This is a genomic window from Geosporobacter subterraneus DSM 17957, assembly GCF_900142145.1.
Classification (GTDB): Bacteria; Bacillota; Clostridia; order Peptostreptococcales; family Thermotaleaceae; genus Geosporobacter; species Geosporobacter subterraneus.
In genome coordinates, this window is the sequence record NZ_FQZV01000018.1 from 1 (window position 1) to 57,671 (window position 57,671).

The following is a 57,671-nucleotide window of genomic DNA, read 5'->3' on the forward strand; positions in this document are numbered from 1 at the left end:
GTCACTGATTCATCTGAACAATAGATTTAAAGTTGTCAAAGAACATTCGGGTGGGTTTTTGAGCCCTAACCCTATATTTATCTTACAAGGAGGGTAAATATGGATTGCTGTCAAAACAAAACACCTTGGTACAAAAGACTTACTTCCACCCTGTTAGGAACAGGAAACTGCCATGGAGAAGTCAATCAGAATACGAAAGGGCTTGAAAAAATTGCACTAATCGGAAGTCCAAATGTCGGGAAAAGCGTACTATTCAACTCTTTGACAGGTGCTTACGTTACTGTATCAAACTATCCAGGTACAACAGTTGAAGTATCCCGTGGAAAAGGCAAAATTGGTAACAAAGAATATGAGATAATTGATACCCCAGGTATGTATTCCTTAATGTGTATCACTGACGAGGAAAAGGTCACAAAAGACTTGCTTTTAAAGGAGCGACCAAAGGTTGTGCTTCATGTTATAGATGCTAAAAATATTCAAAGAATGCTCCCCTTGACCTTCCAGCTTATAGAAGGAGGAATACCTGTGATACTGGTACTGAATATCATGGATGAAGCCGAAAGAATGGGGCTTAAAATTGATGTCAAAGGCTTGGAAAAGGAACTTGGAATACCTGTTGTTTCGACTATAGCAGCACTAAACAAGGGTATAGATACATTGAGAGAGAGGGTTGAAAAATATGCTAAAGTCGCTTAATCTTACATACGATGAAATTATAGAAAACTCTATAAATGAAATAGTTAAATATTTGAAAGCCGAATATGTACTTTCCAAAAGATCTATTGCCCTTCTATTGCTGCAAGGTGATACTGATATGATGGAAAGTGTCAAGAAAAATGAGGGGAGTAGTTTCGTAAAAATTTCAGGTATAGTAAATGAAGTTAAAAAGCACTACGACAAACCTTTAAACTATATTGTTTCATTAAATAGACAAAAGAAAGTTGAGGAAATAACGGACAAATACGTTAAAAAAACAGATAAGAGTGAGAATAATATCACCGACCTTTTAAGTAGAATTACAATGAACCCGATCACTGGCATACCGATACTATTATTAGTCTTATACTTTGGGCTTTATAAATTTGTTGGCGAGTTTGGAGCAGGAACCATTGTTGATTTTCTGGAAGCAGACATTTTTGAAGCATATATAAATCCCTGGGTAAATAGTCTTGTAACGGCCTATATTCCATGGCATTGGCTACAGGAATTAATCGCCAGGGAGTACGGAATCGTTACGTTAGGTATCAGATATGCTGTTGCAATTATCCTTCCTATCGTTGGTACTTTCTTTATTGCGTTCTCCATCATCGAGGATACGGGATATCTGCCAAGACTTGCCCTGTTGGTTGATAGGATATTTAAAAAGATAGGCTTAAACGGTCGTGCGGTAATCCCCATGACTTTAGGCTTTGGCTGCGATACAATGGCTACAATGGTTAGTAGAACTCTTGAAACTAAAAGAGAAAGAGTTATTGCTACACTTTTATTGGCTCTGGCGATCCCCTGCTCTGCTCAGTTAGGCGTTATTCTCGCTTTACTATCAGGTCAGTCTGTTGCTTTAGTAGTATGGGTAGTGTTTGTTGCTTTAGTTTTCCTGTTCATTGGTTTCTTAACCTCAAAACTTATGCCGGGCAGTAAACCAAGCTTCTATATGGAAGTACCACCCCTACGCTTGCCAAAATTATCTAATGTATTAGTTAAGACATATACAAGAATCCAATGGTACTTTGTTGAAATCCTTCCGTTGTTTATAGTCGCCAGTGTGTTAATCTGGTTTGGTAATTTGACTGGACTATTCGACTATGTTATAAGCCTCATGGAGCCCCTTGTAAACTTTGTCGGTCTGCCGGACGAAGCAGCAGAAGCGTTCCTGTTCGGATTTTTCAGACGTGACTATGGAGCAGCAGGACTATATGATCTTCAAAAAGCAGGAGCGTTATCTCCAAGACAATTGGCTGTCGCAGCTTCGACACTTACATTATTTGTCCCTTGTATTGCACAGTTCTCTATGACGATAAAAGAACGTGGTACAAAAGCTGCAATCGCAATGGCAGCATTTATATTCCCCTTCGCATTCGTTGCAGGATTTGTTCTAAACTGGGTATTAGTTACATTTAAGGTGTTGCCATGATTAAATGTAGTTTCTGCGGACATGAATTTAACGATCATGACAGTAAATCGGGTTGCAACGGGTGCCCTATGAGCAAAACATGCAACAAGTCGAAATGCCCAAATTGTGGTTTTGAAATGCCGAAGGAACCAGGACTTATAAAGTTTATTAAAAGGAAGTGGGGTAAAAAAGGATGATAAATTTAACCGAACTAAAACAGGGGCAAAAGGGTTTTGTTGCCGAATTAAATACTAATGATGAAAATATATTGAGAAAGTTAATGTCTATGGGCATACTTCCGGGTATGCCCCTTAAAGTAATACAGACGTTCCCCTCCTACGTTTTTCAAGTAGGTTATACTCAGGTTGCCGTAGACAAGACCATAGCATCAGCAATTTTAGTAAACATGTAATCTAAATTTAGGGTGTTTTTCATGCAAAATACAAAAGTTGATTTAAAACAACAATTAAATGACAGAGGATATAGAATTACTCCTCAAAGGAAAGCAATTCTTGATATATTCTCAATGCAAGAAGGTAAACATTTAAGCTGCGAGGAATTATTCAAGCTTGTTCGTGAGAATTATCCAGGTATCGGACTGTCTACTATTTACAGGACGTTGCCACTTTTGGAAAAAATGGGGCTATTAAATAAAATCATCCTGGAAGATGGATTTGTCAGGTATGAATTGAATAACCCACAAGAACAACACTTCCACCACCATTTAATTTGTATTGCTTGTGGTGATATTTCAGAAGTTCAGGAGGATATGCTAGAAGGGCTGGAGAGACAAATTCACAGCAATAATAGATTTATCATTAAAAATCACAGTGTAAAGTTTTATGGATATTGTGAAAAATGTTCTCGAGAAAGTTCTTCCGCTTAATACCCAAACGAGGATTGAATCTTTATAAAAAAGGCCTGATAGAAAACGTGAGGTTATCAGGTCTTTAAATTTGCCTTTTTTCATTGTTTGAAGGTAATTTTCCCGATAGCATTTCCCCAGCATGTGGATGCAAATAGTAAAATTTTTTTGTACTTTATTTATCTATTTATCATTTTCCTTAAGCATAATTAGGATAATACAAAAGGAAAGACTCACTTAAATTTTATCCTTTCTTCATTATATTTAGTGATGTAATTATAAATATAAAATACTCTTCTTTTTTTATATCTTAGGTTGACTATATAAAAATACAATAATATAATAACACGTGAATACATGCTCATGTGATAAATTAAGATACTTACTATTAAAATCATATTACCGGGGAGGATTGCTTTTATGATGCTACAGGATAAATTAAATACATTACAATCTAATATCAAGGATATGGGTAGCCTCGCAGTTGCATTTTCAGGCGGCGTTGACAGTACATTCCTTTTAAAGGTGGCACGTGATGTACTTGGCGATAACGTTATTGCAGTAACTGCATGCTCATCCACATATCCAGAGAGGGAGTTTAAAGAAGCCTCTGATTTTGCTAAAAAGCTTGGAGTTAAGCATATTGTAATCATATCAGAAGAACTGGATATAGAAGGTTTTGCAGAAAACCCTGTAAACCGCTGCTATTTTTGCAAGCATGAATTATTCTCTAAAATTAAAAATGTTGCAAAAGAGCATGGTATAGAATACATAGCCGACGGATCTAATGTGGACGACCTTGGCGATTATAGACCGGGACTTAAGGCTGTTAATGAGCTTGGAGTTGTAAGTCCTTTAAAAGATGCTAAACTCACAAAGGATGACATAAGGCATTTTTCAAAAGAAATGGGTCTTCCCACATGGGATAAGCCTGCCTTTGCCTGCCTATCTTCAAGATTTCCATACGGACATAAAATCACAAAAGAGAAACTTAATATGATAGATAAGGCAGAACAATACCTACTCGACCTTGGCTTTAAGCAAGTTAGGGTAAGATATCATGAAGATATTGCAAGAATTGAGGTCTCTCCAAACGAGCGCAACAAGTTTTTTAATGAACAGTTATTAGATAAAGTTTATGAAATGTTTAAGCAAATAGGGTTTAAATACACCACTCTTGACCTAAAGGGCTACAGAACCGGCAGTATGAACGAGACTATATCCCTTTAGGACTATCCTGACTTTCCTTTTTTAAGGAGTATATTAGAATCTAATTGAATCTAATATACTCCTTCTCTATTGTCCTCCATAATTAATGCCATTGACTGTATAATGCCGTAAGAATATAATAATATATGAAGAAGTATTCATGTGATTAACTAATTAATTATTTATTTAATTATTTAATACATATGTCTTTAAAGATCTTATAATTCGGAACTACATATAAGGTAATTTAATTTTTAATTTGTTAAAAAAAATAATACTGGAGGTTAAACCTTTGTATAATGATGTAGTTTTAGACCACTTTTCCGACCCCAGAAACGTTGGCGAAATACCGAATGCAGATGGAATAGGCCATGTTGGGAATCCTATAGATGGGGACAAAATAACAATTTATATTAAAGTCGACAATGACGTCTTGACTGATATAAAGTTTAAAACCTTTGGCTGTGGTGCTGCAATTGCTGCAAGCAGTATGGTTACTGTAATGGCTAAAGAAAAAACCTTAACCGATGCGCTCCAGATAACAAATGAAGCTGTTGCAGAAGCATTAGGAGGACTACCATCACAAAAAATAAAATGTTCGAACATAGCAGCTGATGCCCTGCACGATGCCATAGCTGATTATAGAAGTAAAAAGAGGTGATTCTATGATATTGACAAAAGAACAGATAAATAGATATATGCGGCATATTATAATGCCTGAGATAAGTGGTCCAGGTCAAAAGAAATTGCTTGAATCTACCGCTTTTATATATGGTGAAACTGTTAAAGATATATCTCCATTAATCTATTATCTTGCAGCATCAGGAATAGGCGGGATTTTTTGCTATTTTGAGGATGATAATGACTATGAGACATTATTTTATAATATCCAGGACTTAAATAATGACATTTCAATTAAACTTATTAATGAGCCATCATTGGTTGAAATAAAAGATTTAGTATACACTGGTAATCCTGGAGCTATTTTTAGGGTTTTCCTTGGCAGTTTTGGTTTTATTAATAGAAGTGCTAATACTTTTATTAATACCATAAATGAGAATATGTTTATTCCAACAATAATAGCTTTAAAAAATCAATGGAAAGGTATACTACAGACATTTGACAATTTGGACGCATTAAGTTTATTTATAGGTAAGCTATCAGATAAAACTCTTCCTGAGAATTTTAATGATAGTACATTTTCAACATCCCTTTTAGGTACACTCTGCTCTATTGAGGCTATTAAACTTTGTTTAAATGTTGGAGAAATACATAAGGATTTACTGTATATTGATATTTTATCCTTGGAGTTTAGTAAAGCAAAACACAATAAAACAGATTCCTATATAGAAAAACTATTGAACTATGAATATGGTAATCCTATAACCAATACCGGCATTGGGAAAAAATTTTCTGAATGTAAGGTGCTTATTGTCGGTGCTGGAGGGCTTGGGGCTCCTGTGGCATTTGCCCTATCAATGGCTGGAGTTAATACTATTGGCTTAGTTGACTACGACACAGTTGAAATCAGCAATCTTAATCGTCAGATACTCCATTCAACTTCTCGTATAGGAATACCTAAGGTTAAATCCGCTGAGATTTTCTTAAGAAAAATTAATCCAAATATAAAGGTTATCATACATAATACAAGATTTAATAAGGACAATGCCATGGAAATCATAAGAGGTTATGATATCATAGTAGACGGAGTTGATAACTTCCCAGCCCGCTACCTTTTAAACGATGCTTGCTTTTTTATGAAAAAACCTATGATAGAGGCTGGCGTGTTAAGGTTTAGTGGATTAAGCACCACAATTGTTCCAGAAGAAGGTCATTGCTACCGCTGCATATTCCCCAATGTCCCTGCGGCAGGCAGTATCCCATCTTGTGCAGAATCCGGCGTTTTAGGCTCAGTGCCTGGAGTGATGGGCTTTATACAAGCCGCTGAGGTTATAAAATTAGCGACAGGTAAAGGAAATATATTAAAAGATAAGTTACTTTTATTTGAGGCCATGGATTTAAACTTTACGATAGTCAATTTAAATAAAAGTCTTTCCTGCCCTTTGTGCGGAGAACATGCGAGCATTAATACACTGCAGGAATATGAATTTACCTGTGAGAGTAAGACCTTATAATAAAATTGAAGAGGTTAAGTACACTAATCTAAGAAAGCACACGTTAAAATGGACGTGCTTTCTCCTCCTTTAAGTTTATACCTGCCATGGTGTTATTTGTCCTGAACGGTACTTGAGTTGACACTCCCCTGGGAAATATTAAGTTCTGTTTAGTCAGCACCTTCTAAAACGAGGGTGCTTTTCTATATGAATCAAGCTGGCGCCTAGCTTGAGACTTTCTTAAAACCACCCCCACCGCCCTGAGGGCTCGTCCTCATTGCCGGACGGGCTAGACCTCACAAAATCAACTTGCAGGGCTACTTAATATCTTCTCATGGGCCAAGTGTAGGCTGTCAAGGAATGTTTGCATCGGGGTTCTGCCTTTACACCTTTTACCCTGGTGAGTGCGTTCCTCATTGTACTGGAGCATGTAGAAGTCTAAATCTTCCTGCAATTGCTCTACCGATTTATACATCGTCTTCCTGAAAGCAATCTTGTAAAACTCGTTTAGTAGTGTCTGATTGAAGCGCTCACAGATACCATTTGTTTGAGGGCTTTTAGCCTTAGTCATTGTGTGCTCAATGTCGTTCATCTGTAAAAACAGCTCATACAAATGTTTTTCAGGAGCTCCACAGTATTCTGTCCCTCTGTCCGTTAATACCCTCATTACCGGTATCATATGGCTTTCAAAGAATGGCAAAACCCTGCCATTTAGTATATCCGCTGCAGTTACAGGAACTTTCGCTGTGTACAGTTTGGCAAATCCTACTGCAGAGTATGTGTCGATAGCTGTTTGCTGGTATATCCGTCCTACTCCTTTGATATATCCTACGTAGAATGTGTCCTGAGCAAGCAGATATCCAGGATGCTGAGTATCAATTTCATCTATTGAGATATTCTTTTCCTGCTTTGCCTTTTCGAGCGCTGCTAATTGTTCTTCAGTATAAAGGATGCCTTCCTTTGCAGCTTTTTCTTCAAGCTTCTTCAGCCTTTATAAATGCTAAAATAGAAATGTAAGAAAGTGATCACATAAGAATGTAGGGTTTATCAAAATAAGGTATAATTATCTCTTGAAATATGGAGGTAATTATGATTATAAAAAATAACATTCAAACAAACATAATAATAAATACATTAGAGGATCTTACAAAACTAAAACCTCTTATGGAGGCAGGTAACTTGAAAGTTAATAAAAGTCAAATAGCTAGAGAATTAGGAGTTGACGCTAGAACTGTTGGAAAATATATTAATGGCTATCAAAAGCCTACAACACGAGATAGAATGTCTAAGATCGATGAGTTTTATACAATTATTGAAGAATTATTAAGTGATGAGTCTAAACAAATCTTTTACTATAAGCGTGTTTTATGGCAATACTTAGTGGACAATTATCAGTTAGATTGTGCACAATCTTCTTTTCGCAGATACATTTCTCAACATGAGGAATTCGATTGTTATTTTAGAAAAAGAAGAAAAAAATATGCTAAAAATCATGCACCAATGCGATATGAAACTGCTATTGGTCAACAAGCTCAAATAGATTGGAAAGAAAGTATAGATTTTATATTAAAGGATGGTGAAATCATAACAATCAATGTTTTTGTTGCACTACTATCTTATTCAAGATTTAGAGTCTATCGATTATCCCTTAACAAATCACAGGACGTTTTGTTTTCATTTCTAAATGATGCATTTGAGACATTTGGTGGTGTACCCAGAGAATTATTAACAGATAACATGAAAACAGTGATGGACGAAGCAAGAACAGATTATTATAAAGGAAAGGTCAATAATAAATTTCAGCAGTTTGCGAATGACTATGGGTTTCAAGTAAAACCTTGTATTGCTGGTAGACCTAATACAAAGGCTAAAGTAGAAGCCCCTATGAAACTACTAGACGAAATACGTGCTTATAATGGTACTTTAGATTATGAGGGATTACATCAATTAGTAGCACGCCTCAATAATCGAATTAATTCCACTTGTCATACGACAACAGGTAAAATACCCATATTACATCTTGAGAAAGAAAAAGATTTCTTATCCGAACTTCCGACGGAACAAATAAGAAATCATTATTCTATCAAAACCATAGATGTAACGGTTAATCCTCAAAGTATGATTTACCACAAATCTAATCAATACTCTGTACCACCAGAGTATATCGGTAAGAAATTAAAGTTACAAGTCTATGATCAAAAAATACATTTGTATTATAACACAGATTTGGTGACAATACACCCAATAAAAAACCAAAAGCTTAATTATCATTTTGATCATTATGTAGCCATTAGTTCTCTTACCCTCAAACATTCAGCTACAGAAATAGAAGACATTGCAAAAAACAACTTAGAGATGATAGGAGCAATATATCAAAATGACTAGTACATATACCGGGTTAATAAAAAATCTAGAATATTTAAAATTGAAACAGATGATTACACATTTGGATGATGTCATTGATTTTATTAATACGAATAATCTTTCATTTGTTGATGGATTGACTAAACTTACAGCTCATGAAATTGATTTTAAAGAAGCTAACATGATTCGTTCAATGGTTAAAGTTGGGGCATTCCCGCATACTAAAGAAATTAAGGATTTTGACTTTGACTTTCAGCCAAGTATTAATCAACAACAAATTTTAGATTTTACAACACTACGATTTATAGAAGCACAAGAAAATCTTGTATTTCTAGGACCAAGTGGCGTTGGAAAAACACATCTGGCCACGTCTATTGGGATTGCTGCAGCTAAAAAACGATACAGTACCTATTTTATAAAGTGTCACGATTTATTACAGCAATTAAAAAAAGCTAGATTGGAAAACCGTTTAGATGCGAGGCTTAAACATTTTACAAAATATAAATTACTAATTATTGATGAATTAGGTTATCTACCAATAAATAAAGATGATTCCAAACTATTTTTTCAATTAATTGATATGCGATATGAAAAGAAAAGTACTATATTAACAACAAATATTAATTTTAATAATTGGGATGAGGTATTTTATGATGCCGTTATCGCGAATGCTATTTTAGATCGCATTTTGCATCATGCACACATTATTTCAATTAGCGGGAAATCATATCGACTAAAAGATCATTTTAAGAAAGAAGGTGAGTAAAAAACTACATTCTTATATGATCAAAAATATACATTTTTAACTTGACATTTATAGCCTTTTTTCAAAGGTTTCAATTTCATGCCTCTGCCATATGGATCTTACCCCTCCGGCAGAAACGAGCACACCTTGCTTCCTAAGTTCATTGCTCGCCCTCAGCTGGCCATAGGCAGGCTTCTCATAAGCGATTCTCATAACTGCTTCTTCAATTTCAGGAACTACTCTGTTCTTTAAGCAAGGCTTCCTGCGGGTCTTATCCTTTAGCCCTTCAAGTCCTTCTTCCTCGTAGGCTTTCTTGATGTCGTAAAAGTGTTGTCTGCTTACTCCATGTATTTTACATGCTTCACTTACATTTTGCAGATATTCTGCCAATTCAATCAGACTCATTTTGTTCTTGGCAATACGTTCTTGCATAGTCATGGTTACCATCTCCTTCTTACAATTTTGATTGTTGCCAGGGGAGATATTACCCATAACTATTCATACACTGTCAAGTCAAGTTAATTCCCTAACATGTTATTTTCCCTATTTCTTGTTGTAATTGTGTTATTTGTCGCATCTTAATATCCCTTAACTGCGCAAGCATTTGTCTTATTTCAGGATTTTGAATATATACCATATACCTGTTATATTGCTCCTGATTTTTTATTTCTGTTTGGAGTAAGTCATTAAGTCTGTTTATGTCGTTCATAGTAACACTTCCTTATCTTTAGGTAATATTCATTTGAGACATTTTCTCGTTTAAGTTCTTGTAATTGTTCCTGGCTGCCATCTCCATGCCCTTTAGTATTTCTCTAAGATTAGGCTGCATAGTCTGCTCTGCTGCTGCCATATATTTTTCGGCCGTAAGTTCTTCTAAAAATAGCATTTCCTTTAATGCATTGTTGATAATCTCCTGTTCTGTAAGCATATTCATCTTTCCCTTTCTATTTAACTAATGAATAATATATTGTGCCTGTACCATCTATTGTCGCCAGGTACACATTTTCCATGTCTATAACACCATACTTTTTAAGCTCGCATGCTAACCACCCTCGGTCATGTCCTATTTTTTCAAGGTTTTTATCAATAACCTTCCCATCGTTTATTAGTATGGAAGGAAGTCCACCTTCCACCGTAGGGATATTTAGGTCTGCAGGAGTCACAGGCATATAGTCGGCTTTTTTAAGCACACTAATACGTCCGTTTGTCTCGAATATTGCAGTCTCTACCTCGTTAATGTTTGGGGCATCAATCTCTCTAAGCTGCGAAAGCAGGATTTCTATAGGTATTAATGATTTAAACATATTTTTCTTCTGAATTATTCCTTGAGATATTAACACCTCTGCTTTTCCGTATACTATCTTTGCAAAAGTCCTTGATTTTATGGCAATAAACGAGATTAAATAGTGCATGGCAATAATGGTTACAGCTGCTGTTACAGTATCTAAAAAGTTTATTTTAGAATCGTAAAGTGGAGAGACTATAAGCCCTCCCATCATCCAGAAAAAAGTAAAATCATAACCGGTATACTGACCACCTGCTCTGTTGGGACTAAACCTGCTCGTAATATATAGGATTAACCCTACAACAAGCGTCCTTCCTACAAATCCTATCGTACCCAGCTTTTCAACAGAAAATATAATACTCTCCAACCTATCACCTCCTGCTATACACTGATATACACTATTCCGTCAGCCTCAAGCTGAGCTAGAAAAATGTCTTCTACATTTGCTATACCCTTTTCTTTTATTCTTGCATCAAGCCATTTTATATCATATCCGAGCATTTTCAGGTTGTCGTTCTGGACTTTTCCATCATATATAAGTATTGTAGGCACACTTACATTTTTTAAGGGAAGGCCCATTTGTTTTCTGGTTAAAGATAAACTTTGGGAACTTTTTACAACATTTATTTTACCTGTTGGCTCAACTACTGCGTACAAAACTTCTGAAAGGCTGAATACGTTTTTAAGGCGTAGCTGGCTTAAAAGATTATCTATAGTTATCCTGACATCTTTTAAGTTTTTTCTAATAATCTTTCCATTTTCAATCACAACGGTTGCATGCCTATCGACTTTTCTCGGAAATTTTACATCGAGGTAGGATAATAAAATATTTATAGCAGCATATACAAAAACGATGGCTACACCAGCCACAAGGGACGACTCAGAATTCACCATTCTCACGGCTGCAAGGCTTACAATTCCAGCAGCGACAAGATGGTTATGGCCTGATAATATTGATATTTGCCTTTGACGCATAAACCTCGTTGCAATTATAAGCGAAGAATAAAGTATTATTGCCCTTATTGAAAAAGCCCAAAATGGTAGTTCTTTAGCTCCAAACCAAAAATCATTCCATGTCATAGCCTCACCACACTCTATACAAAATTAATATTTGCATATTTTTGATATATTTATTATTTTTCCATTAACACCTCTGTTTATTCCTCTATTAACCTAACTCACAAAATCCGGTATATGAAAAAAGACCTGATAGAAAACTATCGGTCTTTTGGGTTTTATTCCTTGTATACTTAAACGTATTGTTTTGAAAGTTTCAAATTTACTCTGGCATTTAAATATTCACCAATGTAGGATAAAATACCCTTTCTTTTTATAAAGATCCAAGGACTACAAATAGCCACTTGGATCTTTTTTCTTACAGTTAAAATTACAGTTTAATATCTGTTTCTAGTATTCCAATTACCATTGGTACAGTCATTAAAATTATTATAGTTCATATTTGGACCTTGCATTCTCTGGTTAAATGCTCTGTTATTTACCACATTGTTTGTTTTTGGAGTGCCAGTTTTTTGTGTATTGTTTGTTGTTACTGTCCTATATGTTGACTGTCCAGGAGCATTTAAATTTGTCCTGCTTGATGTCGGCTGATTACTCTTGTTACTATTATAATTTTCATTCCACATCATTCCATTATCATAAAAAGACAGGCATATATCATTCATGCTAAAGTTATTATTCTTATAATTTTTTTCCATGATATCTATTTGATTTCTCCAGAAATCTTCCTGAGTTTTATTTAACATCCCTCTGTCTATAGCTTGTTGAAGCCTATTTCTCTCCATTTCAATCATCTGTTTGAATCTTTCGGATGATATTCCCTGGTTATATCCTGGAATTGATGTCGTTCCATTTTTATTGTAATTGTCCTCCATCTGTTGTATCTGACTTTTCCAGTAATTAGCCTGCTCCTGAGTAATGACTCCATTATCTATTGCTTGCTGTAATCTAAGCTTCTCTAGCTCTATCATTTGAGTATAATTATTAGTATCTACTTTATTACTGGATACATTCGAATTATCACTTTGTTTAACTACGTTATCTTCTACTGCCACTGTTTGACCTGATACTATCACAGACTGTTTTACATTGCTTTTGGAATTCACTGTACTATCTGCATTTGCAGCTAAAGCTACCGCTCCCACTGATAATGTTAATACTACTGCTGTTGATAATGCCACTAATTTTTTCATATTGCATTTCTCCTTATTTTTTATAATATTAATACTGTTATTACCTACCTCCCCCATCCCCAAAAATTATCATCTATGCAATAGTTAAATCCCCAATTTCTATTTGGATTCCTATTATAGAAATATCCATTATATCTATCCCCCATAGGTCCACCCCCTTTATATTGTTGAATTCGGCTTAAGTTGTTCCCATAGTGTTTTATTTAAACCCTGGTTTATCTTCTAAAAATCAATTCTTATTTTTTTGTTCCTTTCGTAATTCTTCAATTTCCTGCCTTAGACTTCTTACCTCATTCGATAAAGTTTCATTGTTAGTTATATTAAACCTTTGAAAAGAGTTATTACCGATACGACTGAAAATAAAGAAGATCAAGCCAATAAATACTATTAATAATAAGGGGAACACAAACATACCAAAAGGCCATCCCCCGCCAGTGCCCCAATAAGAACCCCAACACATATATATCCACTCCTTTACTTAATATTAAATTTTATTAAATTATTCGAAAGTTGAACTAAGTATGATTTACTGTTATGGTTTACATTAAATATTTTTGGTAGTAATCCATGTAAATAAAACGGTATGCCTCAAGGGCGAGGCATACCTTATAAGCTTTAAGTATTAGACTACCAGCAATATCCTCCCCAACCATAACCTCTCATCATGCTCCGGCCTCCACCGTAATATCCAGAACCCCAGTTATTATTGAACTGACTCCTGTACTGTCTTCTTAATTCCATATCTTGGAGCATTAAATCAGCCTGATCTTGCGTAATCATTCCTGCTTCAACGTATTTCTGCACCATTTGTTTTTCCAAGTCGATCATCTGCTGCTGAATCTTGTTTAATTCTTTTTGCTGGTCATCAGTCGGTGCTGCAAAGGCACTGGGTACGGCAAAGGCCATTAATACCCCCACTAATACAAGTAAAACTACAACTTTTTTCATGCTTTCGCCTCCTAAATTTGTTTGTTTGAATTTCTTCGGTTTATATTCGTATTATTATCTATTTTTTAAGGGGGTTACAGATAATTTTTTTAAATTTTTTTTAATTGTAATTGGCTTTACCACTCTCCAGGACACATGTCATCCCAATGTTGTCTTGACCGAAAATCGTCACGGTACATAGATGGATCTCCCTGCTTCGGATAATTTTCCTGCTTATCAGAAGAAGGAGGAACTACTTTATCTCTCATCATATCCATATGACCGTTCATACCCCAACTCGGGTCAGATACTTCACACCAATCACCAGGAAATGCTTTTGGTAGTGTCATTTGATTCGACCGCATTACTTGTGAAGGAGAAGAATCTTTAAACGTTTCTGGAGGTATCTCGATCCCTTGTTCCCTGTATTTCTTCATTAACATATATCTATTTAATGGAAGCCCAGACTCTTCAGCCTGCTGAATAATTTCTTTACCAGCTTGATTAACAACTACATACCCGTCATATTTTCGTTCATACATTTCATCATGGATAACCTGCATAATCTTGTTCTTATCAATACCCGTTTCATTTGGTGCTTCCCGCAGGGGTATGACGGTAGCCAAAGCCAAATTTTTACTTTCAGAGTCAAAAAAGTTCATTTCAGCAGTTTTGGAAGTTATCAAATTTACTGCTTGGTATACATCTAAGCCTTCGATATCCAACTCTTTTAGTAGCTTTTCTCCTTCAGGATTCTGGGCCTGCGACTGAATAACTAAATTATCTTTACCGATGGTTAACTGAACACTAGGTGTCATGTCCAAGGCAACAGATGCATATACAGGAGGAATTAAAAAGGGTTTTAAAACATTAAAAGCCATAAAGATAATAAGAATAGCCGCTGCCACGTAATGGGGTCGGAAGCTAATAGGTTTTTTTACTGGTATTTCTATCGTTTCTCCGGGAGAAGGCCGCCGAACGGGCATCTTTACTTTTAGATAATCTCCTTCTTCGGTAATTACCACTACTTGTCGTTCTTCTACTCGTAGAACCATCCCTCGTATTTTACTCATTCCCCTCACCACCTCCCTGCTGGGGCAAACGGAGCAATTGTCTTATAGGTAAGAATTCATCAATACTCAATACCAAGACTACAGCTATGATATACTTTCTTCCCCTCTCTATCACCTTTCGCCCAACACCTGTCAGCACCATTAATTCTTTTACAGGTAATTGTTTGTTCTTCTCAAACTGTTTCATTAAAACCGGCTGCTCCACTAAAGCCTGTGCTACTCTGATTAAGGTTTGTTTCGTATCACGGTGTTTAGGAGAGCAAGATACCAAATCATCTAAAGATATGCCATAGTCCAGGAGCATAAAATTGTAGCGAGCCACCATATCTCTTTGTTCCAAAGCTGTTTGCTCATCTTGGTATTTGGTCCAGGCTTCCGCTATTTCGTACTTGCTCACCTCCTTTTCTTGGTCAAGGGTATCTAAAGGAGCGTATTGAAAGCGGGATTCATGTCGAAAGTAATCTACTAACCGATGATGAATAAGCATTTGGGCATAATTTAAAAATCTCATTCCTTTATCTTTATCATATGTGTCAATAGCCTCATTAAAAGCAATGAGACTGATACTTAATTCATCGTCATTGTTCCAGTCTAAAGACCGACCGCAGATGCCCATGGCAATAGTGCCGATTTGAGATCGATACTTTTTAATAAGCTTCTCGCGGACTAAATCATCCTGCCTAGCCTTAACAACCTGATTATTAATTAATATTTCAAGCACATTCAACCTCTCCGTATTTTTATATTCGTAAAGCAACAAAAATTTGAGGTGGTAGACCTCTATTATTTTTATCTTGGTAATGTTTACATAGAAAATATTCAGTTCCTAAATATAACAGTCAAATTTTCCTCGACTCAGGAGTCATTGGTTTCTTCTATATCGTCAAAAAAATCCAAGCTACTCTGGAAACTATGACTGTATCATCCAGACTTAATATCTGAAACAGAGCTGATAGTGAGTTAATTTACGTTAAAATCGATAACATTGTATCAAAGTAATTGTTTAATCTGGTTTCTAGTAGTACATCAAAGTAGAATCTCAGAGTGAACCATTAGTATAGCTGCAGTCGTTTTACAATAACTTTTATATAGCCACCAATAGGGTAACTAACATATCAGTTCTCCTTATGTCGCTTAACAAAAAAGTAAAGGACATAAGCCGTCCCATCTTTATTAAAACAACTTTAGTTCAATCAATGAAAGAATATAATTATCAATCCTGCCTTGATCACGAACTGCTTCGAAGGTTTCTAAATCTCCTACTCCCTCTACTATCAACTTCCCTGTCCTTATATTCAACGTAGCCTTAGTTACACCAGGGATTGCACGTAGATTTCTTTCAAATTTAGCAGCACAGTTCGTACAAGTGATGCCTTCAACTTGAAATACCATAACTTGGCTACCTTTTACTGGTTCTTTTTTTCTATAACTCTCTGGTATAATTTCATAGTTTTCTTTTCTAGCTTCCATACCTACAGTCCTTTCTACACTCAGCCTTTCGGTTTGTGTTCTTATTTTTTCTATAACTTTAGACACAGAAAGCACCTCCAAATAAAAACTAGCGACGAGATCTTTCCCGTGCATATTCAAATACTTCCCTCACCAAATTGGCAATATGTTCATCAGCTAGCGAGTAGTATACCATCTTCCCATCTTTTCTATAGCGTGCTAAACCCAAATGATTAAGCGTTCGTAGATGATAGGAAGCTACATTACTACTAGCACCTATAAGCTTTGCTACATCGCACACACACATCTCTGTTTTAGAAAGCGCATAAGCGATCTTAACTCTTGTATCATCGGCTAGAGCCTTTAGTATTAAAGACATACCGTCCACACCCTCAAGTTCAGCCTGGATTTGTTGAACCTTTTCCTCATCACAGAACCAAACTTGACAAGTAATATCTTCTGAAGATTGGTTTAAATTAGCCATTTTATTTCCCCCTAGATTACTTATAAAAACATTACAACATTACAATAATCGTTGTAATGTTGTATTATTATGTTATCAATAAAATATTTATATGTCAACGTCTACAAAACACTTGGAAGCAGCTACCAACCTCTTACTATCCTCCGGGGAAAACTTATGGAACCTCCGGTATGGAAACGTGACAGTTAGTTTAGGCTATACTTAAATTTTTATTTGAACTTACATCTTAACCGAATAAAATTAAAAAGCTCTCCACAAAACATTGTTTGCATAAAGCACCAAATTTAATTCAGAAGGAAAAGTTTGATGTGTTGTACTCCATATGCAATTAATATCAGTTAAGTAGTTTATAGAACATAGAACAATTGTCCCTCTCGTCCTCAGTACATCTATTTCTAAGGTGAGAATCTCACATTATAAATTTAATTTTAACGCGAGTGTGTATTTTGAAACCTATTCCGCTTTTCCTCAACAGGTATTGGACCTAATGCAATCTCTTCATAATTTGCCGTACCTTTGCTCTGGTAGGGAACAATCCCTTGTTCTGCCATGGAAGAATATCCTGTGCCACCTACAATAATGTGGTCTAAAATTTTGATCTGCAAGGGATGAAAAATATCAACCATTCTCTGTGTCATTGCTCTATCCTCCTGAGAAAAATTTTTCGATCCACCGGGATGGTTATGAGCTAAAATCATTGCATTGCAATCACAGGCAAGGGCATATTTTAATATTTCTCTTGGATAAACCGCTGTCTGGCCAATACTTCCTTCGGACATGATTTTTGTTTCAATTATGTTATTGCCACTATCTAAAAAAGCAACCATAAATCTTTCTTTATCCTTCATGCCACCTAAAAGAGCTAAAAAATATTGGCCTGATATAGTTGATGAATTGAGTGTAATCTTCTCGTTACTTTCATAGATTTTCAAAATGTTATATGAGGCGATAAACTCATTAAGCCGCCCTATCTTTTCAAGCTGCTTCTCATTTGGCTCCATAATGTGGGGATGCTCTAAGATGTTGAAGGGGTTGTTTCCCTTTACATACTGCTGAACCTTTTTATAGGGAAGCCCTGTTAAAGTTGTCAGTCCTTTTAAAAACTTCTCGGTATGCAGGATATCTTGTTTCATTTTAGGCTCGCCCCCCTTTACCGTCAAATATCTCAATAATGGATTTAATACTTTTCAACTTCTCACAAGTCTCCAGGGGGAGGTCTACTGATTCAAGGTGAAGAAAAAAGTTTTTAATTCCCATGCTTTGAAAGCATTTATGAATTGTTTCTTTTGTATCCGAATCCAAGTCAATCAATTGAGCTAATAAATTTACACATTTTACGTACTCCATATCCTTTAACTTTTCTAAATCCATCTGTTTTTCCACCTTTCATAAAATTTAGGCCTTTAAAATATTTTCACGGTAGCAAAGTTATCAATTTTACAGTGATATGTTTCCGGAGATGGCTACCGCTTTTAATAACCTCAAATTAGAAATTAGATTTCGTCCCTACCCAGCAGGGTATACATCATCGGGCGAAATTCCCCGGACAACATTTCTTCCATAACGCTAATTTGATCATCGGTAAAGCTGTATTCACCGGCCTGTTGCCCGGCAGTTTTACTGGTAATGGTAATATGAAGAATATACTCATAGGTAGTTGTAGTTTCATGGCTGGTCGTACAATCCCCGTTATCTACGGTTTCCGTTTCTGTATGCTCGATGGTTTCTACATAATAATCAATCAAGTTCATATCCCAAAATACAGACTTAATCATATCTATTCGCGTGACATCAATGGTGGCAACATCCATGCCGTTTTCTTTATCCATTGCAGTTCTAACAGCAAACACGGCTATAACGTCCATCCAGTTATCTACCCGGATATTATCTGCACTACCAGAGTAGTGAATCTCTACACTGTCTACGTAGTCATGGGACTCCTTAATGTCCTCAATTTTGATGTCAAACTCAGCATTTACCTCCTGTACCACACTGGATATGGGCGATACACCTGTGTCTTTATTCTCATTAGAAAAGAAGATGCCAAAAGGAGATTCTACCAAGGCGGCTACAGCAATGATAATTAAGAAAAGGGAAAGGACAGCACCACCTGTACCCACAAGGGCAATAAGCCCTTTAACCAGTGTAGCAGTAGCTTTTACTGCCAGCTTAATCATACGGGTTGTAAATATGGCGGCGGCTCTTGCCGCCTGTGCTGAACGATGTGCCGCTTTTATGGTTTGTGCAGTTTTGGCAGCAGCTTTAGCAGCCGCCTGAGATGTTTTTATACCTGCTTTTACTGTCTGCTTAGCGGTCTTGACTGATTTCTGTGCAGTTTTAATCGTGTCTTTAGAAACTTTTTTCAAGGTTTTCCCGCTTGTCTTAACAGAATGTTTTATAGTGCGGTGACTCGAACCGCCAATATTAGGTGAAATGTTGCGCCCTGCTACTTTCTCTGTTGGTGATTTGAAAATGGAATTCTGAATAGCCTGTATAGGTTTAATTTCTGGTGTCTGAATATTTTTTGATTCTACCGCCTGCATTTCTTTGTTTCGGATAAAACGTAGCCTCCTCCGACCCTTAATAAATCGCTGCTTAGCCAATTCGTTTGGCTTAGATAGAGTATATTTTTGCTTTACGGTTCCTTCTGCTTTTGATTGGACAACTTTATATTGCACTGATTGCTTTGCTTGTATAGGAATATCATTCTGTTTAGACACTTTCGTAGCTTTGGTTGAGACTGCTTCCTTTCCTTTCGGGGAAACATTACTCTGATGTGTTTTAGGATTAGGGGTTTCAGAGTGCAAAGGTTGTTTTGGTGTGTATTCGCCAGAAGTATCGGTGCTATGAACGCCTGTATCTACACTACGCCGCTCCTTTATTTTCTGTACAATCTTTTTTCCCTGATAGTCTATAACATAACCAGCTTCGTTGACCAAGGTTTCCGCACCTTTTTTTATCTTATCTTCTGCATACCCCACAGAACTGTCATAATCCTGTCGCTGTGTCTGTTCAGCCTGTTTCTTAGTACGGATAAAGGCGTTTTTTGCTCTGTAGGAAACATCCGCAGCTTTATCCAGCATCTTAATATCTTTAATAGTAGATTTAGTTTTTATTTCTTTCAATGAGCGCACCTCCTTTCAGGGTATCCCTAACTGCTACCGCACTTTTTGAAAACCAGGTGTAATACGCTTTATGTTCCTGCAATATTCAGGATAGCGCAGTCGGATAGCTTCAAAAAAGTATGGTGCAAAACTACAGTCAAATAATTCATGAGGGGAGGAGCGATTTTCTTTTCCATCCTCTGTAAAACCATTCCAGAGATTAAAAGCAAGGCGGCACAATCGAAGCGTACTGCCCGTTTGCCATGCAGATGAAAGCCCCTCCAGGTTAATCCCATCGTTTTTGAAGTCAAAAAGGTTTTGGATATGGCTTCTTGTTTCTGAGCTGATTCCCATAGTATAAAAAAACGCCCGATGATAGGCGTCGTCATTGTAGGTTTTGGCCAGCATTTCATAATAGAAAGCCTTATGCTCTTTGTCTTTAAACCTGATATTTTCCATTTTGAGTGCCTCCTTTATATGATGAATGAACGGCTGACTAAGGTACAGTCAGCCGTTGTTTAGTTAAACATGGTGTATTACCCTTGTTCCCCGGGTTTGGTAGTCATCAAACGATAAAGCTTGGTATTTCGCGGGAATTGGTCGATGAAGGGTACAAGGGAACTTCCTACCTTAATTAGACCATTACCCGCATCCACATTTGTAATGTAAGAAAGCTGAAGGTCGGAAATGTTCAAAAGCTTTGCAAGTTCCATGCGGTCAGTACTGGCTTGATTAAGCATAACAATGAATTCGGAATTGGCCAGCATAGTACGGGCTGTATGGCTCTGCAAGAGGTCATCTACGTTTTGCGTGATACCTGTACAAAAAGCACCGTACTTTCTGACACGTTTCCAAAGTGTAAACAAGAAGTTGGCACTGTATTCATGCTGAAACAACAGGTATATTTCATCAATGATAATAAAGGTATTTTTACCCTTTGCCCGGTTTTGTGTGATGCGGTTTAGGATACTGTCTAATACAACTAACATTCCAATAGGCAGTAATTGCTTGCCTAAATCCAGGATATCGTAGCAGATAAGACGGTTATTTACATCCACATTGGTCGGCTTGGCAAAAGTATTTAGACTGCCGCTTGTGAATAGCTCAATAGCAAGGGCAATTTCCTGCGCCTCCGGTTCATCCTGTTTTAAAAGTTCTGCATGAAAGTCCTGCAAGGTAGGTGGATTATCTTTAAAATTGCTTTGCAGATACTTTCTATAAACACTTGCAGTACATCGGTCAATCAGGGATTTCTGCTTTGCTCCAAGGTTCTGCCCTCCAATAAGCTGCTCACACAAGGATAGTACAAATTCAGATTTTAAAATAACGGGGTTTGCACCGTCTCCATAATCCTTACTCATGTCCATTGCATTGATATGATTTTGAGAGGTCGCGGAAATATGGATAATCTCGCCACCCATCGCTTTTACAAGAGAGGAATATTCTCTTTCTGGATCAATAAGGATAATATCGTCATTACTTGAAAGCATCTGATTTACGATTTCCCTCTTGGCTGTAAAGCTCTTGCCAGAACCGGAAACACCGAGGATAAAGGAGTTACCATTTAACAGGTGCTTGCGATTGGCGATAATCATGTTTTTACTTATAACGTTCTGCCCATAGTAAATGCCGCCGCTGTGGGAGATCTCCTGAGCGCGGAACGGAATAAAAACCGCCGTGCTTTCTGTGGTCAGCGTACGGATAGCATTGATTTTTCGCAGTCCATATGGAAGTACCGTATTCAGGCCATCCATCTGCTGATAGGTCAGGGTGGAGAATTGACAAAGGTGCTTTCGTGCCGTGGTAAGCAGGGTTTCGGTATCGCTGTCGAGCTGTTCCTTGCTATCTGCTATATGCACCATCGTCAAGACAGCAAACATCATGCGCTGGTCACGGGTAGTTAGGTCATCTAAGAATTCCTTGCTCTCCTTGCGCTGCTGCTCCATATCGTAGGGCACAACAGCAGAGAAGTTATTGCTTTGATTTTGTCGTCTCTGCCAGTTGGTAATGTTGGTTTCTACACCTAACAGTCGATTTTCAACCTCCCGGACGGCTTCATCAGTGGGGATAGGGATAATGTCAAGGGATAACATCATATTACGGTTTAGGTCGCACAGTTCGGATACCATACTATCCTTAATGTAGCTTGCAAACTCCCTAAGAAAGATAACACGCCCATATTTACTACCCATGCGAAAGTGATCCTTTTCAAATTCAAAGGTATCAGGGCAAATATAATCCTTGAAATCGTGTCCTTTCTTCATGGTATTGGACAGGTCAAAATGAAAATCCGTTTCCTCACCGGCACGAAAAAAGTCATAAAAGATTCTAAGACGGTCGAGGGCATCCAGCTCCACACATTTTGAACCTAAGTGGGAAAAGTGAGTAATCAGGTCAGTGCCGATTCTGGAAAAGTAGTTTCGTGCTTCCTCAATATTTTTCTTCATCACCGACACAGTAACATATTTGTCCTGCAGGATGCTATTGGCACCTATAGCCTTATCTAAAAGCATCTGATTGTATTCCCTGCGATACTCATCCAGTCCGTCATCTTTTAATGGAATTAAAATGGAGCTTTCAAAATCCGCTTTGTTTAATCGGCGGTTATTTATTGTGATTTTCGTAGTGGCTCCACTGTCAAAGGAATTAAGAAGTTCCGAGTATGTCAAGAACATCGCTTCTTTATCTTCCTTAGAGGCTACCGCATAATTGATATCTTCAAAGCGATAGGACTTGGAAAATTTGTTCCCAACACAAAAAATCCCATCCGGCCAGATGGTTCGGATAGGGATTACCTGCTGTACACCTTTAGGAACTACGAACTTTTCCTTGTCCTGCTTCATGATTTTTTGAAGAGTCTTAATCATGGCGTTTCAATTCCTCCTTTTCATGATTAGCAATAGTATTTTTAAGTGCTTCATAGTAGACGTTAGTTGGATAAAAGGTCAGCTTTTTAGGAATAAGAAACTCTGATTTTATATACGCCCATAAAAACTGCTCCGCAGTCATGCCGTGGTATTTAATAAAGCCCAAGGCCGCAAAGGGAGCTGCCCCTAAAACGCACATCCAGCTTACGGTTTCCGTGCCGAAGAAATCCCGAAGGCCAAAGTAGATACCCACGGCAATAACAACAGCCAAGACAGAAAAAATGAACTGCCGCATAGACAGTCCAAAAAACAAACTTTCTGTATAATCACGGATTTCTCTGTTTATTTTAACTTCCAAATTCAATCACCTCCAAATAAAAATAACGCCCCACAAAGAAGCGCTATTAGGTTACTTAACCTATCGTACCTGTTGATTTTTTCTGTTCTTTAATTTATCCCTTTGTATCCTGACTACCAATTCATCAACTTTATGGTTTTGTGCAATAAATGCTTCATCCTGATTGAGGGGAATGCCCTTTTTTAGGGCTTCAACTGCAAGTTTATCGAGTTTTTCCCTCTCTATCTCCAACTTTTTATTAAAGCTTAAATTTTTCATACTGAACCTCCTTAGCTTTATTCAGTGTCGGTATGCTTAAATTTCTCATTTCCATGGGCTATATTGATTCAACTTCCGGATTAAAATGACACTTCACTTTTTATACATTTGCGCCGAATGATATAATAGGAATAAATAGGAATAAAACGTCGTGTAGAAAGGAGTGTTCATTATGGCAATCGGAGCAATTGTTTCTCTCTGTCTTACTGTGGGGTTGTTTATTCTCTCTTTTGTATTCAAAGTAGCCGGAAAGCTTAGGCTGACGATTCCCGTCATTTGCTTCCTGCTGTTCAGTACCGTGCTGAACGAGTGGACAGAACAACATGAGACTTTAGCTTCCATCATTCTTATATCGCTGTTTGGTTTGACCGTGTTAAGCTGGGTTATATCGCTTATAAAAGTGATACGACGCAAACGTGATGAGAAATACCTTGAAGATGATGTCGCATGGCAAATCCGACGGGCAAGAGAGATAGGCATACCCCTTAATAGTATTCGATTTAATGAGCATGGGGATTTGCTTGATCCAAGAACAGGGAAACCTGTTGTTTACGGGGAGGGTGCTCCGTTCAAGGATATATGAGGATACCGGATTTTCGTGTCCGGTATCCTTTTATAATCCCATCATCTCCCGCACTACACGGTCTGACATTTTAACTGCCCCCACAAGTACGAGCATGTTGAATATCAGCTCCCCTATATAGGCCCATACCATTGTAACGACGCTGGCATTCGTGTCCACTACAGGCGGTGAAGATGCAAAAACTGAAAAAATCACGCAGGCCAGGATGATAATGGCACCTTCCAGACATACAGCAGCATAGCCTTTTAAAAAAGCTTTACCAATGCTTTGGCTTGGCTCTCCGGCAAAGGAGGCCAACGGAACGGGAGCGATGGCAGTGTACAGGTAGAGTTTAAAAAACCTTCCGTACACCGACATGATCATGATGAAAGACAGCACTGTGATGAATAGACTTCCGATGAGCGTTACAGCCCACAGTGGGATGCTATCCCCAAAGCTGCAATCTTCAATGGCTCGCACAATAGTGTCAGGCAATACAGATTCAGTTGTTGTTCCAAAACCTGCACTGTTCATAATTGTGGAGATAATCCCCTGAGCGATATTAAACAGCGCCATCATCAATTCCAGCCCATAAGTTACGACACCCTTTGCCAGGGCAAACCGTATGAATAGCTTCAGGGCATGCTCAGGTCTTTTGATTTCTGCAAAACTGCCACAGGTCTTGACTACACCGATGACGAAAAACAGTACCAGCAAGGCAAGGCCGATAGCCTGCAGTGCTCCGTGTATATCAACAATGACGTTCCAGATGCCCCCGCCTTTAAATTCCGTGGGAGATTGGGTTACAAGCTGCCAGATTTCAGCCAGCTTGTTGTTCCATGTTTGAAGAGCGTTATTGAGGTTGTCGATTACCCAGTTGCCACTTGACATTGCAGAATCACCTCATTTCCAGGACAAAGCCCACGCATAAAGCGCGGGCTCGCCTTTGTAATCGTTACCGACATGGTTCATACCTGTGTGGCATTTTGTCTTTGATGATGCCATATTTATCATCAACATAAAATTTGTTGACAAACGGATTGTAGATTGCATGACACTTGACACCGTTATATTCAGCAAGATAATCATTGTCACCCAATCGCTTGAGGATGGTAGCTTCCCGCAACTCACCATCCAGTGAATGAATGTACATTTTTTCATTTATGGGAAATTTGTTAAACACTGTAATCAACCTCCTGTAATGAGCGACAGAATTTTTTTGAATTGGAGAACAGACATATACCGGTCTGTTCTCCTTAAGTGTGAGGTGCCTCATTAGCCTGTAATGAGATTTAGAATTTCTTTTGCAAAGGTAATAATTACACCGCCAGCAAGGGTCAGAAAGCCGTTTGCCCTTTGAGATGGGTCGTGGGATTTGAGGGATAAGCCAATCTGCACGATACCAAAGCCCAAGAGGATCATACCAATAGCTCGAATCAACCCGAATATAAAGTCAGATAGGTTATTGACAACTGTCAAGGGGTCATTTGCAGCATAGGCAGGTGCAACAAAGAAGGTACTCATCAGCGCCAGTACACAGTAAATAGTAAACACTTTTTTAGTTCTTTTAGTCATTTTCATAATACCTCCATATATTTTTTTAGGATTGCATTAAAGTTTCCAATTCTTCTTCAGAAAGAAGCTCGTAATCACTGTTTTCATTTAGGGTAACAGCTTTCCAGTCAATAGCGTTTTCTGTACCACCGTGTCTGAAAGGTTCGCAACCTCCGTCAACGGTCATCTTTAAGTTAGGGTGTTTCAAAATATCATACTTGTCATCCATAATTGCACTTTCGCCACGGATAAAAAGCAGGGCATAACGGTTGTCAAGCATCCTTACCTCATCTGGGGTTAAAAGCTCCCTGCCAGATTGCTGATAATTGGTTGAGTAGCTACCGTTTCTGCCTTTGCTCTGTCCATAGGTATTGGTGTCAATGGTTTCTTTACCTAAAAGCTCAGACACATATTTGTGGGTGGATTGCTCGTTGCCGCCAAGGTATAAAAATTCGTCGCAGTTTCCAACAATGGATTCCCATGTGTCTTTAAACAGAGCTTTTAACTGGGCCAGGTTTTGCAGAATGATAGATACAGATATTTCCCTTGACCTCATGGTGGAAAGGAGCTTGTCAAATTCATCAGGCAGGGCAACGTTAGAGAATTCGTCCATGACAAAATGCACATGGATGGGAAGTCTTCCGTCGTATACATGGTCTGCAAGGAAATATAGCTGCTGAAATAGTTGGGTATAGAGCATACCGACGATAAAATTAAAGCTGCTGTCATTATCGGGGATTACGGCAAAGAGTGCTGTTTTGCGTTCTCCGATAGAAGACAGTTCCAATTCGTCTGTTGTGGTAATCCCAGCGATGGAAGCGAGGTTAAACTTCTCCAGTCTGACACCTAAGCTGATTAAAATAGATTTGGCTGTTTTTCCAGCCGCCAGCTTAAAAATGTTGTATTGCTTTACTGCCAGATGCTCCGGTTCTCTCATTTGAAGCCTTTCAAACAGTTCGTCAAGGGGACTTTGATAGGTTTCATCCTCCTCTCGTACTTCGGCGGCAGCGATCATTTCCATGACCATTGGAAAATTTTTTTCCTCCGGTGGCGCTTCATAGAGTAGATAGAGGATCAATGCTTCCAACAGTGCAGTTTCAGAACGCTCCCAAAAGGGGTCGTTGGTGTTACTGCCTTTGGGAGTTGTGTTTCGGATTAAGTTTGTCACAAGCTTTAATACATCCTTATCGTCTTTAAGATAGGCAAAAGGGTTATAGCAATGGGAAAGGGGCATGTTGATTAAATCCAGCACCTTAATTTCATAGCCATTTTCTTTTAGCAGATTTCCTGTATCCCGCAGGATTTCACCCTTTGGGTCGAGGACGACAAAAGAAGTATTAGCCTGCATAACGTTTGGTTTTGCATAAAACCGGGTTTTACCTGAGCCTGAGCCACCCACTATCATAACATTTAAGTTTCTTCGGTGCTTCCGGCCATTAAGACCAATGCGTACGTTTTGTGTAAGGATTTTATTTTTTTCTAAGTTCTTATCTCTGTATTTTCGGTTGACAGCAGCCGCGTTGCCCCAGCGGGCACTGCCGTGTTCCTCCCGTCTGCGGTAGTTGCGTTTGGTGGAAAGGTAAATCCCAATACCCATGCCATAGGCAACAATAAACAACAGGATGCACTTAGGCGTATTGTCTACCCATTGGATATTAAAAGGATTGTTTATCGCCGTACTAAGATTGGCAATGATTTCGGGAAGTCCTCCGGATAGAGAAGGGGCAGTGAGAAGTGCCGCCCATACCACCGGAATTAAAAAGACCACATAGAGTATAAAATCACTCTGTGTGGTCTTATCGCGCCTCATTGAATATCCTTCTTTTCTGTTTCTTAGTCGGGGCATCAATGGTCTTTAATAAAAGTTCATCTACAACATCGGTGGGCCGTTCATCTTTAATCAGATCGTTTCTAAGCTCGTTTAAAGCGTTTACCACGACGCCGTACTCGTAATCGTCTAGGGTAAGCACTCTTTCTTCTTCTTTCATGGGCATATCCTCCTAACGTTCTATCTCTTGCCGTTTTTGTTGTCTTTGCTCTGTTATCATCCGGTTCATTCGGCCGGAAATTTCACCGACAGCCTCCCTTATGACGGAAAGCTCGTTGCGGACCTCCTGAGATTCCATACCTTTCAGCATTTGGGGAGCACGGTCAAAACGATAGCCGTTTGTATCTACGCCATATTGCTTGCAGAGCATATATGATACGCAGTAGGCGTGAAAAACATAGTTAGAACGGCTATAACTACCGTCGCCTTTATCCATCTGTGCATGGGCAAGTTCTTGAGAAAGAGAACGAAAAATGTTACCTGCATCCATACCTTTTCTGATATGAATTTCCCTTGTTTCCGGTAGGTATAGGGCATTTGTTCCTTCCTGCAGTGTATCGCTGATGCGGATAGGAACCGGCGCATGATCCATCAAAGCCTTAATTCGGGTGCGGTCATCAGGATAGGTGGGAGTTTCACGCTTGCGTGCTCCGGTTTGGGAGATGTCGAACATCTTTTTAGGGTTGTAGCTGATGCCGACAGTGCCATCATCACGCTGGTATTCCTCGCCGGGCTCCAGAATGAAAAAACCACTTTCTTTTTTACGGATGTAAGTGCCTTGCTCTTTCCAGGTATCAAAGTCTGCAATGCGGGTAGCATCCGGCTTTTGTGCAAGGATTAAAAGGGCATTGGCAACGCTATAGCGGTCAAAACGGCTCTGTACATCCAAATACTTCTGAAAAGCAGTGCCGTCTTTAGCCACGGTTTGTGCCGTATCATCAATGAGGGAATACACCATCTCCCGCTGTTCTTGCTTCTGCTGCTTCCATGCCTCCTTATCAAAAGACCGGTTGTTTTGGGAAGCAGGCTGTTCATTTTCCTGTGGAAAAAGGTCATCATAACTACTCATGAAAATTTACCTCCCTTTGGATTTTGATTTTTTAGATTTTTGCTGCTGCTTGTTTGGCTTATTATTTTGTTTTATAGCCTGAGATTTCTCTTTCTCCGGCTCTCGCTTAGGTTCCGCCTGTTCCTTTTGGGCAGCCTTGATTTCTCGCAGTTCTTCGCGGACAGATTTTTTGGGCGGCTCAATAGTACCCTCGGCGGCTTTCCCTCTGTGCTCTAAGATAGGCTCGGACGGACGGGATTTCTCCATCGTCGCCGTCGTGGGGTTTGGGTTGTCAATCTCCTCTGCAGCAGGCTTTTCCTGCTGTGGCGGCTTTGCCATAAGCTCGTCAAGAAAATCATCTGCACTTTTCTCTGCAGGGGTCACTTTTTCCGATGGCGCTTTCTCATCCGGTGCTTTTTCCTTCCCTTTAGTAGCTCTGGATTTTTGGATTTCACTCTTGATGCTTGCAGTATCCACGGTAGCCAGTTTAAAGCGTTCTACAATGCGGTTTATCTTGGAGGCGTCCTCCTTCCGTACCATGATGTCACACATCCCATCCAGACTCTTTTTATCATGAAGGGCACAATATAAAATGCCGTAGCGCTTAGCCTCCTCTGTGAATTTCTTCAAGTCCTCGTTTCGCACCGCAAAGACATCCAATTCCTTACCGCTTCGCAAAAGTGACTCCAAGCGGGTTTTACCTCTGGTTTTTTTCTGATCCCTTAAAACAGCATAAAGAAAGGTAGCAAGGTTTTTTGCACCCTCCCCTGAGATTTTGGCCACTACCTCGATTCCTTTAAGACTCATATTGACGATTTGATCTGCTGCTTCGGCTCCGTTGTTCATATGTTTTTTCCTCCTTTCCTTGATGGATTTCTTCTTGTTTAATTTGAAGCAATTTCTGCTTCATTTCTTCGGAACGGGACAAAATGCCCGTGCAAAGCTTCACCTCCTTTCGAAGCAGGGACAGCTTCTTTGAAAGCTCTGATATCTGCTCCTTGGATGCCAATATCTGCTCATCATCCTTGCACCGGCGCAGCCGGTTATAAAGGGATTTGCGCTCATCAATCAGAGCTGTCATTTCCTGCTCCAGTTCATTCTGATAGGTGAGAAGTTGCTCCTTAGTTTCAATGCGGTGGGTACAAAGCAGCTTGGTTTGGGATATAAGCTGTTTCATATATCTAATATCCTCACGCAATAAAAAATGCGTCCGTTTATTGGACACACGTTGTTTAGGGAGAATCCCCATCTTATATAGATAGTGAAAGTAGAGAGCTTGCAGGCCGGTTAGTTTTTTTGTTTTTTTAAGGTTCATACCACCCCGGACAGTATAGCGTTTTCGCTTGGGTTCTGGCAGGACTTGCGGTGGCTTCGGACTACGATTTTTAAGGATGCGCTCTTTAAGGGCTTCCTCGGTATAATCATCACCCAGAGTTTTCAACCTGACAAAACGTTCTTTTCCCTGGGGGCGTACAGCCATATATTTAACACCGGTTTTTACTTCATAGCCCTGCTTTCGGAGGGCAGAAATAAATTGAGTAAAAGTCATGGATGCAGCAATAGCTTTATCCACGTCCTCGCGGATAAGACCACGCCAGGTAGGTTTGCCTTCCTGTTCGGCCTTCCATTCAGCAAAGTGCTTGGATTTACCTTTCTGGGGGTTTTCGATGACTGACAGTGAGTATTCCCGGCAGAGTCGGTCAGAAGTCTGCCTCATGAGGGAGTAGGTAGTCTTGTTATCGTAGTACCGTTTGCCGTCCATAAAAGATACGGAGTTTAGTACAAAATGATTGTGTAAGTGGCCCTTGTCAAGGTGGGTAGATACGACAACCTCAAAACGATCCCCCCAAAGCTCCTGTGCCAACTTTACACCGATTGCGTGAGCAGTTTCGGGAGTAGCTTCTCCTGGGACAAAGGATTGATAGCCGTGGAAAGCGAGAATACCGTCCGTTTTCTGAAATTGGAGCTTTGTCTGGGACATCTGCTTGCAGGCAGTGACCCAATCGCAATTGATACCGGTAACATAAAACTGCTTTTCAGTTTTGCCTTCTCGTGCGGTATATTTAAGAACATCCCGCAGACCCTGAAAATCAGGACTTGAAAAATCAAGATTTTCTGTTTTATCAGGGTTTGTTGCATAGTCGATTACCCGGTCAAGGCGGTCGGTTACATCCCATATTGCTGTAGTTGCCATAGGTCATCGCCCCGACACTTTTACCTTTGAATCCAGCATATAAAGGTAGTCACCTGCATGGTCCTGGGTATCACAAAGCCTTGCAATTACATCGTATAGATAGGCACGCAGGTTGATCTGATACCGGTCTGCAACAAGCTTTAATGGGTTTTTAAATTTTAAAAGATAATCAATTTCCTTTTCATAATATCCGTGGATATTTGTCATATAATGTGATACGCGCTTTACGGCAGCAATTTCAACAGCTTTATCGAATATATTTTGCTTATCAAGCTTCAAAACCGAGGCTTTGTAATCTGCAAAATTCTTTTCAATCCGGCCCATAAGCTTTTCTTGCTTCTCTACGATTCTATCCATTGTCATTTCTCCTTTCTGGCGAAGTGACCGCCGCCTGAATATCAAGTAAAGCCTTTCTAAGCCGGTTGGCCTCATACTGAAATACTGTCCGATCTATGTGTCCTGTAGCATTTGCCCTTGCTGCAATCTGGTTTAAATTGCTGCCAATTGCGTGAAGCTCCCTCATCATAGAGTAATAGTCGGGCGGGGGAAGCTCTTTGGGCACATAGCCGTTAATAAGAGTTCGCAGATAGGTTTCCTGGGAAAGTCCAGCTTTCTTTGCACTAACTTGAAGTTTCGTCTTTTCTTCTTTGTTCAGCCATACTTGAACACGAATACCTCTTTTTCTCATCATTTTAGCTCCTTTCTTTTAATTGTTATCATCATTCCTTCCATAATGAATGTTAATTTGAAAAAGGCACATAAAGATAACGCCAATAGATCCGTCTATCAATGTGCCTAACAAAAATATACCTACGATTATCACCACACTTTCGATTGTTTTTTTACGGGGGTATTAGGGGGTATCCCCTTAACAAGTGAATTTTGGGAGACAAAATTCAGTGCTTGCTACAACATAAGACACTGGTCTTATGTTGTAATACCTACGGTTGGTTTAAGACTTACCAGTCGAAAAAGAAAGGACAGGAAATCATCGCTCCTGCCCATGGTGTCTTTGATTTCTATTTCGTACATCCATTTCTTTTTCTGTTGTGATAAAGTCCACACCGGTGAAGTTTTCAGCATCAAGGATATACTCTTGGTTACTGTAAGCCTCTCGTATCATCTCTTCGGCCTGTTGTGCATTTTCAGCTTGAATTTCAATAGTCATGCTAAGCGTTTCCTTGATTTCCACCTGATAGATTTTCATGGGGTTAAACCTCCTTTATTGATTTTGGGGCAAAGAAAAAAGACGCTGATTATTCAACGTCTCTTCATAATGAAAATTTTCTATATAGGTATGTACTTAGTTAAGGTATATTCAAGATATTGTGAACATAATGTGCATTTTAAGAAAGTTCTGTAACATCATATATATCAAATCTAAATATTTTAATACATCCATTCTGTAACTTCCTGCAGCAACTTTCGTGGACGTGGGTATGGAGATTGATTGGGATAGCCTATAGCCACTGCTGCCACAAGTTCATCTTTGCAATTTAACCATGAACATATTTCTTTATCACAATAGAAAATATCACAAATCCAAAGAGTTCCTAATCCAAAATCCTGTGCTGCTAAAAGCATTGTTTGAATTGCAGCACCTATTGATTGAGTATCAGTAAGTAACCTGTTGTGATTATAGTCTTCTTCAAAATTGGAAAACGCATTTAATACTAAAACTACTGCTGATGCTTCATTAATTGAGTTAATACTTAACTCGAAACTTCCAGTAGGCTTGTTTTGTTTCTTATATAGACTTGCTACATTCTCCATGACATTCACTAACTCGTTTTTCATTTTATTTTGTAGAACAATAAATCTCCATGGCTGGCGATTCTTACCAGAAGGTGCTTTGGTTGCCAATTCTAATAACTGTTCTATTATTTCTTTTGGTACTATTTTATTTTGAAACTTTCTTATACTTCTACGTTCTTCTATTACCTTTATTGTATCCATGATTATACTCCTAAAACTTGATCTATCTTTATAGCTTTTATTTGACGAATAAATATACTGTTATGGCACCTTTATTTATAATGTGACATAATAAAATTGATTATTTCATGGATAGTCCCTTATCTATTGCGTCCTGAATTATTTGATGACAACACTTACCTAATGGGTTATTCTTCTGACATTGTGAGTTACTCATTGCTCCAGTAATCTTTAAAACCTCTTTCATATTAGTAGCACCATCTTTTACTACTGCATTTATAATTTGTTCTTCTGTTACTTTACTACAATAACAGGCATATTTAGGATTAGCATCTTTCTTAAACCATATTGGTGCCTTTACTTGTTGCTTATTAAATTTGACGTTTGATTCTGAATTGTAATATGTAATATCACATTCCTCACTCATACATAAAAAATAATCGTTGTCGCCAACCTGTTCTGTTAGTTCGTCAAGTACCATATGCTTTACTGTAATATTTTTAACAAGAACACCTTGTTTTTTACATACAGGACACAAATCGCTTTTTCCTTCCTCACACGAAGATGTTTCTGAATTTCCACAACAACATTTATTCAAAGTTTCTTTTTCCATTATCTATATTTTCCTCCCTTAATTCATTTTTTTCATTCCCTATAACCTCGCAGGTACATATATTATTTATACTCCCTTCGGCTATTGATTGACCAAGTTGAATAAGTTCCCTTATTCTTTCGTCAGAAATGTAATAGTAGATATTCTTTCCATCTTTAATCGAGTTTACAAAATTACACCATTTCAAACATTTTAACTGCATTGATATTAAACTTTGAGAGTACCCTAAATCTTCTGCCAGTTCACCTACATTTTTTTTACCGTGTAATAATGAAATAATAATTTGGTATCTTGTAGGATTAGACAATCCATGAAAAAACTTTGTATATGCTTCAATTTGTTCGTTTTTAATTTGCATAATTACCTCTCTAACAAGTATGAATATGTAATAAATCCAACAGATATTATCGTTGAAGCCCATAGAATAATTCTTGTACTTTTTGATGTATTCTTATTTTTTGCCATAAAGTAGTAAGCCATTCCAAGCATTAATGCTGTTAGTAGCATAAAAATGTTTTTATATGGAGAAATAATTGGTACAAAAGTAAGACCTAAACCACTCTAGCCTAAAATTGAAAGTAGTGGAATACCTACACAGCATATGGATGCAAGAAAAGATACGATAATTGAACCTACACCTAATATTTTTTCCTTCATACTCTATTCATCCTACTTCATATAAACATTTCAATATTTATTGATATGTTTATATTACTATAACCTAATTCTAAATACAATAAGAAGAAATTTAGTGTTTATGACGCATTTATTTACTATTGTACTATATAAAAAGTACTTGCAAAAAACAACGCTTTGTTTTAATTTTATCCTTGTATCCCGGATTAATCAGCGATACAAGGATAAAATTAAAACATACGTTTAGTAACTCCGGTAACAATTATAATACTATTCTCCATATATACCATCTTTCTCACATGAGGTAATTTTGTATGTGTTTTAGTTGGTCAGAAAATCACCTATATTGTTTTTCCCTAATATATTTCAGTATCAAGAGAAAAGGCACTGATTTCTCAGCGCCTTAATATAAATGTGTTCTGTCAAAATCTATTATTTTAATGTTATCTGTACCTCTTTCCCAAGGCATCGGGCAACTTTAGCCAGAAAGTCAAGGGATGGATTATAAGTTCCACTTTCCAGACGGCTGATATTGGATTTTTGAGTCCCTACGCGGAGCGCTAATTCTTCCTGGGTAATGTTTTGGCTTGTTCGTGCTTCAATGATTTGAGAAATAACATCATAACGAGGTTTTAGCTTTTCGTACTCCGTTTTAAATTCTTCATCCTTCATTAAAAGCTCTTTCACTTCTGAAAACTTTGCTCCTGCTTTACTCATCCTCACACCTTCTTTCATAATCTTCTTTATACCGCAGTGCCCGTTCAAGCTCCCTTTGGGGCGTTTTTTCGGTCTTTTTCGTAAAACCGTGAAGCAGCACAAAGGTTTTCTGGCGGTATGTAAAATAGAATATTCTACTGATATCTGATGCAAATTTAACTCTCAGCTCAAAGAGTCCTTTGTATGGTGCGCCTTTTATAGGCTTAACGTAAGGTTCTCTTAAATCAGCTCCGTGCTTTTCAAGCAGTTCTATTTCACTAAAGGCTTTTGCTCTCAGTTTTGCATCTAACGAAAGTAAATATTCAAGGACTGGTATATTTCCATTTTCCTTTTTATAGTATTCCACTTGCCAATCCACGATACACCTCCTATATTAGTGTATGTCATTCTTTAATGTAATGTTATCATATACGATAACACAAATCAATTTAATTTTCATATTTTATAAATCTAACGGTTTAAACAAGAAATTATCTTACCACACTATTTAGCTTTTGTATTCCCAATATAGTTTTCAAATAATCGTTATAATCCTTTCCACGTATTGGTGGTTCATCAGAAACGGTGTAGGGAGCAGGGAGGATTGTCTCAATCGTTTTTGCCGCCAGCCGTCCTGCCGTATCGTTATCCAAATGAAGAGCAATATCCTTTATATGTGGATGGTCTTTCAAAAACTGCATCAGGGCAGCGGGTGGAGTGCTTTCCTCAATATTCTGTTTTGGCTTGTAAATGCCAGCAAGAGATAGATGATTCTCCTGCTCCCAGTCCTTGCCCGACTGAAGTTCCAGCGTACAATAGGACAATAAGTCAATAGCACTTTCAAATAAATGTAGCTTAGAACTTTTGTTTTGTGCAGGAATAGAAAAGGAGAAATGTTTATCGCTTCCGTTTACTTCTCCCAGAAACCTCCTTGCCGACGTTCCTCGAAGTGTACCATAGCGGGGAACACCCTCTTTATCAAAACCTATAAATACAGCATTGTGATAATTACGACTTTCATATAGACGTTTGGTCTTAATACAGTAATCTATTAAATCCCTGTGTATGCCACGCCCCATAAGGTAAGCAATTACACGGTCATTGTTTTCATTTTTATCAGGTAATAGTAGTCTTTTAGGCTCTGTGGTTTTTTCTACCTTTGATGAAACAGGTGGCACAACTGCCACCTGTCCATCTATCTGGATTACCGCTTCAGGAAATGACATTCCCCGCACTTTAATTAAATAATCCAAGGCAGAGCGTCCTCCGATACCCCGTGACCACCAGCACCATTTCCCGTTACTAATCTTTAGACTATCATGGGTACGGGTCGTATATACGTTTCCAGAAAAGCGCACAAGCTCATGTGGTTCATAATATTGCAGATAAGTTAAAAGATCCATCTGCTTTGCTCGTTCAATCTGTTCTGGTGTTACATAGGGCATATCTTATCACCTCATCTTTCATAGCCCACGGCTTTCTTTTCCGGTACATCCATATCTTCATCCGGCTCGCCGTCCAACATTTCATTTTCATGTTTATCCATATTGAGAAGAATATTAAGCTCTGAAAGCCGCGCAGACTTTGCTTGCAGTTCCTCTTCCTTTTCAAAGGGGATATCAACCTGCAGCTTTGCTGTTTCCATCTGCTGTTGGAGAGTTTTTAATTGTTCTTTACAATATTCCAGCTTCTTCGGTATTTCAGCAAGAACATTATTAAGCCTTGTGATGTTGCCATGGATATCAGTGCCTAATGTAGCCTTATGACTCATAGCCCCTCGTAGAATAATTTGGTATTGCTTATCAAAGCCATCAAAAGAAAAAAGCATGGGAAATCCCATGTAACTGCCCAGCTCTTGCGGTTCTGGAGAGGTCATAAGCTTGCAAACTTCAAGAATAGCTACCCCAGCCTTGGCTTTTTCTGAGTAGAAAACACCCTTTACTACCATACCTGCAAATTTGCTGTCCTCTGCACTGTCTCCGATAGGTTCCAATATGCTCTGATTTTTGTACAGGCCAAGGTCTTTTTCATAGCGTGCAATTCGTTCTTCCATGGATTTAATCTGCTGTGGGTAATGTTTTAGTAACCTATCCTCCAAAGCATATTTCTGACTTAAATGATTAGCCTTTAGAAGCTTTAATTTTGATACTTGAATATCTAAATCCATCTTCTCCTTAATGTAAACATTACCGGTGGCTAAAGCTTTTACCTCTGCATAACTTAAAGCAGTTTCGTCTATATCTTCGGCGCTTCTCACTGGAGATTTGGAAGTCATAATCTGTGAAATAAAACGCTGCTTATTTTCAAGTATCTGATAAAGATAAGCGTCAAAGGTGTTTTCTGTTACATAGCGGAAGATATGCACTTCATCGTTTTTATTGCCTTGGCGGACAATTCTGCCGCTTCGCTGCTCTAAATCTCTTGGACGCCATGGGCAATCCAGATCATGAAGTGCAATCAATCTATCTTGTACATTGGTTCCGGCTCCCATCTTAAAGGTAGAGCCTAATAATACTCGTACCTGGCCTTTGCGTACCTTGGCGAAAAGCTCCTTTTTCCTGGTTTCTGTATTGGCATCATGGATAAAAGCAATTTCATCGGAAGGAATACCACGCTCAATGAGCTTTTGTCTCACATCGGCATATACATTGAAGTTTCCATCATTTTTCGGAGTAGATAGGTCGCAAAACACAAGCTGGGTAAGCTTCTTATGGCTATTTTCCTGCCAGAAGCGAAAGATATTGTCTATACAGGAATTAACCTTGCTATCTTCATGATCGGGAAGTATAGGATTAGCAAGGCGCTGGTCAAGTGCCAGCTTACGTCCGTCGTTGGTAATCTTAAGCATATTGTCTTCATAAGGTTCCACCATCTTGTTACGCACCCTTTCAGCACGCTCTGCAAGCTCGGCTACCATATCCTGCTGAAATTCACTTGGCTTTACTGCCACATTGTGATAGGTAGCTTTCGGCACAGGAAGATTAAGCATATCTGCTGTCTTGATATCTGCAATTTCTTTAAACATGTTCATTAGTTCCGGGAGGTTATAAAAACGTGCAAACCTCGTTTTCGCTCTATATCCCGTACCCTCTGGTGCAAGCTCAATGGCAGTAACTGTTTCTCCAAAGGTACTTGCCCAGCAGTCAAAATGCTGAAGTCCGTTTTTTCGCAGGGTTTCATATTGCAGGTATCTTTGCATGGTGTACATCTCGGTGATAGAATTACTGATTGGCGTTCCTGTAGCAAAGATAATGCCTCGGCCATCTGTCAGTTCATCAAGGTAGCGGCACTTAGCAAAAAGGTCAGAGGACTTTTGTGCTTCGGTCTGAGATAAGCCAGCCACATTCCTCATCTTTGTGTACAAAAATAGGTTTTTATAAAAATCTGCTTCATCTACAAATAACCGATCGACACCTAATTCCTCAAAGGTTACTACATCATCTTTTCGGCTGGTATCGTTGAGTTTATCAAGTCTTAGCTTTAAGGTCTTTTTAGTCTTTTCAAGCTGCTTGATAGCGTAACGCTCACCTCGTTCTTCTTTAAGTTCCCGGATACCATTGGTTATCTCTTCAATCTGTTCTTCAAGCTGTCGCTTTTGTCGTTCCTGAGATATAGGAATTTTTTCAAACTGGCTGTGACCTATGATTACTGCGTCATAGTCACCAGTAGCAATACGGGCACAAAATTTCTTGCGGTTTTTGGTTTCAAAGTCCTTTTTCGTAGCTACAAGGATTTTAGCGGAAGGATAAAGCTGCAAAAATTCCGCTGCCCATTGTTCTGTTAAATGATTCGGCACAACGAACATGCTTTTTTGGCATAGTCCTAAATGCTTGCTTTCCATTGCAGCAGCCGTCATTTCGTAAGTTTTGCCCGCACCTACACAGTGGGCCAATAAGGTATTACCACCATACAGGATATGAGCTACTGCATCCACCTGATGTTTACGCAGGGTAATTTCAGGATTCATGCCTGTAAAACGGATATGACTACCATCATATTCACGGGGACGGATGGAGTTAAAACGGTCGTTATAAATTCTTGTCAGCCTTTCTCTACGGCTGGGGTCTTTCCATATCCAGCTTTGAAATTCTTCTTTAATAGCTTCCTGCTTTTGCTGGGCGATGGCAGTTTCCTTTTTATTCAGGACACGCTTCTCAACACCGTCCTCATAAACCGTATCGAAAACACGTACATCTTTAAGGTTCAAAGTTTCTTCAATAATCTTGTAGGCATTGATGCGGCTGGTACCATAAGTCATGACAGCCTTAATGTTGCCGCTTCGGTCATCGTTTTTACCCTTAACATTCCAGTTGGCGGTATAGGACGAATAAAGAACTTCAATGTATCGCCTATACATATAAGGAGTTTCTAAAAGTTCAAACATGAAGTCCTTTATAACATCTGGAGGAAGCCAGGTAGCACCAAGTCGAACATCAATTTCAGATGCGCTTAAATCCTTAGGCTGTACCTTTTCAAGGGCTGTGACGTTTATACTGTAAATGTCAGGGTGCATTTCAGCAAACTGCCGAGCAATTTTAAGCTTTTCTCGTACATTTCCTGATAGATAGGCGTCCGCTGTTTCAAATATAGGCTTTCCTTCGCTGTCTAACTTTTCAGGGTTTTGGAATATAACGCCTTGAAGGTCATTTTCAAGTTGATCCTCTGAAAGCCCTGTAAGGCTTTGCATAAAATCCATATCCACACAGGCTTTTTCAGCAATAGAAATAGCTAATGCTTCAGTAGCTGTATCCACATGGGAAATAACAGTGCGCTGCCTTATGGTACGTTTGGTGAACATGTCAGCCTTACGCTCAAGCTCGCCGTTCTCATTGAGAATTTCAAGGGAGCAGAGCAAACAGTAGGAGGAATCATCGGAAAAGGCCATGTTGTTACCACGGCTGTTTAATAGGCCATATTTTGCAGTAAACTCATCATACAGACTATTTAGCTTATGCTGTTGTTCCTGGATTACCTCATCACTGTAATCTTCGGTCTGATATTCAATAAGGTCACGAACACAATCCCTGATGGCAATCATGCCTTTAATTCGACCATTAGCTGTGACGGAAACCTCAACCTTATTCATCCTACTGTTTTCACGGTAGTAGATTTCACCGTCCACAACGGTGTAACTGAAATTACGTACATTTGGATCTGCTGGGATGGAGGTATCAGCATCATCTGATATATCGTCCATCTCATATTCCGTGATTTCTGCATGTATATTTTCCAATGCCTCCCGTAGTAGTTCGCCAAAGTCGGCATCCTCATAAGGCATACAAGTTGTTTCTTTAGAATCACCATACATCCACTCACCATAAGCCATTGTTCCCAGCACCATGTCAGGATTATCTGCAAAGTAGCGGTTGATAGGAATGACATCCTTGGTGGTAGAGAGGTGTACCCAATCCGGCTCAATATCAATTACGCGGTCACGCTTTTGTAGGAATATAATGTCGGTAGTAACTTCGGTACCGGCATTCGCAAGGAAAGCATTGTTTGGAAGTCGTACAGCACCCAAAAGCTCTGCTCTTTGTGCAATGTACTTTCGCACCTCTGGATTTTGCTTATCCATGGTGCCCTTAGAGGTAATGAATGCAATAATCCCACCGGGGCGTACTTTATCCAGGGTTTTTGCGAAAAAATAATCATGGATATAGAAATGGTATTTATCATATTTTTTATCCGCTACACCATAGCTTCCAAAGGGCACATTCCCGATGGCAAGGTCGAAAAAGCTGTCTGGAAGATTAGTTTGCTCATAGCCCTGCACCGCAATATTAGCCTTTTGGTAAAGCTGTTTGGCAATCCGGCCTGTGATACTATCAAGCTCTATACCGTATAGCTTGGAATTTTTCATACTGTCAGGTACAAGTCCTAAAAAGTTTCCTACACCGCAAGCTGGCTCTAAAACATTGCCAGTCTGAAAGCCCATGTTTGAAAGGCAGTCATACATGGCCTTAATAACAATAGGTGAAGTATAGTGGGCGTTTAAAGTAGAGGCTCTTGCAGAGGCATATTCCTCATCAATGAGCAGTTCTTTTAGTTCAACATATTCCTTTGCCCACTGGCTGTTATTCTCATCAAAAACTTGGGAAATACCGCCCCATCCTACATAGCGGGACAATATTTCCTGTTCCTCCGGTGTAGCAAGGCGGTTTTCTTCTTCAAGCTTATTTAAAAGCCGAATAGAGGCGACGTTCCAGCCATATTTAGTCTTTTGACCGCCATGTCCTAATTTATCATCGGTGATGCGGTAGTTGATTCTCTCTTGTTTTGGTTTTTCCGGCATAAGATCAATGATGACTTTAGAAACTTTACCGCCTTGAGTTTTTTGCCATACAGGCTCTTTTGCCTGTTCCAGGACACCCTTTATAAAATCGATGCTTTCGCTGCGGAAAATAGGGAAGCCTGTGCTCTGCTCAAAGGTGATGTCCCGCAGGCTTACAGTTTCTGCTTCTTCGTTGATACTGTCTATAACATATTGCCTATCTTCAATGAAAAGTTCCATACCCACAGCTATTTTATTTTCGGCTGGTTTATTTTCTGATTTTTCAACTTCGCTATCCGGTTTTGTATCGGGTTTATTAGGTTTTTCACTTTCTCCGCTTTCATCAGTAATGGTAAAATCGTCATTGCGAGGAGTAGTTTCATTTTCTGTTTGTCGTACCCATTCTGGTGCATCGGGATCATCGGCATGAAGAGTAATGCTATCATTTTTTTCTGTAAGGTAATCCTGATATGTCCGCTGAAATACATCCTCGTTAAACCATTCTTTAAACTGCGGCAGGCTATTATAAGCTTCATAAAAATCTGGATGATCTTCCTTCATGGAAAGTACAATGCGAGCAATGGCACTATCCAGTTCCTGTTTGGCACTGTCTGCATCAGTGTTGCGATCTCGCAAATAGGAATAAACTTCATCATTCTGTACCCTTCTTACCATATCCGGCAGATATGTCAGATACAGCTCACGAGGAGATGGAGTTTCTGTTTTTTCTTTTGCTGATTGCTCAGGTGTAATAAGATGGTCATTTAAAGGATTTTCCCTCAATATCCGATCAAAATCACTTCGTGCAAACTCTTTGCTGAACAGAGGAAATTTCATATCACGAAGATACACCGTGTTATTGTCAAATGATAAAATTTCATATTCATCCGCACCAAGATAAACAGTCCCACCAAGTGAAAAAGCATAATGTGAATTTTCCCGTGGTGGTAGCTCTGGCTCAGATGGAGCAGGTTTCCGATTCAGAATTTGACGGATATAGGCTTCTTCATTACGCTGTTGGCGGAGTTCCTCTTGTTCCTTTTCATAAGCAGGCAAATATTCTTTTTCTTTTCGGTTTAAGTAGCGGTCGGCAGCAATCAATTCACTTATGCGCTTTTGCACCTTTGTCCAGGGCAAAATTATCTTTTCATCTGGCCCCATGATGTTTCCACTGGTGAGCGTTATGCCCTTGTCGTCGTGCCACTCGTGAATATCTGTTCCAATTAAAGCAGGAGCACGTCCACCGATGCCATACTCATTTTTCAAAAAATCGGCATTCTCTTTCGAAGAAGCGTTTTGCTGAAACTGCATATAAATCCGGTACTTTCCGCCCTGTACACCGCTTCCTTGCTGTAAAACTGCATCAATAACTTCCTGCGAAATAGAAAAAGCAGAGGATTTATCCTTCTCCATCTGCTCAATCAGGTTTATTTGCTGCTGCACCAATGGCAACACCGGTGGCTCATCTTTAAATTCATTTAGTAATATCATACTGCCAAAATGCCCGGCGATAACGCCCCAATCATAGTAGCTCTGGGATGTTCTTGTAGTGTAGCTGCCTTCCCAAAGATGGAGGACATTTTGGTAGGTCTTGTACCCGACGCGATGGTCACCGTTTATAATCAATTCTGTATAGTCATTATTAAAAATACTTTTAATGTACTCGGTGCGCTCATGGCTATCCTCATGGGTAACGTAAAAGTCAATAATTTCCTGTTTTGTGGCTTTGAGATGCGGGGTAGAGCGCAGGATTTTATTGATAAGAGCCGTAGAATGAAAAAACGGAAGACTTTTATCCTCCGTTCTTCTATCATACTATGCTAATTGTAAACCAGTTCCTCCAGTATCGTTTCCTCCGCCGACTGTCTTAGGTTGTTCATGTGTCCCGTCCAACCCATTGGGTCGGTCGCTTTGTCCGGTGCCGGGTTCTCTATTAGGAGTTTCTCCATGATTTTCTCCATTCTCTCCTTCGCCGTCCGGTCGATTTCCGACAGATGCTCCGTCAGTTTTCCCGACAGCATCAAGCTGGCGTACATCCCTTTCTTGTGATTTTTCAGGTATGTTTTGCGCAACATCCCATATTTGCCGATGTGCGTTTCCTCCTGTGGAAGCGTCAGGTCGGGTATCAGGTAATCGCCTTGGGTCGTGTATGTTAATTCCATGATCATCCTTCCTTTCATCTCTATTATTTACACTTTTATTCTGTCCTACATCATGACTTTTTGCAAATGTATGGTCTTGTTTTCTTTCAGACTTTTGCAGGTCTTTTACTGTGGCTCCGATTTCCTTTAAAATCATTTCGGAAATGTCGCTCGTAGCAGCTCCTAATCTGGATAGGGTATCGAGGGTATTAAAATTCACTACACCCTTAAAATCCTCAAAGCTTAAAAACTTATCGGCAGGATAGCCGCATCGGGTTAAGAGCATATATGCCACTGAATTATTTAGCACTTCCTTGAAGATGAACTCCACATTAAGCTCATCCAGTTCCTCTAAAAAGCTGTTCTCACGGCTATACATGAGGTCAGAGAGATAATCTGAATAATTATCTTGGACAGCATTAAAAGCGGCTGAAATAAGAGCAGAAGGCACATCGCTTTTATCCTTGAGATCGCCAAAGGCATTCTCCAGGGTTTCTGTTACGTCCTGTGCATATCTGTCCTGTAAATTCCAAAGAACAACAGGACGGTTATATCGACTGTTTGTATCTGATACATCAAATACGTGGTGCAGGCTTAAACGGCTTCCACTATCATCAATAAGGGCAATGCCCTTAGCGCCCCGATTTACCCATCTGCCAAACCTCTCATTCCATAACTCAATAGGAGCACAAGCGGTTGCATCGGGGCGCTGGGCATAAATCAGCAGTTGGTCCTGAAACGGGTATTTATAATTCCAGGCGGCTGTTTTGAGAAAAGAAGTCCAGTTGTCAGGACTTTTTACAACAGCATTAGATGTCCTTTTTGAAAGCTCTGTAATCAGTTGAAGCTTCGTTGCCAACTTTCATCCCTCCTTATCGCTCTGGTGTGTGTGTCTTCTTTATTTTTATTTCATATTTTTCCTGAAAATCTTTGATTGTTCTGCAGTCTCCGGCAGAAAAATTAAAGTCATCCGGCTCTATATTTAGAAAGCCGTCCTTATCCAGCCTAAGTTTTTCACAGGTGATAACTGTACCAGAATGATTGACTAAAATTCCTTTTCCTATTTGTACCGGATCGCCTTGAGATTCATCATCATGCCGAACCTCATAAAGATAAAGCCCTTTAGGTACGGTATTTCTGTCAATCCTTATAGGAGTAAACAAGGCTGGCTTTCCGAATAACCCAATTTCTTCAAAGGATTCTTCCATTGCATTGTATCGCGCCATATATCATTCCTCCTTATCGCTCCGGCCCATGTTTTTTCTTTTTAGCCTGCTGTTCGTAATTTTCCACTTTAGCCTTTTCCTGTTGGAGACTTTTTAAATAATGGATTTCATCCAGAGCGCGATTGCATAAATCTTCAAGGGCGGTCAGACGGTTCTTACAGTAGTGCCCCCAGTGGTAGTCTTTTTCACCCTTTGTACATTTCCACGTCACAAACTTGGCAGGGGCATTTTCATTCTGGCCGATGACAAATTCCATGTTTCCTACAGTCAGCCTGTCGGTAATGATATAACCGGCGTTAATTTCCTGATCCATATTTAAACCTCCTAACGCTCAATCTCTTGTTTTTTCAGCTTTATCTGCCTTTGGGCCTGTATCTGTTTCAGCCGTTCCTTTGCCCAATCCGGCATATATTCCGGTTTAACTATGCCTAAAATATCCTCACGGTTCCAACGGGATTCCTTGCCGGAGTATAGATTAGTGGTATAAACTGCCCGACCTCTGGAATTTGCACGTGCACCAAAGCCGCCTGTGATTAGCACAAGCTGCTTGTCAGCGGTACGGTACTCAGGGCGCAGGCGCTCTGGGCGGATGATTGCCACTTTGTTTTCAAGATTCTGATTGTTATCATTTTGGATACAATGCTCTAATGTAAAGGGCCTTAGGGATACAGTAACTATTTCCCGCTCTGCTTTTACCGTTTCAAGCTGTGCCGTCACGCGGGAGGTAAACTCAGTCATCATTTCCAGATAGTCTGCACTTCCCACAGCGCTAAAATAATGCTCAATCCCTAAAGGGTTATCCCAAGTGCAATTGCATACTATGTACGGACAGTCAATTTTCTTTTCGTCCACTCCAAAGAGGATTTCTTTATCTCCAACATGGATGGCGTGCTTTACCTCATAGGTATCCACCATGCGTTTTGCATCATCCATCTTTATTCTCACTCCAATCGAATCGGCAGACAGGAAAGGGATGGTGTTTCCACCCCTTCAGCCGCCATACAATTAGTTCATTTTCCTTTTAATGTGCAGATACACTGCACCACCTACAATAACCAGACAGAGTACAATGGCCAGTACCGTTTTAAGTTCCACTAAAAGCACCTCCTTTTACCTAAGCCAACATATAAAGAGCACCTATATAGACAAAAAATCCAATACATAAGAATGCAGCCAGAGGGACACTTCTTTGCCTTGTCGCCTTTGCATAAAGGTAGGCAGGGGGCAGGGCGAAAAAGAGAATGGCTGTAAGTCCGTATAGTCCAAAACAAAAGCCCATTGCCGCCGTAAGTTTGATATCGCCGCCGCCCACACCGCCGTATTTTATAGCAAGGATAAATAAGCAGACACCCGGTAATAAAAATCCCACAATCCGTTGGGGTAACGTAGGATAGGACAAAAGGAAAGCGGACGTACCGCCAAACAGGACAATAGCTATCCATGTCCAGTCGGGGATAATCCGCTTTTTAAAATCTGTAATAGCTGCCCACAGTAGGGGAACGGCGCAAAATAGCAGTACCATATCAATTACCCGTGGTGACATCATCGGAATACATGCTATCTACCACATGGATTTTAAGATTCCCTCCGGCAACCCATTTAGACAGCGTTCCTCCAGGGGTATGCACGTCGGTGACAAGAAGCTGCACTATATAGTCCCTGTTGTCCGGGAACCACACAGGAATATACTGTTTTCTGTGGTGGAAAGGGGATGCAGGATTTTCTTTAAAAGTAAATTGACTGCCCTCCTTGGCTAAAGGAATGGCAGTTTCATAGCGGTATTCCGGCAGATATACTTCTGCTGTCTGTGGGGCAGTAATCATCTCTGACCTGTCATAGTTGGTGCTTACCGTTGCTGTAACACGAATAAAATAGCCGTAACCCGATTTTAAGTAGCTCTTGGCTTTTGTATCATAATCCAGCGTAGCGCTTACCTTTAGTTCAGCGTAGAATTGTCTCCATACAAAATTATTGTTTTCATACCGCTGTTCCCACCATGTAACTTTGGGTTGTTCATTTCTTTTCGGCGGGTCAGGAAGTACCCGGCTTTCCTCTGGTTCTTCATAGGATACATTCTGGATAACAGCCTTTTGAGTATAGGTGTTGTTGTCATTGGTGCCTTCATTCCCTAATGACTGTTCAGGGTTGATAATGGCAATCAGTGTAATATTTTTATCAGCCTGCACATTGGGTGTGTCCCATCGTATGGACACAACATTCCATGTATCCTTTTCCATAACTACCGCATCAATACGCTTTGACAAAGACAGTTCAGGGATTTGAAATAGTACAGTAACGTTTTGTCCTGGTGTAAAGTCCAGGCTTCCTTTGTTTGATACCTTTACGGTGGTAATGACCGACTGGTTTTCCTTGTACTCATCCGGCGTAATTCTCTGCACATCCAAATCATAAGGATGTTCCAACACCATGACTTCCGATGAAACCCGGTTGTTACCTGTATTGATGTCTCTATACCCTTCAGGTGGTGATACTTGTGCCGATAGCTTGATAGGTACGCCTTTTGCTCCTGCTATGCTGGTAACAAGGAATGCTTTCTTCTCAAAGGCTTTGAAATTGGCTATAGGTGGTATAGTGGAAACTGCCTTGCCGTTGATGGTGACATTTAGCTCAACGTCAGATAGTTCTTTATCTGTGGAATTGGCAAAGTACACAGTAAAGCTGTATTCATCCCGTTCATACACCGTAGGCGGTGACGATAGGTTTACCCATACGTCGCATAGATTTACTACCGGGGGCACCTCCGGATCGTTCGGATTATCAGGATTATCCGGATTATCGGATGGATCATCTGGGTCATCAGGTGGATAGTCGGGATCATTTGGGGTATCTGGGTTATCAGGTTCATCTGGGTTATCCGGGTCGTCAGGATTGTCAGGCTTTTCGGGGTCACTTGGGTCATCCGGCTCATCTGGTTCATCAGAGGGGTCTTTTACCACCGTAATGCTCGAAACAGCAGTATTATTAGCTGGTTTTTCATCCCTAAAGCCTTCCGGTGCTTTTACATTGGCCCATAGGCGATAAACTTCACCTGCGTCTCCTGCTGTACCTGTGATAGTAAAAGATTTTGTTTCTTTAGGTTTAAAGCTTTCTGTTTTAGGAATTTGCAGCAGGATATTGTCATTGTTCTTCCCCTGTAAGGACACGGCTTTTAGTTCTATATTAGAGTTATTGGTAAAGCTTACAGTATAGCTGTAATCCTCATACTCATAGACTGTACGGGGAGCAAGAATACTTGCCGCAAGGTCGCAAAGTTCTGGAGGAACAGGCGGCTCATCCGGTGGATTTACTGGATCATCGGGATTATTTGGTGTATCTGGGTTGTCAGGTGTTGACTCTGGTTCAGGGTCAATCACTTTGATAACTGCCGTAGCCACATTATTGGAAAGATTTCCATCGATAAAGCCTTCTGGTACACCAATATTAGCCCATAGATGGATTCCATTGGCGGCAGTATCGGCGATACGTTTGATAGTATAGGTTTTGCTTATATTAGCTGCAAAGTCCTGAACTTCAGGTATTTCTTCAATCAGAATACCATCCACCGTACCTTTTAAGGGTACGTCATAGGCTGCACTCTTACCACTGTTCATATAAATCACAGTGAATGAGTAGTTGTCGCCCCGGTACACCGTGGCAGGGGCACGGATAACAACTGATAGGTCATTTCCGTCCTGATCCTTAAACTTAAAATAGAAGTCTACAGTAGGAATTTTGTAATTGATTTTTTGCGTAATTGAGGTCTGTGTCTTGTTTTCCCCATCTGTAAATTCTTCTGTTTCCGGCGTGTAATCCCATTCAAGCCCCATGTACATGAAGTTTCGGGACAGTATAATGTCGTCCTTGGTAAAAGTGATAGAAGTGGTCTGATAAGGATAGAGCAACTCCGGTACTCCCTTGTCCTGAGCAGTAATTCTACCGTAAACCTCCTGCTTTTTTTCATCGCACCAGGTGGCTTCCACATCAATTTTTACCGGGGCCTGATAGGACAGGGCTGTATTTCTCATAGTTTCAAAAGCAAGCAATGCTTTAGATGTCCATCCATAGCGGGTGGTCAACGGTTCAAAATCCCTATCAGTGTCATAGGTTCCATAGAGCTTACCGGAGTTAAAGCCATAAATCTCTACAACATTGCTGCCCTTTAGGGTGTAGGTTCCACCATCATAACGGCCGATCCAATCAGCAATCCGCTTATGTTCATAGTCAGCAACGGTATTGGCATTCATAAGATCAATACGCTGGGGTTCTTTAAAGGACTTTAGCAGCGTTCCACCTTCATAGATTTCTTTGACATTCATGCCGATGGTGCGGTATCGGGTGTCATAGATGGCCTTAACTTGGAATATTACATTGGCCGTGATGGTGAGGACTGCACCCTGGTCTGTTTTGGCTGTAATAGTATAAGAGCCGCAAGCTTCCTTGCTTTTAACAGTCAGGATATATTCCGGCGTTACCTTTTTGCTTTGACTGCCATATTCCAGTTGAATATCCGTAAGATTACCGGTTTTAGCCGTGATTCGGATGGGGATTTCTGCCGGAAATTGCTCCACGGCTACCATGCCGCTTTCGTTTTGCAGGCTGTCTATGGGAGAAGTGACTTTGATTTCAATGTCGCTGTTTGATACGGCAAAAGCTTTACCTGAAAAAAACATACAGCATACAAATAAAAGGGGGATGACAAAGATGAATTTGCATTTCATTAGAAACCTCCTTCCTCGATTCTGTTATTGACGCTGGATATGCTAAAGGGGAGTTTAACCTCGCCGGTTAGAAAGTTAAAAATACTGCGGGTTTTTATTACCCCGTCCAGCGTAAGCCGAGGTGGGTTATCAGTTGCCTTAATATTTTTGATTTCAAGCTCGTAAACCCATTCTTCACCTGCATATTTGTTAAGCCTCGTATCCAGATTCATACTTTGATGAAAATACTCATAAAGCTTTTCTTTAGCAAGGGCGCTATTCAGCCGGGCATAGCCGTCCTTGCGGTATTCATCCATCATGGCGTATTCCACGGAACTATTTACGCCCCGCTGGAGTACATACTCTACCTGTTGATACAGGCTTTCCATACGGAAATACTCAATCAGGATAGCAGATAGAGTCAGGATAAAGAATACGAGTATCAAGATGAATATGAAAGTGTCGCCCCTGCGGTTTTGTAAAATACGTCTAAAATTCCCCACGGCTTTTCTCCTTTCCGGCACTCTCACTCTAAGAGCTTCCAATATTTTTCCGACATGCCGGTGATACTCACCCGCATAGGGATATCGATTTTAACAGGAGGCGCAAAGGACGGCGTAAAGATGGTAAAGGGATGGCTATACGTCATGGTGACCGTAAAGGTATCTCTTAATTGGATTTTTTGCCCGCCCTTATACTCTACATCCTCGATGGTCATCTCCGGTGAAAGATTAGTTTGCTGTTTAAGCCGGTAGAAAACATCATAGGCTTTGTCCGATATCTGTCCTTCAAGCTCAATTACCCGGACAACACGGCGGCAGATATGGTTTAAGTTGAGGTAAGTGGTAAAGATGCTTAAAAAACTTATGACCGTCACCATGAGTGTTATTACTACCAGCGTTTTAACCATCAAGTCAAAATAACTGCTGCCTTTCCTGTTAAAAAGCAGTTTCATAAAAGGGAATGGGGGAGAATTTCTCCCCCATATACCCAGGTGCTTTTTGTTCATCTTCTTGCACCTCCCGCATTAGCGGATACAATCGGCATAATAGCCATTAGCTTATTAAGCCGGTAATCTTGGTAACAATGCTGTTCCAAATCTGTGTGATAGAGCCCTGATAAAGCGTCATGAACACCGCACCTACAACTACTACAATTAACACCACAATAAGCCATCCAGTCATTTGATCCCCGGATTTGTTAGACAGTATATTTCTGGCTTTAAGACCTGCCATTCTCATTTTGTTTTTTAAAGTTGTCATCATAATAAATACCTCCATATCATTTTTATTTGGTTTAAAGGGAAAGGGGTGGCAATGCCGGGCAATGCCCCCCGTGCTACTACCTTTGGATTTTTGGTGCCTTTAGCTTATTAAGCCGGTGATTTTAGCAACGATGCTATTCCATATCTGCGTAATGGAATCCTGATACAACGTCATGAATACTGCGCCTACAACTACCACGATTAAGACTACAATGAGCCAGCCTGTCATTTGGTCACCAGATTGGTTTGTAAGTATGCTTCTTGCCTTTAGTGCCATACTCTGCATTTTGCTTTTTATTGCTTTCAACATAACAAATACCTCCGTTTATTTTTAAATTTTAGTTTAGAAAAGGAGAATTTCTTCCCTTTGTTCAGGCACTGCCTTTTAGCTTAAATTAGCTCAAGAGACTGGTAATCTTGGTAACAATGCTATTCCAGATGGTAGAGATGGAGTCCTGATACAGTGTCATAAACACTGCGCCTACAACTACCACAATCAGTACCACAATGAGCCAACCGGTCATCTGGTCACCGGATTTACTTGTCAAAACATTTCTTGCCTTTAAAAGAGCATTTACCATTCTTTTCTTCATAGATTTTTTTCTCCTTCCCTCGATAATTTGGATTGCAGTTGTTTTGTTTTGCATGGTTAATACCTCCTGAAAATTTATTTTGAAAAGGGTCTCCCCGTTTTCACATTAAAAAAGGCCCCCCATTGACTTTATAAGGTGGGAGCCTATGACATAGAGCAGGGTGGCAAGAGTTACAGCCACAAGGGGAATGGATGCAATCTTAATCCTGCGGGGCAACTTATTTAATTTTTTCTTTAAGGCTTCTTTAGCTTTAATGTCCATATCTCTTGCAAGATACGCCAATGCCTCCCCTTGATGCTCTCCCCGGTGAAGCCCTATAAGGGCATTCACCAGAAAGGATACTTCTGCAAGGCCGATGCGTTCATTGAAGTTTCTAAGGGCGGTTTCAATATCCTTTGCTTTCATCTCCATTACTAAAACTGAAACATCATAGTAGAATACATCGCTGGCTACCTTAAGGTAATCCTCAAATATCTGAATTAAATCCACCTGTACGACGGCTTTTTTACCGTCAGCCTTGATGTCGTCCAGCTTATACAGTATGGAGCGCACAAAGCCTGGAAGTTCCATTTCAATGCGCATCTTTTTTTCCTTCATCTTGTCTTTAAGGTCGGTCATGAAGTGAAAATATACCACTATTGAAAATATAAGCACAACAGGCACAAGGTTGGTAGCGCCGATTGCAAACAGTATCAAAGCGATAGGCAGTATAAAAATGGCGCATATAATAGCCCTTGCGTAATACTCCTTTGGGGTAAGCTCTAATCCTCCACGACGGAGTGTAGATGCCATCCTTGCTTCCTTTACCGGGTCAAGGGGGATTATCCGTGAGACGGGCTTTACAAGGGGCATTACAAACCGGTTTAACAATCGGCTACTGCCTTTTTCCTTTTCCATTTGCAGATGCTTGATGTTCTTTTTCATGCTGAGCTTTGGAATTTTAAGAAGTTGCCTGCAAATTAAAAATCCTGCCGCAGTCAGCAGGACAAATATAATAACTTGATAAAACAACGGAAAACCTCCTTATCTGTTTGATGGTTTTGTAGCCTTCATTACATAAAATGCTGTGCCAAGGGCAGTAAACAGCATGATGATAATTAAAAATTTACCGATGGATGTTTTTGTGAGGATAAAAAACCATTCAGCATTGGAAAAGCGCATCATAGGAATTACGGAAAACATCAGGCCTGCAGTCATAAGATAGTCGCGCCATACTCTCACCATCATGCTGTCACTCTCAATCTGCATGGACTTTGCATCATTCATAGCTTTGATGATAGGAAACAAAGCGAACTTTAGTCTTCTGTCATGGTAACAGAGGATAAGGGTTTTTACCCATTCGGTAAAATAGCGGTTTTTGACTTTTGAGGATAGACGGTATAATCCATGCTCCACATTAGGATTGATGAGCCTGATTTCAGACACAAACTCGTCAAAAGGTGTAGGAGTTCTTAAATGAGCCGGAATATATCGGTTCTTTTCCTCCACATAGGTTTCCACGGCTTTGATGATATCGTCATTTCCGGCATAGGCGTTGGTAATGATGGACATGGTATTTTCTAATCCCTCAATTTCTTCCCTTGCTGCACCAGAGCTTTTTACAGTTAGGTAAAAGTATGCTGCAGGAAGCATACACGCTGCCATGACCGCTGCCAGCTCGGTACTGCCAAACATTATTACTCCCGCCATAAAGCCGCCTATCACTGATACAAATACCATTACAAGGAATTTTTTATGTGTACATCGTGTCTGCCGAAATAATGTTTCAAACCGCATAGCGACTTTTTCAGTTATTTTCAGTTTTGTTCCTGTAAGGTATAGGCGACGTTTTTTTAGGGGATTTTGCTTTATGGCAAAAGGATTTAGTTTTAGCAGAAGGAACATTGCAAAGCTGATAAATGCGAAAATAAGAACAAGGGATAGATGAATTGGATTCATAGAGTTCCTCCTTCCGCAAAACGTTGGATCTCCTTTTTAGGAACACCGCCGATTAGCAGCCTTTCTGCAAGGATAGAGGAAATATAACCTAAACGCCTATGGCTTCCCACAACCTTTGTAATCTTTCCCGACTCATCTCGTTCATAATGATCAACTACGTATTTAAAAAGGGTGTTGCCGATAACTTCACCATTTTGTACCCCTGTGGCTTCAAAGATTTCCATATACTTTCTTGACTTATCAGGCAATTGCATTTTAAAAAGCATAATCGGAAAGGCTTCTACAATATTCTTTAGAAGCCTTTCTTCTGATAGGGAAGTCCCAGCCTCCAAGCACATGGTCAGGATTCTATCATAAGCCGTCCTCGCGCTATTGGCATGGAGAGTGCTGACGATGGTGTGTCCTGTTCGCCCGGCTTCCTGCACTGTGAGGGCTTCTTTACCTCGCATCTCAGCCGGTACAAGGATTTGTGGGTGAAGCCTTAATGAGAGTTTTAATAAATCCAACATGGTGATTGGATTAGGTTCCTCCTTGGTCAAAAGGTGAATTACATCGTTTATCATCACACCTTTTTCATCAAACTGCGCCAGTGATAGTTCCCGGGTGTCCTCGATGGTTACAATGCGTTTATCAGGGGATACACAGCTTAGAATATATCCCATGTCGGCGGTTTTTCCGCTGCCTGTTGCTCCTGCAATGGCTACCGATACGCCGTTATTAACGCAAAGGGTGAGAAAGTCCAGTTCCTCCGCTGTGGCTGTATCCCATTCAATCAGGTTTTCCCTTGTAATGTAGGAGGGCTTTTGCTTTCGGATGGAGGCAATAGCCCCAGCATCTTGGTCAACGCAGGGCGTGATGGCTCCTGACATACGGACACCTCGTGCAATAAAGCTATCTCCGATGGGTTTTGATCCATCCAGGATAACATTCCCGAATCGGCTCATTTTTCTTACGATGTTGGAGCAGGCTTCAGCACTGGTGAAGATTTCATTAAGCCGCACCTTTTTGTCTTTATATAACACCCAAATTCCACTAAAGCCATTGATGTTTATTTCCTCTACATCACCGTCCTTAAGATATGGAGATAATAGTCCCATACCAGCCATATCATAATACACAACATCTACCAGTTCCGAGATATCGTTAAGGTTCTTAGCCACCAACTGTTCACTGTTTAGATAGCGCATAATAAGGTCCTTGAGCTTTTCTTCGGCTTCCTCAGAATACAATACCTGGGCAAGCTCTGCTGAATGGTTCTTGGCGATGATTCGCTGAAGCTTATCGAGGATTTCTCCATAGTCCTGAGCCTTTATACTTTCCCCACTGTCAGAACGCCGCTTATTAGCCCTGTAAATCAGGTCATTAACGGAAAATCTGTTATTCATGGCTTTATACCTCTGCAAATTTCATCTGCAATTTTCTCCAATACCTTGCCATAGCGCCTGCAATGTCGGTCATGGAATAAATATAAGGGAGTTCCCGCATTTTCCAGTTCACTTGCCTGCTTTACATAGGGTAGCTCATAGGCAAAAGAAAGTTCCATCATGCTCTTATAGGTCTTGTCGTCAAATTCTCCGTTAGGGGTTTGCAGTATATGGGTTTGTTTTTCTGCAATATGAAGTCCCCTTACAAAATCCGAAACACCCTTTTGCCACATTTGTGCTGCTATAGATGGCTTGTGCAGGGTAAATACCCTATCTGCCATCCAAAGGCCAACACCGGATATGGGATTAGTCATATCGGCGGTTCCATCCACAATGAGAATATCAAAGACCAAAGATGCGGCATTGATCATCCGTTCTACTTCCTGAATGGCTACAGTATCACAAAGAAGCCCTGTATAATGCGTAGGCAATGATAGGAAAAACAGGTTTTTGCTTTGTTCATATTCAATAAATTTTTCTCCGATATTGGGGTTATCATCGTTCAATGCTTGGAAAAGTCCCTTTTCTTCAGGAACACTTTGGCCAAAGAAGACTTGCAGGTCTCCATAGATAAGGTTAGTGGAAATGAGCCCCACCAACATATCACGCTTAGAAAGAGCGCAAGCAAGATTGACCGCAAAGGTTGTTTTACCGCTGTTATTGCCGCCCCAAACGGCATAGATTTTATTGCTCATAGTTCATAACACCTCGTTTCTCAAAAATTATGTGTAGCTTGCCTGTATATTCGGCTTGGATAAGCTTTTCAGCCTGTGCCTCGGTAACGATAAGCGTAACAGCTTTAGGAACAGTATCACCATTAGGTGACTGACCGCTTTTTTGCTGTTCTCGCATTTCTGCTGTATCTTGCGTTCTGGCATTTTCCACACTGTAAACCTCCAGCCCTTTTAGTTCGGGATAAATAATAACTTGTGGAGAAGAATCCTGACCATCTGATGCCTGTTCTAAAAATACTGCCACAGTTACTATGTCTCCGTTTTGGAGATGTGAGGAAAGTCCTGCTGCAATACTTGGGACGCTGATAGTAACAAGGCGCTGGTTATTCTTAGCGATGCGGTCTAATAACTCACTTACAAGAAATACGCCAAGTTTTTGTGGAAAGAAATAATCTCCCTTGATGATATTGGTCTGTGCAACCTTACCTAAAACCGTGTCTTTGTCGTTGATAACACCTTCAGGTAGACCATAGTTTCCCACTTCCACGGTGGTAAGGTGATTATCTTTAATCTCCGTTCCCACTGGAATGTCCTCTGATGCCCTGAGCACTATAATCGTTGCGCTTTTATCCTCGTAAAACCCTGGCAAGAGCCCAAAGGATATAGCTGCTGCAACACCAATACAGAGGACACATAGAAATATCCGGTTTTTTAGTATCTTCAAACTGCTCTAAGCCTCCTTTCGTTGTAATAAAGTTAAAGCTCCCCGTGTTTTTACAGAGAGCTTATTACTTGCCGAAAAAGAAATGCGATTGTTTCTCTTGCTCCTTCTCGGTATTTTGTGTTTTATTCTCCTTCTGTCCCTCCTTGCTGCTTATATGAATTCTGTGGATAAGGGTACGAAATACTTTTGGTTTCTTTTGTTTTGTCTGTTTCATAAATGACTCCTTCCTACATGAGTTATACTTGTATTACCAGCCGAAAGGCATAGATATTTCTTTTTCGGCTGGTAATTTTCAGGGGAGGGGTGTGGGGAGGGGAAAACTGCAAAGCCACCATTGGACGTATGCCATCAAATGGATAGACTACCCCCTTGGTATAAAATATTTTCCAACCTTTAATCATCAAATATATCGCACTTTTCCTTGCTGCATTTGTTACAACTCATATCAAAATCCGGGCAGTGCTTACAATCACGCTCCTTCATCGTTTTAATATGTCGGCGGTAATGTCCCGGTTTTTCCTGCATCATACGCTCATATTCGCGTAAATGCCCTTCTGTAAAGTGCATGGTAACACCTCCTTTCTAAAAGGGCATAAAAAAACGTCCTCGGTTATTTGAGGGCGAAATGATTTCCTTGCGTTAGTTATCGTTCCTGATCTCTTTTCCGCTTTTTATACCAGCTTTCCAAAAGCTGAACAATTAAATCCTCTTTTTGCTTTTCAGAAAAGCTCTTGGGGAAAAAGCGGTCAATACGTTCACGCTTAATATTGAATTTTTCCTTTTGATTAGGCTTTTCTTCGGTAAGAATAGAGAAAATAACATCCACATTCAGCCTGCCATCCTGACTAAGCTTTTTCATTCGCTGTGCCTGTGATAGGGATGGGGAGCATTCTTCCGACTGCATGGTAGTATATAGGTCTTGCTGTTCATTTTCGGTCAAGTAGGAAATCTCCACAGCAGGGTTAAAAGCAATCTGCTTTTCGTCTACCATTTCAAGGATAGAGGGGAGCAAATATGTGAGGCGAATATACCGGAATATCTGATTTTTACTTTCACCTGTTTGCATCGCCAATTCATCACTTGAAGTTTTAGTGGAAAAATTATTCCCAACTTGGGAATAATTATCTTCCATACTTGGTCTACCTGCTTGTCGTTTCATAGCTTCCAACTTCATCTTATAGGCGAAAGCTTTTTCACTGGGTAAAATACTTTCTCTCTGAAGATTGCTGTCAACCATAATAATCGTAGCTGCATTATCATCCATATCTCGGACTATACAGGGCATAGTTTCACATCCGGCAAGCTCGCTTGCCTTTTTGCGACGGTGCCCAGCAACCATTTCATAACCACCGTCAGCTTTGGGTCTTACAAGGCCGGGGACTAAAACACCGTATTGTTTTACGCTGTCAGCCATTTCCAGCATGGCTTCATCAGCTTTTACCTTAAAAGGATGATTAGGAAAATCACTGATTTCAGATAGGGGAATCTCAAGCACCTTTTCCCGCTGACTATCTTCACGGCTTTCCTCTGTCGAAAACAGATCATCTACTGATGCCAGTTTGATGCTGTCTCTTACGCTGTTTTTCGCCAATATCCTGCACCTCCTTTGTAAAGGCTTCATAGGCTTTGGCGGCGATTCCCCGTGGATCATGAGTATAGATACTTTTACCCTCTGCACTTGTTTCAGCCGCCCTGATGGACAAAGGTATTTCCGTTTGAAAAACTCGCAGCTTATCGCCATAATCACGCCGCAGGACAAAGGAAATATCCTTTGCAAAGTTGGTACGGTTATCTACCATTGTTAGCAAAACACCGTCAATGGTTAGCTTTGGATTGATTTGCCTTCTTACTCTGGCAATGGTCTGTAAAAGCTGTGTCATTCCTTTGGCTGGCAGGTAATGGGCCTGTACGGGAATAATCACGCTGTCCGCAGCAGCAAGGGCATTAATAGTCATCATTCCTAAACTGGGCATACAGTCAATCAGCACATAATCATATTTGTTTTTGATGGTGTTGATGTAGCTGCGTAATACGGTTTCACGGCTCATAGTGTTCACTAATGATACTTCAATAGCAGATAATTCAATGTTGCCTGGGATAAGGTCAACGCCTTCTGCATGTTGAAGAATACCTTCATTAGCTTCATACGGTTCCTCCATCATGGTTTTGCTTAGGATAGTAGCCAATGAAATGTGTAGATTATCCGGCTCCTGATAGCCTAATGAATCTGT

General features: G+C 39.9%; 63 protein-coding genes and 2 pseudogenes (1 of these 65 running past the window's edge). 10 read left to right on the forward strand and 55 right to left on the reverse strand.

Going from position 1 to position 57,671, the window contains the following annotated elements; genetic code table 11:
* Positions 1-99: 99 nt before the first annotated feature.
* From BUB56_RS07685 to BUB56_RS07720, 7 genes are all read left to right on the forward strand, one after another.
* Positions 100-696 carry a FeoB small GTPase domain-containing protein gene (locus BUB56_RS07685; RefSeq protein WP_110940741.1) on the forward strand — a complete coding sequence of 199 codons (597 nt, stop codon included), beginning with the start codon at positions 100-102 and terminating at the stop codon, positions 694-696.
* Positions 680-2,131: a ferrous iron transporter B gene (locus BUB56_RS07690; protein WP_110940742.1), complete on the forward strand. Its 1,452-nt coding sequence runs from the start codon at positions 680-682 to the stop codon at positions 2,129-2,131. Before BUB56_RS07685 ends, BUB56_RS07690 begins: the two co-directional genes overlap by 17 nt.
* A gap of 172 nt (positions 2,132-2,303) precedes the next feature.
* Positions 2,304-2,522, forward strand: coding sequence for a FeoA family protein (locus BUB56_RS07700; protein WP_110940744.1), 219 nt, complete (start codon positions 2,304-2,306; stop codon positions 2,520-2,522).
* 21 nt (positions 2,523-2,543) lie between these two features.
* Positions 2,544-2,996 (forward strand): Fur family transcriptional regulator, encoded by a 453-nt coding sequence (locus tag BUB56_RS07705; protein WP_110940745.1) that lies wholly within the window; start codon positions 2,544-2,546, stop codon positions 2,994-2,996.
* A gap of 399 nt (positions 2,997-3,395) precedes the next feature.
* Complete coding sequence (gene larE / locus BUB56_RS07710; protein WP_110940746.1) at positions 3,396-4,205, forward strand: ATP-dependent sacrificial sulfur transferase LarE; 810 nt, start codon at positions 3,396-3,398, stop codon at positions 4,203-4,205.
* A gap of 271 nt (positions 4,206-4,476) precedes the next feature.
* Positions 4,477-4,845: an iron-sulfur cluster assembly scaffold protein gene (locus tag BUB56_RS07715; protein WP_110940747.1), complete on the forward strand. Its 369-nt coding sequence runs from the start codon at positions 4,477-4,479 to the stop codon at positions 4,843-4,845.
* Positions 4,846-4,849: 4 nt separating this feature from the next.
* Positions 4,850-6,319, forward strand: a complete 1,470-nt coding sequence (locus tag BUB56_RS07720; protein ID WP_110940748.1) for a ThiF family adenylyltransferase — start codon at positions 4,850-4,852, stop codon at positions 6,317-6,319.
* A 283-nt stretch (positions 6,320-6,602) separates the two neighbouring features.
* Here the strand turns inward: BUB56_RS07720 and BUB56_RS07725 are convergent.
* A pseudogene (locus BUB56_RS07725) lies at positions 6,603-7,289 on the reverse strand (integrase core domain-containing protein); the annotation flags it as partial.
* A gap of 98 nt (positions 7,290-7,387) precedes the next feature.
* On the opposite strand from BUB56_RS07725, the gene istA reads away from it, so the two are divergent.
* Together istA and istB are read left to right on the forward strand one after the other, a co-directional pair.
* Positions 7,388-8,683 (forward strand): IS21 family transposase, encoded by a 1,296-nt coding sequence (istA, locus tag BUB56_RS07730; RefSeq protein WP_110940749.1) that lies wholly within the window; start codon positions 7,388-7,390, stop codon positions 8,681-8,683.
* On the forward strand, positions 8,676-9,428 hold the full coding sequence (gene istB / locus BUB56_RS07735) for an IS21-like element helper ATPase IstB (protein WP_110940750.1): 753 nt from the start codon (positions 8,676-8,678) through the stop codon (positions 9,426-9,428). The genes istA and istB overlap by 8 nt, the downstream gene beginning before the upstream one ends.
* A 51-nt stretch (positions 9,429-9,479) precedes the next feature.
* On the opposite strand, the pseudogene BUB56_RS07740 reads toward istB, so the two are convergent.
* From BUB56_RS07740 to BUB56_RS07830, 17 genes and pseudogenes are all read right to left on the reverse strand, one after another.
* Positions 9,480-9,845, reverse strand: a pseudogene (locus BUB56_RS07740) (helix-turn-helix domain-containing protein); the annotation flags it as partial.
* A 289-nt stretch (positions 9,846-10,134) separates the two neighbouring features.
* Positions 10,135-10,341 (reverse strand): hypothetical protein, encoded by a 207-nt coding sequence (locus BUB56_RS07750; RefSeq protein WP_242946248.1) that lies wholly within the window; start codon positions 10,339-10,341, stop codon positions 10,135-10,137.
* A gap of 10 nt (positions 10,342-10,351) precedes the next feature.
* Positions 10,352-11,059 carry a DUF421 domain-containing protein gene (locus tag BUB56_RS07755; RefSeq protein ID WP_110940753.1) on the reverse strand — a complete coding sequence of 236 codons (708 nt, stop codon included), beginning with the start codon at positions 11,057-11,059 and terminating at the stop codon, positions 10,352-10,354.
* 14 nt (positions 11,060-11,073) lie between these two features.
* Positions 11,074-11,772: a YetF domain-containing protein gene (locus BUB56_RS07760; protein WP_110940754.1), complete on the reverse strand. Its 699-nt coding sequence runs from the start codon at positions 11,770-11,772 to the stop codon at positions 11,074-11,076.
* A 314-nt stretch (positions 11,773-12,086) separates the two neighbouring features.
* On the reverse strand, positions 12,087-12,902 hold the full coding sequence (locus BUB56_RS07765) for a DUF2680 domain-containing protein (protein WP_190014301.1): 816 nt from the start codon (positions 12,900-12,902) through the stop codon (positions 12,087-12,089).
* Between the two features lie 627 nt (positions 12,903-13,529).
* Positions 13,530-13,850 (reverse strand): DUF2680 domain-containing protein, encoded by a 321-nt coding sequence (locus tag BUB56_RS07775; RefSeq protein ID WP_110940757.1) that lies wholly within the window; start codon positions 13,848-13,850, stop codon positions 13,530-13,532.
* Between the two features lie 116 nt (positions 13,851-13,966).
* Positions 13,967-14,902, reverse strand: coding sequence for an anti-sigma factor domain-containing protein (locus tag BUB56_RS07780; protein ID WP_110940758.1), 936 nt, complete (start codon positions 14,900-14,902; stop codon positions 13,967-13,969).
* Positions 14,895-15,623 (reverse strand): RNA polymerase sigma-I factor, encoded by a 729-nt coding sequence (gene sigI / locus BUB56_RS07785; RefSeq protein ID WP_190014303.1) that lies wholly within the window; start codon positions 15,621-15,623, stop codon positions 14,895-14,897. Before sigI ends, BUB56_RS07780 begins: the two co-directional genes overlap by 8 nt.
* A 452-nt stretch (positions 15,624-16,075) precedes the next feature.
* Entirely contained in the window at positions 16,076-16,438 is a 363-nt protein-coding gene (locus tag BUB56_RS07790; RefSeq protein ID WP_190014305.1) for a heavy-metal-associated domain-containing protein, read from the reverse strand.
* A gap of 22 nt (positions 16,439-16,460) precedes the next feature.
* Positions 16,461-16,835 carry an ArsR/SmtB family transcription factor gene (locus BUB56_RS07795; protein WP_110940761.1) on the reverse strand — a complete coding sequence of 125 codons (375 nt, stop codon included), beginning with the start codon at positions 16,833-16,835 and terminating at the stop codon, positions 16,461-16,463.
* Between the two features lie 428 nt (positions 16,836-17,263).
* Positions 17,264-17,968 (reverse strand): JAB domain-containing protein, encoded by a 705-nt coding sequence (locus BUB56_RS07800; RefSeq protein WP_110940762.1) that lies wholly within the window; start codon positions 17,966-17,968, stop codon positions 17,264-17,266.
* Between the two features lies 1 nt (position 17,969).
* On the reverse strand, positions 17,970-18,206 hold the full coding sequence (locus tag BUB56_RS07805) for a hypothetical protein (RefSeq protein WP_110940763.1): 237 nt from the start codon (positions 18,204-18,206) through the stop codon (positions 17,970-17,972).
* A gap of 122 nt (positions 18,207-18,328) precedes the next feature.
* Complete coding sequence (locus BUB56_RS07810) at positions 18,329-19,960, reverse strand: hypothetical protein (protein WP_110940764.1); 1,632 nt, start codon at positions 19,958-19,960, stop codon at positions 18,329-18,331.
* 33 nt (positions 19,961-19,993) lie between these two features.
* On the reverse strand, positions 19,994-20,398 hold the full coding sequence (locus BUB56_RS07815; RefSeq protein ID WP_110940765.1) for a DUF6075 family protein: 405 nt from the start codon (positions 20,396-20,398) through the stop codon (positions 19,994-19,996).
* A gap of 77 nt (positions 20,399-20,475) precedes the next feature.
* Positions 20,476-22,806 carry a VirB4-like conjugal transfer ATPase, CD1110 family gene (locus BUB56_RS07820; RefSeq protein ID WP_110940766.1) on the reverse strand — a complete coding sequence of 777 codons (2,331 nt, stop codon included), beginning with the start codon at positions 22,804-22,806 and terminating at the stop codon, positions 20,476-20,478.
* Positions 22,799-23,164 (reverse strand): PrgI family protein, encoded by a 366-nt coding sequence (locus BUB56_RS07825; RefSeq protein WP_110940767.1) that lies wholly within the window; start codon positions 23,162-23,164, stop codon positions 22,799-22,801. The genes BUB56_RS07820 and BUB56_RS07825 overlap by 8 nt, the downstream gene beginning before the upstream one ends.
* Positions 23,165-23,224: 60 nt before the next feature.
* A complete protein-coding gene (locus BUB56_RS07830) occupies positions 23,225-23,422 on the reverse strand; it encodes a hypothetical protein (RefSeq protein ID WP_110940768.1) in 198 nt (65 codons plus the stop codon).
* Positions 23,423-23,594: 172 nt separating this feature from the next.
* Between BUB56_RS07830 and BUB56_RS07835 the strand changes: the two genes are divergently transcribed.
* A complete protein-coding gene (locus BUB56_RS07835) occupies positions 23,595-24,005 on the forward strand; it encodes a hypothetical protein (protein ID WP_110940769.1) in 411 nt (136 codons plus the stop codon).
* 30 nt (positions 24,006-24,035) lie between these two features.
* Here the strand turns inward: BUB56_RS07835 and BUB56_RS07840 are convergent, their stop codons facing one another.
* From BUB56_RS07840 to BUB56_RS08010, 37 genes are all read right to left on the reverse strand, one after another.
* Positions 24,036-24,875, reverse strand: a complete 840-nt coding sequence (locus BUB56_RS07840; RefSeq protein WP_110940770.1) for a hypothetical protein — start codon at positions 24,873-24,875, stop codon at positions 24,036-24,038.
* Positions 24,876-24,939: 64 nt separating this feature from the next.
* Complete coding sequence (locus BUB56_RS07845) at positions 24,940-25,167, reverse strand: hypothetical protein (protein ID WP_110940771.1); 228 nt, start codon at positions 25,165-25,167, stop codon at positions 24,940-24,942.
* Between the two features lie 92 nt (positions 25,168-25,259).
* Positions 25,260-25,559, reverse strand: a complete 300-nt coding sequence (locus BUB56_RS07850; RefSeq protein ID WP_425323456.1) for a TrbC/VirB2 family protein — start codon at positions 25,557-25,559, stop codon at positions 25,260-25,262.
* A 25-nt stretch (positions 25,560-25,584) separates the two neighbouring features.
* Positions 25,585-27,348: a VirD4-like conjugal transfer protein, CD1115 family gene (locus BUB56_RS07855; protein ID WP_110940773.1), complete on the reverse strand. Its 1,764-nt coding sequence runs from the start codon at positions 27,346-27,348 to the stop codon at positions 25,585-25,587.
* A complete protein-coding gene (locus tag BUB56_RS07860) occupies positions 27,335-27,526 on the reverse strand; it encodes a hypothetical protein (RefSeq protein ID WP_110940774.1) in 192 nt (63 codons plus the stop codon). Before BUB56_RS07860 ends, BUB56_RS07855 begins: the two co-directional genes overlap by 14 nt.
* A gap of 12 nt (positions 27,527-27,538) precedes the next feature.
* Complete coding sequence (locus tag BUB56_RS07865) at positions 27,539-28,435, reverse strand: hypothetical protein (RefSeq protein WP_110940775.1); 897 nt, start codon at positions 28,433-28,435, stop codon at positions 27,539-27,541.
* A 6-nt stretch (positions 28,436-28,441) separates the two neighbouring features.
* Positions 28,442-29,260 carry a PcfB family protein gene (locus BUB56_RS07870; RefSeq protein WP_110940776.1) on the reverse strand — a complete coding sequence of 273 codons (819 nt, stop codon included), beginning with the start codon at positions 29,258-29,260 and terminating at the stop codon, positions 28,442-28,444.
* Complete coding sequence (locus BUB56_RS07875; RefSeq protein WP_110940777.1) at positions 29,211-30,608, reverse strand: relaxase/mobilization nuclease domain-containing protein; 1,398 nt, start codon at positions 30,606-30,608, stop codon at positions 29,211-29,213. The genes BUB56_RS07870 and BUB56_RS07875 overlap by 50 nt, the downstream gene beginning before the upstream one ends.
* Positions 30,609-30,611: 3 nt before the next feature.
* Positions 30,612-30,965 (reverse strand): hypothetical protein, encoded by a 354-nt coding sequence (locus BUB56_RS07880; RefSeq protein WP_110940778.1) that lies wholly within the window; start codon positions 30,963-30,965, stop codon positions 30,612-30,614.
* The gene (locus BUB56_RS07885) at positions 30,958-31,296 is read right to left on the reverse strand and encodes a plasmid mobilization protein (protein ID WP_110940779.1); all 339 of its coding nucleotides are present in this window, start codon (positions 31,294-31,296) and stop codon (positions 30,958-30,960) included. The genes BUB56_RS07880 and BUB56_RS07885 overlap by 8 nt, the downstream gene beginning before the upstream one ends.
* Before the next feature lie 300 nt (positions 31,297-31,596).
* On the reverse strand, positions 31,597-31,815 hold the full coding sequence (locus BUB56_RS07890) for a DpnD/PcfM family protein (protein ID WP_110940780.1): 219 nt from the start codon (positions 31,813-31,815) through the stop codon (positions 31,597-31,599).
* Positions 31,816-31,997: 182 nt separating this feature from the next.
* Positions 31,998-32,564 (reverse strand): nitroreductase family protein, encoded by a 567-nt coding sequence (locus BUB56_RS07895; protein WP_110940781.1) that lies wholly within the window; start codon positions 32,562-32,564, stop codon positions 31,998-32,000.
* 100 nt (positions 32,565-32,664) lie between these two features.
* On the reverse strand, positions 32,665-33,156 hold the full coding sequence (locus BUB56_RS07900) for a Csac_0668 family 2Fe-2S cluster-binding (seleno)protein (protein ID WP_110940782.1): 492 nt from the start codon (positions 33,154-33,156) through the stop codon (positions 32,665-32,667).
* Positions 33,134-33,514 (reverse strand): ArsR/SmtB family transcription factor, encoded by a 381-nt coding sequence (locus BUB56_RS07905; protein ID WP_110940783.1) that lies wholly within the window; start codon positions 33,512-33,514, stop codon positions 33,134-33,136. Before BUB56_RS07905 ends, BUB56_RS07900 begins: the two co-directional genes overlap by 23 nt.
* Before the next feature lie 710 nt (positions 33,515-34,224).
* Positions 34,225-34,509: a helix-turn-helix transcriptional regulator gene (locus tag BUB56_RS07910; RefSeq protein WP_110940784.1), complete on the reverse strand. Its 285-nt coding sequence runs from the start codon at positions 34,507-34,509 to the stop codon at positions 34,225-34,227.
* Entirely contained in the window at positions 34,502-34,867 is a 366-nt protein-coding gene (locus BUB56_RS07915) for a type II toxin-antitoxin system RelE/ParE family toxin (RefSeq protein ID WP_110940785.1), read from the reverse strand. Before BUB56_RS07915 ends, BUB56_RS07910 begins: the two co-directional genes overlap by 8 nt.
* Positions 34,868-34,979: 112 nt before the next feature.
* Positions 34,980-35,933, reverse strand: coding sequence for a DUF3991 and TOPRIM domain-containing protein (locus BUB56_RS07920; protein WP_110940786.1), 954 nt, complete (start codon positions 35,931-35,933; stop codon positions 34,980-34,982).
* A gap of 11 nt (positions 35,934-35,944) precedes the next feature.
* Positions 35,945-42,385, reverse strand: coding sequence for a DEAD/DEAH box helicase family protein (locus BUB56_RS07925; protein WP_242946249.1), 6,441 nt, complete (start codon positions 42,383-42,385; stop codon positions 35,945-35,947).
* 189 nt (positions 42,386-42,574) lie between these two features.
* Complete coding sequence (locus tag BUB56_RS20480; protein WP_456297985.1) at positions 42,575-43,759, reverse strand: hypothetical protein; 1,185 nt, start codon at positions 43,757-43,759, stop codon at positions 42,575-42,577.
* 13 nt (positions 43,760-43,772) lie between these two features.
* On the reverse strand, positions 43,773-44,126 hold the full coding sequence (locus BUB56_RS07930; protein WP_110940787.1) for an LPD28 domain-containing protein: 354 nt from the start codon (positions 44,124-44,126) through the stop codon (positions 43,773-43,775).
* A gap of 13 nt (positions 44,127-44,139) precedes the next feature.
* Positions 44,140-44,439 (reverse strand): hypothetical protein, encoded by a 300-nt coding sequence (locus BUB56_RS07935; RefSeq protein WP_110940788.1) that lies wholly within the window; start codon positions 44,437-44,439, stop codon positions 44,140-44,142.
* A gap of 11 nt (positions 44,440-44,450) precedes the next feature.
* Positions 44,451-45,059, reverse strand: coding sequence for a hypothetical protein (locus BUB56_RS07940; RefSeq protein ID WP_110940789.1), 609 nt, complete (start codon positions 45,057-45,059; stop codon positions 44,451-44,453).
* Positions 45,060-45,240: 181 nt separating this feature from the next.
* Positions 45,241-45,672 (reverse strand): prepilin peptidase, encoded by a 432-nt coding sequence (locus tag BUB56_RS07945; protein WP_242946251.1) that lies wholly within the window; start codon positions 45,670-45,672, stop codon positions 45,241-45,243.
* The gene (locus BUB56_RS07950) at positions 45,650-48,844 is read right to left on the reverse strand and encodes a hypothetical protein (protein WP_110940790.1); all 3,195 of its coding nucleotides are present in this window, start codon (positions 48,842-48,844) and stop codon (positions 45,650-45,652) included. The genes BUB56_RS07945 and BUB56_RS07950 overlap by 23 nt, the downstream gene beginning before the upstream one ends.
* On the reverse strand, positions 48,844-49,326 hold the full coding sequence (locus BUB56_RS07955; RefSeq protein ID WP_110940821.1) for a TadE/TadG family type IV pilus assembly protein: 483 nt from the start codon (positions 49,324-49,326) through the stop codon (positions 48,844-48,846). Before BUB56_RS07955 ends, BUB56_RS07950 begins: the two co-directional genes overlap by 1 nt.
* Positions 49,327-49,349: 23 nt before the next feature.
* A complete protein-coding gene (locus BUB56_RS07960; RefSeq protein ID WP_110940791.1) occupies positions 49,350-49,832 on the reverse strand; it encodes a DUF4320 family protein in 483 nt (160 codons plus the stop codon).
* A 46-nt stretch (positions 49,833-49,878) separates the two neighbouring features.
* Positions 49,879-50,088 carry a hypothetical protein gene (locus tag BUB56_RS07965; protein ID WP_110940792.1) on the reverse strand — a complete coding sequence of 70 codons (210 nt, stop codon included), beginning with the start codon at positions 50,086-50,088 and terminating at the stop codon, positions 49,879-49,881.
* A 99-nt stretch (positions 50,089-50,187) separates the two neighbouring features.
* Positions 50,188-50,397 carry a hypothetical protein gene (locus BUB56_RS07970; protein ID WP_110940793.1) on the reverse strand — a complete coding sequence of 70 codons (210 nt, stop codon included), beginning with the start codon at positions 50,395-50,397 and terminating at the stop codon, positions 50,188-50,190.
* An 85-nt stretch (positions 50,398-50,482) separates the two neighbouring features.
* Entirely contained in the window at positions 50,483-50,734 is a 252-nt protein-coding gene (locus tag BUB56_RS07975) for a hypothetical protein (RefSeq protein WP_242946252.1), read from the reverse strand.
* A 51-nt stretch (positions 50,735-50,785) separates the two neighbouring features.
* Positions 50,786-51,691 carry a hypothetical protein gene (locus BUB56_RS19850; protein WP_242946253.1) on the reverse strand — a complete coding sequence of 302 codons (906 nt, stop codon included), beginning with the start codon at positions 51,689-51,691 and terminating at the stop codon, positions 50,786-50,788.
* A 12-nt stretch (positions 51,692-51,703) separates the two neighbouring features.
* Positions 51,704-52,618 carry a hypothetical protein gene (locus BUB56_RS07985; protein WP_110940794.1) on the reverse strand — a complete coding sequence of 305 codons (915 nt, stop codon included), beginning with the start codon at positions 52,616-52,618 and terminating at the stop codon, positions 51,704-51,706.
* A complete protein-coding gene (locus BUB56_RS07990; protein ID WP_110940795.1) occupies positions 52,615-54,003 on the reverse strand; it encodes an ATPase, T2SS/T4P/T4SS family in 1,389 nt (462 codons plus the stop codon). Before BUB56_RS07990 ends, BUB56_RS07985 begins: the two co-directional genes overlap by 4 nt.
* The gene (locus BUB56_RS07995) at positions 54,000-54,737 is read right to left on the reverse strand and encodes an AAA family ATPase (protein ID WP_110940796.1); all 738 of its coding nucleotides are present in this window, start codon (positions 54,735-54,737) and stop codon (positions 54,000-54,002) included. Before BUB56_RS07995 ends, BUB56_RS07990 begins: the two co-directional genes overlap by 4 nt.
* The gene (gene cpaB / locus BUB56_RS08000) at positions 54,727-55,440 is read right to left on the reverse strand and encodes a Flp pilus assembly protein CpaB (protein ID WP_110940797.1); all 714 of its coding nucleotides are present in this window, start codon (positions 55,438-55,440) and stop codon (positions 54,727-54,729) included. The genes BUB56_RS07995 and cpaB overlap by 11 nt, the downstream gene beginning before the upstream one ends.
* Before the next feature lie 393 nt (positions 55,441-55,833).
* Positions 55,834-56,007 carry a hypothetical protein gene (locus tag BUB56_RS19370; RefSeq protein ID WP_190014308.1) on the reverse strand — a complete coding sequence of 58 codons (174 nt, stop codon included), beginning with the start codon at positions 56,005-56,007 and terminating at the stop codon, positions 55,834-55,836.
* A gap of 76 nt (positions 56,008-56,083) precedes the next feature.
* Complete coding sequence (locus tag BUB56_RS08005) at positions 56,084-57,031, reverse strand: ParB/RepB/Spo0J family partition protein (RefSeq protein WP_242946254.1); 948 nt, start codon at positions 57,029-57,031, stop codon at positions 56,084-56,086.
* On the reverse strand, positions 56,982-57,671 hold the 3' portion of the coding sequence (locus tag BUB56_RS08010) for a ParA family protein (RefSeq protein ID WP_110940799.1). Its footprint extends 135 nt past the window's final position; only the last 690 of its 825 coding nucleotides appear in the window; its start codon lies beyond the right edge, outside the window; its stop codon occupies positions 56,982-56,984. The genes BUB56_RS08005 and BUB56_RS08010 overlap by 50 nt, the downstream gene beginning before the upstream one ends.

What these genes read in the sequence shown, in the direction of transcription:
- BUB56_RS07685 (WP_110940741.1), top strand. Translation starts at nt 100, where the DNA reads ATGGATTGCTGTCAAAACAAAACACCTTGGTACAAAAGACTTACTTCC.
- BUB56_RS07690 (WP_110940742.1), top strand. Translation starts at nt 680, where the DNA reads ATGCTAAAGTCGCTTAATCTTACATACGATGAAATTATAGAAAACTCT.
- BUB56_RS07700 (WP_110940744.1), top strand. Translation starts at nt 2,304, where the DNA reads ATGATAAATTTAACCGAACTAAAACAGGGGCAAAAGGGTTTTGTTGCC.
- BUB56_RS07705 (WP_110940745.1), top strand. Translation starts at nt 2,544, where the DNA reads ATGCAAAATACAAAAGTTGATTTAAAACAACAATTAAATGACAGAGGA.
- larE (WP_110940746.1), top strand. Translation starts at nt 3,396, where the DNA reads ATGATGCTACAGGATAAATTAAATACATTACAATCTAATATCAAGGAT.
- BUB56_RS07720 (WP_110940748.1), top strand. Translation starts at nt 4,850, where the DNA reads ATGATATTGACAAAAGAACAGATAAATAGATATATGCGGCATATTATA.
- istA (WP_110940749.1), top strand. Translation starts at nt 7,388, where the DNA reads ATGATTATAAAAAATAACATTCAAACAAACATAATAATAAATACATTA.
- istB (WP_110940750.1), top strand. Translation starts at nt 8,676, where the DNA reads ATGACTAGTACATATACCGGGTTAATAAAAAATCTAGAATATTTAAAA.
- BUB56_RS07750 (WP_242946248.1), bottom strand. Translation starts at nt 10,341, where the DNA reads ATGAATATGCTTACAGAACAGGAGATTATCAACAATGCATTAAAGGAA.
- BUB56_RS07760 (WP_110940754.1), bottom strand. Translation starts at nt 11,772, where the DNA reads ATGACATGGAATGATTTTTGGTTTGGAGCTAAAGAACTACCATTTTGG.
- BUB56_RS07765 (WP_190014301.1), bottom strand. Translation starts at nt 12,902, where the DNA reads ATGAAAAAATTAGTGGCATTATCAACAGCAGTAGTATTAACATTATCA.
- BUB56_RS07775 (WP_110940757.1), bottom strand. Translation starts at nt 13,850, where the DNA reads ATGAAAAAAGTTGTAGTTTTACTTGTATTAGTGGGGGTATTAATGGCC.
- BUB56_RS07780 (WP_110940758.1), bottom strand. Translation starts at nt 14,902, where the DNA reads ATGAGTAAAATACGAGGGATGGTTCTACGAGTAGAAGAACGACAAGTA.
- BUB56_RS07795 (WP_110940761.1), bottom strand. Translation starts at nt 16,835, where the DNA reads ATGGCTAATTTAAACCAATCTTCAGAAGATATTACTTGTCAAGTTTGG.
- BUB56_RS07800 (WP_110940762.1), bottom strand. Translation starts at nt 17,968, where the DNA reads ATGAAACAAGATATCCTGCATACCGAGAAGTTTTTAAAAGGACTGACA.
- BUB56_RS07805 (WP_110940763.1), bottom strand. Translation starts at nt 18,206, where the DNA reads ATGGATTTAGAAAAGTTAAAGGATATGGAGTACGTAAAATGTGTAAAT.
- BUB56_RS07815 (WP_110940765.1), bottom strand. Translation starts at nt 20,398, where the DNA reads ATGGAAAATATCAGGTTTAAAGACAAAGAGCATAAGGCTTTCTATTAT.
- BUB56_RS07820 (WP_110940766.1), bottom strand. Translation starts at nt 22,806, where the DNA reads ATGATTAAGACTCTTCAAAAAATCATGAAGCAGGACAAGGAAAAGTTC.
- BUB56_RS07830 (WP_110940768.1), bottom strand. Translation starts at nt 23,422, where the DNA reads ATGAAAAATTTAAGCTTTAATAAAAAGTTGGAGATAGAGAGGGAAAAA.
- BUB56_RS07835 (WP_110940769.1), top strand. Translation starts at nt 23,595, where the DNA reads ATGGCAATCGGAGCAATTGTTTCTCTCTGTCTTACTGTGGGGTTGTTT.
- BUB56_RS07840 (WP_110940770.1), bottom strand. Translation starts at nt 24,875, where the DNA reads ATGTCAAGTGGCAACTGGGTAATCGACAACCTCAATAACGCTCTTCAA.
- BUB56_RS07850 (WP_425323456.1), bottom strand. Translation starts at nt 25,559, where the DNA reads ATGACTAAAAGAACTAAAAAAGTGTTTACTATTTACTGTGTACTGGCG.
- BUB56_RS07855 (WP_110940773.1), bottom strand. Translation starts at nt 27,348, where the DNA reads ATGAGGCGCGATAAGACCACACAGAGTGATTTTATACTCTATGTGGTC.
- BUB56_RS07860 (WP_110940774.1), bottom strand. Translation starts at nt 27,526, where the DNA reads ATGAAAGAAGAAGAAAGAGTGCTTACCCTAGACGATTACGAGTACGGC.
- BUB56_RS07865 (WP_110940775.1), bottom strand. Translation starts at nt 28,435, where the DNA reads ATGAGTAGTTATGATGACCTTTTTCCACAGGAAAATGAACAGCCTGCT.
- BUB56_RS07870 (WP_110940776.1), bottom strand. Translation starts at nt 29,260, where the DNA reads ATGAACAACGGAGCCGAAGCAGCAGATCAAATCGTCAATATGAGTCTT.
- BUB56_RS07875 (WP_110940777.1), bottom strand. Translation starts at nt 30,608, where the DNA reads ATGGCAACTACAGCAATATGGGATGTAACCGACCGCCTTGACCGGGTA.
- BUB56_RS07880 (WP_110940778.1), bottom strand. Translation starts at nt 30,965, where the DNA reads ATGGATAGAATCGTAGAGAAGCAAGAAAAGCTTATGGGCCGGATTGAA.
- BUB56_RS07885 (WP_110940779.1), bottom strand. Translation starts at nt 31,296, where the DNA reads ATGAGAAAAAGAGGTATTCGTGTTCAAGTATGGCTGAACAAAGAAGAA.
- BUB56_RS07890 (WP_110940780.1), bottom strand. Translation starts at nt 31,815, where the DNA reads ATGAAAATCTATCAGGTGGAAATCAAGGAAACGCTTAGCATGACTATT.
- BUB56_RS07895 (WP_110940781.1), bottom strand. Translation starts at nt 32,564, where the DNA reads ATGGATACAATAAAGGTAATAGAAGAACGTAGAAGTATAAGAAAGTTT.
- BUB56_RS07900 (WP_110940782.1), bottom strand. Translation starts at nt 33,156, where the DNA reads ATGGAAAAAGAAACTTTGAATAAATGTTGTTGTGGAAATTCAGAAACA.
- BUB56_RS07905 (WP_110940783.1), bottom strand. Translation starts at nt 33,514, where the DNA reads ATGCAAATTAAAAACGAACAAATTGAAGCATATACAAAGTTTTTTCAT.
- BUB56_RS07910 (WP_110940784.1), bottom strand. Translation starts at nt 34,509, where the DNA reads ATGAGTAAAGCAGGAGCAAAGTTTTCAGAAGTGAAAGAGCTTTTAATG.
- BUB56_RS07920 (WP_110940786.1), bottom strand. Translation starts at nt 35,933, where the DNA reads ATGCCCTATGTAACACCAGAACAGATTGAACGAGCAAAGCAGATGGAT.
- BUB56_RS07930 (WP_110940787.1), bottom strand. Translation starts at nt 44,126, where the DNA reads ATGGCGCGATACAATGCAATGGAAGAATCCTTTGAAGAAATTGGGTTA.
- BUB56_RS07935 (WP_110940788.1), bottom strand. Translation starts at nt 44,439, where the DNA reads ATGGATCAGGAAATTAACGCCGGTTATATCATTACCGACAGGCTGACT.
- BUB56_RS07940 (WP_110940789.1), bottom strand. Translation starts at nt 45,059, where the DNA reads ATGGATGATGCAAAACGCATGGTGGATACCTATGAGGTAAAGCACGCC.
- BUB56_RS07945 (WP_242946251.1), bottom strand. Translation starts at nt 45,672, where the DNA reads ATGATGTCACCACGGGTAATTGATATGGTACTGCTATTTTGCGCCGTT.
- BUB56_RS07950 (WP_110940790.1), bottom strand. Translation starts at nt 48,844, where the DNA reads ATGAAATGCAAATTCATCTTTGTCATCCCCCTTTTATTTGTATGCTGT.
- BUB56_RS07960 (WP_110940791.1), bottom strand. Translation starts at nt 49,832, where the DNA reads ATGAACAAAAAGCACCTGGGTATATGGGGGAGAAATTCTCCCCCATTC.
- BUB56_RS07965 (WP_110940792.1), bottom strand. Translation starts at nt 50,088, where the DNA reads ATGATGACAACTTTAAAAAACAAAATGAGAATGGCAGGTCTTAAAGCC.
- BUB56_RS07970 (WP_110940793.1), bottom strand. Translation starts at nt 50,397, where the DNA reads ATGTTGAAAGCAATAAAAAGCAAAATGCAGAGTATGGCACTAAAGGCA.
- BUB56_RS07975 (WP_242946252.1), bottom strand. Translation starts at nt 50,734, where the DNA reads ATGCAAAACAAAACAACTGCAATCCAAATTATCGAGGGAAGGAGAAAA.
- BUB56_RS07985 (WP_110940794.1), bottom strand. Translation starts at nt 52,618, where the DNA reads ATGAATCCAATTCATCTATCCCTTGTTCTTATTTTCGCATTTATCAGC.
- BUB56_RS07990 (WP_110940795.1), bottom strand. Translation starts at nt 54,003, where the DNA reads ATGAATAACAGATTTTCCGTTAATGACCTGATTTACAGGGCTAATAAG.
- BUB56_RS07995 (WP_110940796.1), bottom strand. Translation starts at nt 54,737, where the DNA reads ATGAGCAATAAAATCTATGCCGTTTGGGGCGGCAATAACAGCGGTAAA.
- BUB56_RS19370 (WP_190014308.1), bottom strand. Translation starts at nt 56,007, where the DNA reads ATGCACTTTACAGAAGGGCATTTACGCGAATATGAGCGTATGATGCAG.